The organism is Bacillus sp. EKM208B (assembly GCF_011800725.1).
Lineage (GTDB): Bacteria > Bacillota > Bacilli > Bacillales > Bacillaceae > Bacillus > Bacillus velezensis.
This window is the reverse complement of the sequence record NZ_JAANHO010000007.1, coordinates 1-57,455: the sequence shown is the minus strand read 5'-3', so window position 1 is coordinate 57,455 and position 57,455 is coordinate 1. Positions and strand designations below refer to the sequence as shown.

The 57,455-nt window shown below is 47.9% G+C and carries 56 protein-coding genes and 1 pseudogene (1 of these 57 running past the window's edge); 43 read left to right on the top strand and 14 right to left on the bottom strand.

Annotated elements, in window-relative coordinates; translation table 11 throughout:
* The 17 genes from G9F75_RS13665 to cyoE form a co-directional block, all read left to right on the top strand.
* Positions 1-423, top strand: partial view of a tRNA dihydrouridine synthase gene (locus G9F75_RS13665; protein ID WP_007408522.1) — the end only. The gene continues 561 nt to the left of window position 1, outside the view; 423 of the gene's 984 nt are visible here — the last part of the coding sequence; the start codon falls outside the window, past its left edge; its stop codon occupies positions 421-423.
* 156 nt (positions 424-579) lie between these two features.
* Positions 580-1,059: a DUF6884 domain-containing protein gene (locus G9F75_RS13660; RefSeq protein WP_017419128.1), complete on the top strand. Its 480-nt coding sequence runs from the start codon at positions 580-582 to the stop codon at positions 1,057-1,059.
* A 276-nt stretch (positions 1,060-1,335) separates the two neighbouring features.
* The gene (gene acoA, locus G9F75_RS13655) at positions 1,336-2,337 is read left to right on the top strand and encodes an acetoin:2,6-dichlorophenolindophenol oxidoreductase subunit alpha (protein WP_003155540.1); all 1,002 of its coding nucleotides are present in this window, start codon (positions 1,336-1,338) and stop codon (positions 2,335-2,337) included.
* 1 nt (position 2,338) lies between these two features.
* Complete coding sequence (acoB, locus tag G9F75_RS13650; RefSeq protein ID WP_021493859.1) at positions 2,339-3,367, top strand: acetoin:2,6-dichlorophenolindophenol oxidoreductase subunit beta; 1,029 nt, start codon at positions 2,339-2,341, stop codon at positions 3,365-3,367.
* Positions 3,368-3,381: 14 nt separating this feature from the next.
* Positions 3,382-4,581 (top strand): dihydrolipoamide acetyltransferase family protein, encoded by a 1,200-nt coding sequence (locus G9F75_RS13645; RefSeq protein ID WP_021493858.1) that lies wholly within the window; start codon positions 3,382-3,384, stop codon positions 4,579-4,581.
* Positions 4,582-4,595: 14 nt separating this feature from the next.
* Entirely contained in the window at positions 4,596-5,975 is a 1,380-nt protein-coding gene (lpdA, locus tag G9F75_RS13640) for a dihydrolipoyl dehydrogenase (protein WP_021493857.1), read from the top strand.
* 106 nt (positions 5,976-6,081) lie between these two features.
* Positions 6,082-7,890 carry a sigma-54-dependent Fis family transcriptional regulator gene (locus tag G9F75_RS13635; RefSeq protein ID WP_021493856.1) on the top strand — a complete coding sequence of 603 codons (1,809 nt, stop codon included), beginning with the start codon at positions 6,082-6,084 and terminating at the stop codon, positions 7,888-7,890.
* Between the two features lie 66 nt (positions 7,891-7,956).
* Entirely contained in the window at positions 7,957-8,139 is a 183-nt protein-coding gene (locus G9F75_RS13630) for an H-type small acid-soluble spore protein (RefSeq protein WP_003155535.1), read from the top strand.
* A gap of 170 nt (positions 8,140-8,309) precedes the next feature.
* Complete coding sequence (gene glvA / locus G9F75_RS13625) at positions 8,310-9,659, top strand: maltose-6'-phosphate glucosidase (protein WP_021493855.1); 1,350 nt, start codon at positions 8,310-8,312, stop codon at positions 9,657-9,659.
* A gap of 68 nt (positions 9,660-9,727) precedes the next feature.
* The gene (locus G9F75_RS13620) at positions 9,728-10,489 is read left to right on the top strand and encodes a MurR/RpiR family transcriptional regulator (RefSeq protein WP_014417219.1); all 762 of its coding nucleotides are present in this window, start codon (positions 9,728-9,730) and stop codon (positions 10,487-10,489) included.
* Between the two features lie 16 nt (positions 10,490-10,505).
* Entirely contained in the window at positions 10,506-12,092 is a 1,587-nt protein-coding gene (locus G9F75_RS13615) for an alpha-glucoside-specific PTS transporter subunit IIBC (RefSeq protein ID WP_029974000.1), read from the top strand.
* Between the two features lie 185 nt (positions 12,093-12,277).
* Entirely contained in the window at positions 12,278-14,602 is a 2,325-nt protein-coding gene (locus tag G9F75_RS13610; protein ID WP_167409156.1) for a peptidase G2 autoproteolytic cleavage domain-containing protein, read from the top strand.
* Between the two features lie 282 nt (positions 14,603-14,884).
* Positions 14,885-16,618: an ABC transporter ATP-binding protein gene (locus G9F75_RS13605; protein ID WP_167409155.1), complete on the top strand. Its 1,734-nt coding sequence runs from the start codon at positions 14,885-14,887 to the stop codon at positions 16,616-16,618.
* Entirely contained in the window at positions 16,599-18,416 is a 1,818-nt protein-coding gene (locus tag G9F75_RS13600) for an ABC transporter ATP-binding protein (protein ID WP_021493852.1), read from the top strand. The genes G9F75_RS13605 and G9F75_RS13600 overlap by 20 nt, the downstream gene beginning before the upstream one ends.
* A gap of 167 nt (positions 18,417-18,583) precedes the next feature.
* On the top strand, positions 18,584-18,988 hold the full coding sequence (gene catD / locus G9F75_RS13595; protein ID WP_012117101.1) for a DoxX family oxidoreductase CatD: 405 nt from the start codon (positions 18,584-18,586) through the stop codon (positions 18,986-18,988).
* Positions 18,989-19,004: 16 nt separating this feature from the next.
* Positions 19,005-19,862 (top strand): catechol 2,3-dioxygenase, encoded by an 858-nt coding sequence (catE, locus tag G9F75_RS13590; protein ID WP_167409154.1) that lies wholly within the window; start codon positions 19,005-19,007, stop codon positions 19,860-19,862.
* A gap of 361 nt (positions 19,863-20,223) precedes the next feature.
* A complete protein-coding gene (cyoE, locus tag G9F75_RS13585; protein ID WP_167409153.1) occupies positions 20,224-21,171 on the top strand; it encodes a heme o synthase in 948 nt (315 codons plus the stop codon).
* Positions 21,172-21,208: 37 nt separating this feature from the next.
* Here cyoE and G9F75_RS13580 read toward each other — a convergent pair whose 3' ends face one another.
* Complete coding sequence (locus G9F75_RS13580; RefSeq protein WP_012117104.1) at positions 21,209-21,760, bottom strand: PadR family transcriptional regulator; 552 nt, start codon at positions 21,758-21,760, stop codon at positions 21,209-21,211.
* Positions 21,761-21,955: 195 nt separating this feature from the next.
* Between G9F75_RS13580 and G9F75_RS13575 the strand changes: the two genes are divergently transcribed.
* From G9F75_RS13575 to bstA, 5 genes are all read left to right on the top strand, one after another.
* The gene (locus tag G9F75_RS13575) at positions 21,956-22,558 is read left to right on the top strand and encodes an NAD(P)H-dependent oxidoreductase (RefSeq protein WP_007408540.1); all 603 of its coding nucleotides are present in this window, start codon (positions 21,956-21,958) and stop codon (positions 22,556-22,558) included.
* Positions 22,549-23,637 (top strand): acyltransferase family protein, encoded by a 1,089-nt coding sequence (locus tag G9F75_RS13570; protein WP_025650239.1) that lies wholly within the window; start codon positions 22,549-22,551, stop codon positions 23,635-23,637. The genes G9F75_RS13575 and G9F75_RS13570 overlap by 10 nt, the downstream gene beginning before the upstream one ends.
* A gap of 257 nt (positions 23,638-23,894) precedes the next feature.
* On the top strand, positions 23,895-26,306 hold the full coding sequence (locus G9F75_RS13565; protein ID WP_167409152.1) for a PEP/pyruvate-binding domain-containing protein: 2,412 nt from the start codon (positions 23,895-23,897) through the stop codon (positions 26,304-26,306).
* A 22-nt stretch (positions 26,307-26,328) separates the two neighbouring features.
* Positions 26,329-26,601, top strand: coding sequence for a ribonuclease inhibitor Barstar (locus G9F75_RS13560; protein WP_007408543.1), 273 nt, complete (start codon positions 26,329-26,331; stop codon positions 26,599-26,601).
* 23 nt (positions 26,602-26,624) lie between these two features.
* Complete coding sequence (bstA, locus tag G9F75_RS13555) at positions 26,625-27,167, top strand: bacillithiol transferase BstA (protein ID WP_103527052.1); 543 nt, start codon at positions 26,625-26,627, stop codon at positions 27,165-27,167.
* On the opposite strand, the gene G9F75_RS13550 is transcribed toward bstA, so the two are convergent.
* The gene (locus tag G9F75_RS13550) at positions 27,127-28,719 is read right to left on the bottom strand and encodes an MFS transporter (RefSeq protein WP_109566796.1); all 1,593 of its coding nucleotides are present in this window, start codon (positions 28,717-28,719) and stop codon (positions 27,127-27,129) included. The two genes, bstA and G9F75_RS13550, sit on opposite strands and share 41 nt — an antisense overlap.
* Before the next feature lie 108 nt (positions 28,720-28,827).
* On the bottom strand, positions 28,828-29,310 hold the full coding sequence (locus tag G9F75_RS13545) for a MarR family transcriptional regulator (protein WP_014417231.1): 483 nt from the start codon (positions 29,308-29,310) through the stop codon (positions 28,828-28,830).
* Between the two features lie 168 nt (positions 29,311-29,478).
* Here G9F75_RS13545 and mprF point away from each other — a divergent pair, with 168 nt between their 5' ends.
* The 3 genes from mprF (at position 29,479) to G9F75_RS13530 (ending at position 33,689) form a co-directional block, all read left to right on the top strand.
* A complete protein-coding gene (gene mprF, locus G9F75_RS13540) occupies positions 29,479-32,049 on the top strand; it encodes a bifunctional lysylphosphatidylglycerol flippase/synthetase MprF (protein ID WP_121984646.1) in 2,571 nt (856 codons plus the stop codon).
* A gap of 94 nt (positions 32,050-32,143) precedes the next feature.
* Positions 32,144-33,028 (top strand): PhzF family phenazine biosynthesis isomerase, encoded by an 885-nt coding sequence (locus G9F75_RS13535; RefSeq protein WP_167409151.1) that lies wholly within the window; start codon positions 32,144-32,146, stop codon positions 33,026-33,028.
* A 76-nt stretch (positions 33,029-33,104) separates the two neighbouring features.
* Complete coding sequence (locus tag G9F75_RS13530) at positions 33,105-33,689, top strand: nitroreductase family protein (RefSeq protein WP_167409150.1); 585 nt, start codon at positions 33,105-33,107, stop codon at positions 33,687-33,689.
* 38 nt (positions 33,690-33,727) lie between these two features.
* Here G9F75_RS13530 and G9F75_RS13525 read toward each other — a convergent pair whose 3' ends face one another.
* The 3 genes from G9F75_RS13525 to G9F75_RS13515 form a co-directional block, all read right to left on the bottom strand.
* Positions 33,728-33,919 (bottom strand): YfhD family protein, encoded by a 192-nt coding sequence (locus G9F75_RS13525; RefSeq protein ID WP_016936722.1) that lies wholly within the window; start codon positions 33,917-33,919, stop codon positions 33,728-33,730.
* A 70-nt stretch (positions 33,920-33,989) separates the two neighbouring features.
* Complete coding sequence (locus G9F75_RS13520; protein WP_003155504.1) at positions 33,990-34,100, bottom strand: YfhE family protein; 111 nt, start codon at positions 34,098-34,100, stop codon at positions 33,990-33,992.
* Between the two features lie 57 nt (positions 34,101-34,157).
* Positions 34,158-35,057: a TIGR01777 family oxidoreductase gene (locus G9F75_RS13515; RefSeq protein ID WP_017419146.1), complete on the bottom strand. Its 900-nt coding sequence runs from the start codon at positions 35,055-35,057 to the stop codon at positions 34,158-34,160.
* A 91-nt stretch (positions 35,058-35,148) separates the two neighbouring features.
* On the opposite strand from G9F75_RS13515, the gene recX reads away from it, so the two are divergent.
* The 3 genes from recX to G9F75_RS13500 all read left to right on the top strand — a co-directional run bounded on the left by recX (position 35,149) and on the right by G9F75_RS13500 (position 37,600).
* The gene (gene recX, locus G9F75_RS13510; RefSeq protein WP_003155502.1) at positions 35,149-35,940 is read left to right on the top strand and encodes a recombination regulator RecX; all 792 of its coding nucleotides are present in this window, start codon (positions 35,149-35,151) and stop codon (positions 35,938-35,940) included.
* A 6-nt stretch (positions 35,941-35,946) separates the two neighbouring features.
* Positions 35,947-36,261 carry a YfhH family protein gene (locus G9F75_RS13505; RefSeq protein ID WP_007408553.1) on the top strand — a complete coding sequence of 105 codons (315 nt, stop codon included), beginning with the start codon at positions 35,947-35,949 and terminating at the stop codon, positions 36,259-36,261.
* A 145-nt stretch (positions 36,262-36,406) separates the two neighbouring features.
* The gene (locus tag G9F75_RS13500; protein WP_076983019.1) at positions 36,407-37,600 is read left to right on the top strand and encodes an MFS transporter; all 1,194 of its coding nucleotides are present in this window, start codon (positions 36,407-36,409) and stop codon (positions 37,598-37,600) included.
* Positions 37,601-37,639: 39 nt separating this feature from the next.
* Here the strand turns inward: G9F75_RS13500 and G9F75_RS13495 are convergent, their stop codons facing one another.
* The 3 genes from G9F75_RS13495 to G9F75_RS13485 form a co-directional block, all read right to left on the bottom strand.
* Positions 37,640-38,029, bottom strand: a complete 390-nt coding sequence (locus G9F75_RS13495; RefSeq protein ID WP_064778743.1) for a DUF2606 family protein — start codon at positions 38,027-38,029, stop codon at positions 37,640-37,642.
* Positions 37,992-38,903: a trypsin-like serine peptidase gene (locus tag G9F75_RS13490; RefSeq protein WP_167409149.1), complete on the bottom strand. Its 912-nt coding sequence runs from the start codon at positions 38,901-38,903 to the stop codon at positions 37,992-37,994. Before G9F75_RS13490 ends, G9F75_RS13495 begins: the two co-directional genes overlap by 38 nt.
* 144 nt (positions 38,904-39,047) lie before the next feature.
* On the bottom strand, positions 39,048-39,200 hold the full coding sequence (locus tag G9F75_RS13485) for a small, acid-soluble spore protein K (protein ID WP_003155495.1): 153 nt from the start codon (positions 39,198-39,200) through the stop codon (positions 39,048-39,050).
* Between the two features lie 123 nt (positions 39,201-39,323).
* Here G9F75_RS13485 and G9F75_RS13480 point away from each other — a divergent pair, with 123 nt between their 5' ends.
* The 6 genes from G9F75_RS13480 (at position 39,324) to G9F75_RS13455 (ending at position 45,340) form a co-directional block, all read left to right on the top strand.
* Positions 39,324-39,593 carry a YfhJ family protein gene (locus G9F75_RS13480; RefSeq protein WP_003155492.1) on the top strand — a complete coding sequence of 90 codons (270 nt, stop codon included), beginning with the start codon at positions 39,324-39,326 and terminating at the stop codon, positions 39,591-39,593.
* A 131-nt stretch (positions 39,594-39,724) separates the two neighbouring features.
* Positions 39,725-40,252 (top strand): SH3 domain-containing protein, encoded by a 528-nt coding sequence (locus G9F75_RS13475; protein ID WP_064107418.1) that lies wholly within the window; start codon positions 39,725-39,727, stop codon positions 40,250-40,252.
* 85 nt (positions 40,253-40,337) lie between these two features.
* A complete protein-coding gene (locus G9F75_RS13470; RefSeq protein ID WP_017419152.1) occupies positions 40,338-40,673 on the top strand; it encodes an SdpI family protein in 336 nt (111 codons plus the stop codon).
* A complete protein-coding gene (locus G9F75_RS13465; RefSeq protein ID WP_167409148.1) occupies positions 40,666-41,526 on the top strand; it encodes an alpha/beta fold hydrolase in 861 nt (286 codons plus the stop codon). Before G9F75_RS13470 ends, G9F75_RS13465 begins: the two co-directional genes overlap by 8 nt.
* A gap of 211 nt (positions 41,527-41,737) precedes the next feature.
* Entirely contained in the window at positions 41,738-42,718 is a 981-nt protein-coding gene (locus G9F75_RS13460; protein WP_003155484.1) for a glycosyltransferase family 2 protein, read from the top strand.
* Positions 42,719-42,754: 36 nt separating this feature from the next.
* A complete protein-coding gene (locus G9F75_RS13455; protein ID WP_053285202.1) occupies positions 42,755-45,340 on the top strand; it encodes a YfhO family protein in 2,586 nt (861 codons plus the stop codon).
* Here the strand turns inward: G9F75_RS13455 and G9F75_RS13450 are convergent.
* On the bottom strand, positions 45,337-46,320 hold the full coding sequence (locus G9F75_RS13450; RefSeq protein WP_017419155.1) for a metal-dependent hydrolase: 984 nt from the start codon (positions 46,318-46,320) through the stop codon (positions 45,337-45,339). The two genes, G9F75_RS13455 and G9F75_RS13450, sit on opposite strands and share 4 nt — an antisense overlap.
* Before the next feature lie 225 nt (positions 46,321-46,545).
* Here G9F75_RS13450 and mutY point away from each other — a divergent pair, with 225 nt between their 5' ends.
* On the top strand, positions 46,546-47,643 hold the full coding sequence (mutY, locus tag G9F75_RS13445; RefSeq protein WP_022552792.1) for an A/G-specific adenine glycosylase: 1,098 nt from the start codon (positions 46,546-46,548) through the stop codon (positions 47,641-47,643).
* A 6-nt stretch (positions 47,644-47,649) separates the two neighbouring features.
* Here the strand turns inward: mutY and G9F75_RS13440 are convergent, their stop codons facing one another.
* Positions 47,650-47,874 (bottom strand): hypothetical protein, encoded by a 225-nt coding sequence (locus G9F75_RS13440; RefSeq protein WP_017419157.1) that lies wholly within the window; start codon positions 47,872-47,874, stop codon positions 47,650-47,652.
* 81 nt (positions 47,875-47,955) lie between these two features.
* On the opposite strand from G9F75_RS13440, the gene fabL reads away from it, so the two are divergent.
* The 5 genes and pseudogenes from fabL to G9F75_RS13415 all read left to right on the top strand — a co-directional run bounded on the left by fabL (position 47,956) and on the right by G9F75_RS13415 (position 51,862).
* Positions 47,956-48,708 (top strand): enoyl-[acyl-carrier-protein] reductase FabL, encoded by a 753-nt coding sequence (gene fabL, locus G9F75_RS13435; protein WP_167409147.1) that lies wholly within the window; start codon positions 47,956-47,958, stop codon positions 48,706-48,708.
* A gap of 83 nt (positions 48,709-48,791) precedes the next feature.
* A pseudogene (locus G9F75_RS13430) lies at positions 48,792-48,944 on the top strand (gamma-type small acid-soluble spore protein); the annotation flags it as partial.
* Positions 48,945-49,104: 160 nt separating this feature from the next.
* Positions 49,105-49,371 (top strand): YgaB family protein, encoded by a 267-nt coding sequence (locus tag G9F75_RS13425; RefSeq protein ID WP_003155476.1) that lies wholly within the window; start codon positions 49,105-49,107, stop codon positions 49,369-49,371.
* 135 nt (positions 49,372-49,506) lie between these two features.
* A complete protein-coding gene (ntdP, locus tag G9F75_RS13420; protein ID WP_003155475.1) occupies positions 49,507-50,037 on the top strand; it encodes a nucleoside tri-diphosphate phosphatase in 531 nt (176 codons plus the stop codon).
* Between the two features lie 82 nt (positions 50,038-50,119).
* Positions 50,120-51,862 carry an ABC transporter ATP-binding protein gene (locus G9F75_RS13415; protein WP_014417243.1) on the top strand — a complete coding sequence of 581 codons (1,743 nt, stop codon included), beginning with the start codon at positions 50,120-50,122 and terminating at the stop codon, positions 51,860-51,862.
* A gap of 79 nt (positions 51,863-51,941) precedes the next feature.
* Here G9F75_RS13415 and G9F75_RS13410 read toward each other — a convergent pair whose 3' ends face one another.
* Positions 51,942-53,006 carry an aromatic acid exporter family protein gene (locus G9F75_RS13410; RefSeq protein WP_007610190.1) on the bottom strand — a complete coding sequence of 355 codons (1,065 nt, stop codon included), beginning with the start codon at positions 53,004-53,006 and terminating at the stop codon, positions 51,942-51,944.
* A gap of 209 nt (positions 53,007-53,215) precedes the next feature.
* Positions 53,216-54,505, bottom strand: coding sequence for a glutamate-1-semialdehyde 2,1-aminomutase (locus G9F75_RS13405; protein WP_007408567.1), 1,290 nt, complete (start codon positions 54,503-54,505; stop codon positions 53,216-53,218).
* Positions 54,506-54,662: 157 nt separating this feature from the next.
* On the opposite strand from G9F75_RS13405, the gene bcp reads away from it, so the two are divergent.
* Both bcp and perR read left to right on the top strand, forming a co-directional pair.
* Positions 54,663-55,136 carry a thioredoxin-dependent thiol peroxidase gene (gene bcp / locus G9F75_RS13400; RefSeq protein WP_003155466.1) on the top strand — a complete coding sequence of 158 codons (474 nt, stop codon included), beginning with the start codon at positions 54,663-54,665 and terminating at the stop codon, positions 55,134-55,136.
* Positions 55,137-55,260: 124 nt separating this feature from the next.
* Positions 55,261-55,698, top strand: a complete 438-nt coding sequence (gene perR / locus G9F75_RS13395; RefSeq protein ID WP_003155465.1) for a peroxide-responsive transcriptional repressor PerR — start codon at positions 55,261-55,263, stop codon at positions 55,696-55,698.
* Between the two features lie 34 nt (positions 55,699-55,732).
* Here perR and G9F75_RS13390 read toward each other — a convergent pair whose 3' ends face one another.
* Positions 55,733-56,086, bottom strand: a complete 354-nt coding sequence (locus tag G9F75_RS13390; protein WP_007408568.1) for a YgzB family protein — start codon at positions 56,084-56,086, stop codon at positions 55,733-55,735.
* A gap of 202 nt (positions 56,087-56,288) precedes the next feature.
* On the opposite strand from G9F75_RS13390, the gene G9F75_RS13385 reads away from it, so the two are divergent.
* Complete coding sequence (locus G9F75_RS13385) at positions 56,289-57,173, top strand: nucleotidyltransferase-like protein (RefSeq protein WP_014417244.1); 885 nt, start codon at positions 56,289-56,291, stop codon at positions 57,171-57,173.
* Positions 57,174-57,455 lie beyond the last annotated feature (282 nt).

The following is a 57,455-nucleotide window of genomic DNA, read 5'->3' as shown; positions in this document are numbered from 1 at the left end:
CTCATCCCGGAAATCAAGAAACTTCGTGATGAGATAGCGCCGGATACCCTTTTGACGATCAATGGGGATATTCCTGACCGTGAAACCGGCTTGAAACTCGCTGAACAATACGGTGTTGACGGGATTATGATTGGACGAGGCATTTTTACTAATCCATTCGCCTTTGAAAAGGAGCCGAGAGAGCATAGCAGTAAGGAATTGCTTGATCTTTTGAGATTGCATCTGGATCTTCATGATGAATATTCAAAAGCAGAAGCCCGAGCATATAAACCGCTCCCCCGCTTTTTCAAGATATATCTCCGCGGATTCCGGGGAGCAAGTGAATTAAGAAATCAATGCATGAATACAAAGTCAACAGATGAAGTGCGTGCATTGCTCGATGACTTTGAGAGAAAGTATCTTGATGGGATGGAGCAAGAGTGACATAAACAACCTTCATCCGGCCCGGATTTCGATTTGAATTCCGGGTCTTTTTGTGTGCAGTTTTTACCCAGACAGATCCATGGCCAGTTTCGTCATGCAGAAATAAACGAATAATGGTACATTGATAGGAGATACATCATAAAGGGGGAGAGAAAAATGAAACGACTGTGCATCATCCCCTGCGGCAAGAAAAAAATTTGGGATGTCCATTCAGATACAGGTCCGGTAAGGGCGGAAGACGCTTATCTCAGCCCGTTTCATCAGGCGTGCGAGCGATATGCGAAAGCATTTTTCGATGAGTGGGTGATTTTGTCGGCGAAGCACGGATTCCTTCGTCCGGATGATATTGTTCCCGGAAATTACGATGTCACTTTTGGAACCGGTCATCCGGAGATCATGGCAGCGGACGAGCTGCGCCGTCAATTTCATGAAAAAGGCTTCTCCGACATCGAGGAGCTTGTCATGCTTGGCGGGAAAAAATACCGAAGCGTCCTAAACGCCGTCATCGGAGAGCATCAGCATATCACCTGGCCTTTGTCATCGTATAAAGGCATTGGCTACATGCTTCAAGCGCTGAATCGGGCTGTTGAAGAAAAGCATGAACTGCAGCACGTGGATATGAAAAAAAGAGTGTAACCACTCAAACGCCACGATAGACTGTATGCAGAAGAATGAAGCAGTTAAAAGATTTCCGAGGAAATAAATACGTCGATCATTGTCAAAGACAGGGTGATGCCCGGTCTTTTTTGTATGCCATAAAACGAGACAAAGGGAACAGATCGAGACAAAATGAGACACCTGTCTCAAACTGTCTCCATTGTAAAAATAAAAACATTCATTTTACGGGCTTCAAAGGCTGGCATGCTTCTTGCATTTATAAGTGTGAACCCTAAATAGAAGGAGGCGCACAAAATGGAATTGTTAAAACGAGAAGGCTTGTCATTAACTGAGGAGAAAGCGCTGTGGATGTACCAAAAGATGCTGGAAATCAGGGGCTTTGAAGACAAAGTGCATGAACTTTTCGCACAAGGAGTGCTTCCCGGATTCGTCCATTTGTATGCCGGTGAAGAAGCGGTAGCTGCGGGGGTGTGCGCTCATTTAGATGATGGCGACAGCATTACAAGCACACACAGGGGACATGGCCATTGTATCGCCAAAGGCTGTGATCTGGACGGCATGATGGCGGAAATATTCGGAAAAGCGACCGGACTGTGTAAAGGCAAAGGCGGTTCTATGCACATTGCGGATCTTGATAAAGGCATGTTAGGCGCAAATGGAATCGTCGGGGGCGGATTCACGCTCGCATGCGGATCAGCGCTCACGGCTAAATATAAACAAACTAAAAATGTAAGCGTTTGCTTTTTTGGGGACGGAGCCAATAACCAAGGGACTTTCCATGAAGGGCTGAACTTAGCGGCAGTATGGAACCTTCCTGTCGTGTTCATCGCCGAAAACAACGGCTACGGCGAAGCCACGACATTTGAGTACGCGTCAGCCTGTGATTCAATCGCCGATCGGGCGGCTGCCTACAACATGCCGGGGGTCACGGTGGACGGAAAAGATATTTTAGCGGTTTATCAGGCAGCCGGGGAAGCGATAGAAAGAGCAAGAAACGGCGGAGGCCCGTCTTTGATTGAATGTATGACTTACAGAAACTACGGACATTTCGAAGGGGATGCCCAAACGTATAAAACAAAGGATGAAAAGACTGAGCATCTTGAAGAAAAGGATGCCATTCAAGGCTTTAAAAACTATCTTCTAAAAGAAACAGATGCAAATAAACTGTCAGACATCGAACAGCGTGTCAGCGAATCGATTGAAAAAGCCGTCTCGTTCAGCGAAAAGAGTCCATATCCGAAAGAGTCGGAGCTGTTGACAGACGTCTACGTGTCATATGAAAAAGGGGGAATGTGAGATGGCGAGAGTCATAAGCATGTCGGACGCGATCAATGAAGCAATGAAGCTTGCGATGAGAAAAGATGACAATGTGCTTGTAATCGGTGAAGATGTCGCCGGAGGAGCGGCGGTCGATCATTTGCAAGATGATGAAGCATGGGGCGGTGTATTAGGGGTCACAAAGGGGCTCGTACAGGAATTCGGCAGAAACAGGGTGCTGGACACACCGATTTCTGAGGCGGGCTACATGGGTGCGGCCATGGCTGCGGCATCCACGGGGCTGAGACCGATTGCGGAACTGATGTTTAACGATTTTATCGGAACGTGCTTTGATCAGGTGATCAACCAAGGGGCGAAATTCCGCTATATGTTCGGCGGTAAAGCGCAAGTGCCGATCACCGTCCGCACCACATACGGAGCCGGGTTCCGGGCAGCCGCTCAGCATTCGCAGGCGCTGTATGGCCTGTTCACCAGCATCCCGGGTCTGAAGACGGTTGTGCCGTCCAATCCATATGACGCCAAAGGTTTGCTGCTGGCGGCAATAGAAGACAATGATCCGGTATTCTTTTTTGAAGATAAAACGTCCTACAACATGAAGGGCGAGGTGCCGGAAGATTATTATACAATCCCGCTCGGAAAAGCGGATATCAAACGCGAAGGCAGCGACATCACGCTGTTTGCGGTCGGCAAGCAGGTCAATACCGCGCTTGAAGCGGCTGCACAGCTTTCTGAGAAAGGCATCGACGCCGAGGTGCTTGATCCCCGGAGTCTGTCTCCTTTAGATGAGGAAGCGATTTTCACATCGTTAGAAAAAACAAACCGGCTGATCATCATAGACGAAGCCAATCCGCGCTGCAGCATCGCCACGGATATTGCTGCGATTGTCGCCGATAAGGGCTTTGATTTGCTTGATGCGCCGATTAAACGGATTACAGCGCCGCATACACCGGTGCCGTTTTCGCCGGTGCTTGAAGATCAATATTTGCCGACACCAGACCAAATTGTCAGCGTCACGCTTGAATTGCTTGGCGAGCCGGCAATGAATTAAAGGAGGGATATAGAATGGCTGTAAAAGTAGTAATGCCGAAGCTGGGAATGGCAATGAAGCAAGGTGAAGTATCCGTCTGGAATAAAAAAGTCGGCGACCCGGTTGAAAAGGGAGAAAGCATCGCCAGCATCAACTCGGAAAAAATAGAAATGGAAATAGAAGCGCCTGAAAGCGGCACGCTTCTTCACATTAAAGTCAAAGAGGGAGAAGGAGTCCCGCCGGGAACGCCCATCTGTTATATCGGGGAAAACGGCGAAGAAGTGCGGGAGAAGGAGGCGCCGGCTCCTGAAAATGCAGGGAAACCGCAATCTGAACCTGAATCTGAACATATTCCTGCTCCCAAAGCCGTGCAAAAGCGTAAACACCGCGTGAAAATATCTCCCGTTGCCCGAAAAATGGCGGAGAAAGCCGGGTTGAAAGTTGATACGCTGAACGGGACGGGGCCCGGAGGCAGAATCGTAAAAGCTGACGTCATCAAGGCCATGAAGACGGAATCTGAACCGCAGTCTTCGGTTCAGACGGCACAGCCGGAGGGAAAACCGGCTTCAGCGATGAGAAAAGTGATTGCAGACCGAATGCACAAAAGCCTGCAAAACAGCGCCCAGCTGACGCTGACGATGAAAGCGGACATTACGGAGCTTGTAAAATGGCAGCGGCAGCTCGCCGACAGCGCGAAAAAGCGGAGCGGTGTTAAACTGACGGTCACACATTTCGTATCCCGGGCCGCGGTGCTTGCGCTGAAACAGCATCCTGAGCTGAACAGCTCTTATCAAGAGGAGCGGATCATCACCTATCCATATGTCCACCTCGGGATGGCGGTTTCTCTTGAAAACGGTCTCGTCGTGCCGGTGATCCGGGATGCGGAAAAGCTTTCATTCCTTGAGCTAGCGGATCATATCAGCACATCGGCACGCCGGGCGCGGGAAGGCAATGCTTCCGGAGATGACCTGTGCGGATCGACATTTTCTATTACAAATCTCGGGGGTTACGGAATTGAGCATTTCACCCCGATTCTTAATCCGCCTGAAGCCGGTATTCTCGGAGTGGGCGCAAGCTATGAAACGCCGGCGTTTAAAGGAGATGAGCTTGTCAAAAGCACCATGCTGCCGCTGAGCCTTACCTTTGATCACAGAATATGTGACGGCGCACCGGCTGCGGACTTCCTGAAAACGGTCAAAGCGCTGCTTGAAGAGCCGGCCGGATTGATTTTATAGAGAGGGTGAAGAGATTGACACTAGCCATTATCGGCGGCGGGCCTGCAGGATATGCAGCTGCCGTGACTGCCGCGCGGAGGGGAGAAGAAGTCGTTCTGATCGACAAAGGGCCGCTCGGAGGCACTTGTCTCAATGAGGGATGCATCCCGACAAAGTCGCTTTTGGAAAGCGCGAATGTGCTCGATAAAATCAGGCATGCAGATACATTCGGCATCGAACTGCCGCAAAACATTACACTCAATTGGGCCCGCATGCAGGGGCGCAAACGGCAAATCGTCAGCCGGCTCGTGCAGGGAATTCAATACTTAATGAAAGCAAATCAGATTAAAGTCATCAGCGGGACAGCTTCATTTCTCACAGAGCAGACATTGCTTGTTGAAGGAGAAGGAGGCGCAAAAGACATTCTGGAAGCGGAGCGGATATTGATTGCATCCGGATCTGAACCGGCGGAGCTGCCGTTTGCCCCATTTGACGGCGATTGGGTGATCGACAGCAAAGATGCGCTTTCTTTACAGAAAATCCCTTCTTCTCTGCTTATTGTCGGGGGAGGTGTGATCGGCTGTGAATTTGCCTCTTTATTCAGCCGGTTTAAAACGAAAGTGACGGTGATTGAATCGGCTGACCGGCTGCTCCCGGCAGAAGACGGGGAAATCGCCGCCGTTTTCGAAGACTCTTTAAGAGACAGCGGGGCTGATATTCAGACAAAAGCCGCCCTTCAACGGATTGATAAAGAAAGGAAAACTGCCGTGTGGACAAAAGACGGCAAAGAAATTGAGGCGCAGGCTGATCACGTTTTGGTTGCAATCGGGAGAAAGCCGCGTTTGCATGGCTTGAATCTGGAGCAGGCCGGCATCCGGTATTCTCCGCGCGGCATTGAAGTCAATGACCATATGCAGACCAATGTGCCTCATATATACGCATGCGGCGATGCGGCCGGAGGAATGCAGCTCGCGCATGCCGCCATTCATGAAGGAATCACAGCCGCCGCGCATGCCGCGGGAAAGGACAGCAAAGTCGATATGCGGGCGGTGCCCCGCTGTATTTATACATCGCCGGAAATGGCCGCTGTCGGGCTGACGGAAACACAGGCGAGAGAAACATACGGAGATGTGAAAATCGGAGAATGCTCATTTTCTGCTAACGGAAAAGCGTTAATTAAACATCAGCATGGCGGCAAAATGAAAATCATTGCCGAACCGGAATTCGGAGAAATCGTCGGCGTGTCAATGATCGGGCCGGACGTGACGGAATTGATCGGTCAGGCGGTCATGATGATGAACGGTGAAATGACGGCGGATATGTCGGAGCACTTTATCGCGGCGCATCCGACTCTGTCAGAAACGCTTCAGGAAGCCCTGCTGAATGTCACCGGACTTGCGGTGCATTCCGTATAACCGGAATACCCTTTCTCAGATGAGAAGGGGTATTTTTCGTTGAAAGCGCTTTATTTTTCCCCTACAATATATGAAAAGATGGTCTGAACAGGGGGGAGCGAATACAATGAATGTCATTCGGAATGATTTTAAAACCTGGAAGCGCTTTGTGAAAGAAGGCGTGCTTGATGAATCCCGTATTCAGAAGCGGGTGGCCGCCTCATGGCACCGCTGCAAAAAAGCCGACGTCAACCCTTATCTCGAAAAGGGGCCGAATGTAATGCCGGCAGATCATTTAGAAAGGCAGGCCGAGAAGCATTCATTATTTTTAGCGGCCTCAATGCCTCATGCAGAAAGAATGAAAACGGCGATGCGGGAAATGGAAATGATGGTTCTTCTGATTGATTCTGACGGCGTGGTTCATTCGGTTGACGGCCATCCGCGCACCATTCATGAAGCGCACCGCATCAATTTCTTAAAAGGCGCCCGCTGGACGGAAACAGCCGTCGGCACGAATGCGATCGGGACGGCTCTTTTTACAAATGAGCCGGTCATGATACACGGCTCTGAACATTATTCGCTCGCTTCTCATCAATGGAGCTGTTCCGCCGCGCCGATCCGTTATGAAGACGGACGGCTGGCGGGTGTCATTGATATTTCCTGCCCCGCCGCCCGCGCTCAGCCTTTTATGCTCGGAATTGCCTCCTCCATCGCTTATACGGCGGAACGGGAGCTTGCCCTAAAGATCAAAATGACAGAACTTGATATGATCAGCAAATTCGCCGGGCTGACCCGGTCTCACGATCCGATCGTGCTTTGCAATGAAATGAGCCGGATTATCGCCGCAAGCCGTCCCGTTCAGCATTTTACCGGACATACGCTGCGCGAGCTTGAGGAACAGGGCTTTCACATCAAGCAGGCGAAGCGGGAGGAGAACGGCTTCTCGTGCATTTACTTATCCAAACGAGAAGAAAAGCCTTCTTTTATATTTCATGGTGCGGCAGGCAAAAGCCCGTCATCCCGACATATGCTCCAGCAGCTGGAGCTTGTCGCCCGAACGGACGCAACCGTCTGTCTTACGGGAGAAACCGGGACGGGAAAGGAGATTGCCGCCCGGGCGATTCATAACAACAGCTCCAGGAAAAACGGCCCGTTTATCGCCGTCAATTGCGGAGCGGTCCCCGAAAAGCTGATTGAAAGCGAACTGTTCGGCTACTCGGAAGGCGCCTTCACCGGGGCCAAACGGAAAGGACATAACGGCGCTTTGCAAAAAGCCGATAAAGGCACGCTTTTCCTCGATGAAATCGGAGAAATATCACACTCCATGCAGGTCGCTCTGTTACGGGTGCTGCAGGAACGGAAAGTCACCCCGGTCGGCGGGACAAAAGAGATTCCCGTCGACATCAGAATCATCACTGCCACCCACACTGATCTGAGACAGCTTGTCGAATGCAAAAAGCTGAGAGAAGATTTATTTTACCGGCTTCACGTCTGTCCGATCCATCTCCCTCCATTAAGAGAACGCACCGAAGACATTCCCGGACTCTTCCTTGAATTTCAGCGAAATCGCGGCTGGCGGGGGGAGCTTCCTGATGACTTTTTAGACCTATTAAAGAGCCGGAAATGGCCGGGGAATATCAGGGAATTGTTTAATGTATTTGAACGTCTTTCCGTCATGTTCCCGGACGGGCGGCTGTCAGGGCGCCCCATCGCAGCCCTGCTTGAAGCGTCAGGTCTTAAAGAGGCGGCCGAGTCTTATGAACAGGAAGAAGCGTCCCCCGTCTCCATCCGGGAGCACATTCAGAAAAACATCATCGTAAACGCGCTTGAATCAGCGAAGGGGAATGTCACGCTGGCCGCCAAAATGGCCGGAATCCCGCGGAGCACGTTTTACAAACGCCTCAAAAAATTCAAACTCACCGCCGGACAATTGTAAGAAACAAGCATACTTCTCTTGGCTGCCGGACACGTTATGTGTGAGGCCCTAAAGGAGGTTTGAAACGTGAATACACAGCGTGCGAAAGACATTTCGGAATCCGCCGCCATGGCGTATGTGACGTATGAAGGAGTCCCGATTTATATTCAGCATGTCAACGAAGACAAGGAAACAGCCAGAATTTTTCCGATCGGAAATCCGCAATTTGAGCAGGAAGTGCTGCTTTCTGATTTACAAGAGCATTTTTGAGAATGGGTCTGCTGATGACAGCAGGCCTCTTTCGTACCTGTGGGAACTTTCCCGCTTTTTGAGAAAAATAACTAAAAATGATTAAATGATCTAACTCCTCCAAACCCGGTACAGATCGGACCTTCTCATGATATAAATAAAATGTAAACGTTATCAGAGGAGGGCTTCACATGACAGACAAATCATTCTCAATCGTTATTGCAGGCGGCGGCAGCACATTTACCCCCGGAATTGTATTAATGCTTTTGAATCACCTGGAAGAGTTTCCGATCAGAAAGCTGAAACTTTATGACAATGATAAAGAAAGGCAGGAGCGGATTGCGGGTGCGTGTGAGGTATTCATAAAAGAAAAAGCGCCGGACATTGAATTTTTGGCGACTGATGACCCAGAGACGGCTTTTACGGATGTTGACTTCGTCATGGCGCATATCCGCGTCGGAAAATATGCGATGCGCGCGCTCGATGAACAAATCCCGCTGAAGTACGGCGTGGTCGGCCAGGAAACATGCGGGCCGGGCGGAATCGCATACGGCATGCGCTCTATCGGCGGTGTTCTGGAGATTCTTGATTATATGGAAACGTACTCGCCCGACGCATGGATGCTGAATTACTCCAATCCGGCGGCGATTGTGGCCGAAGCTACACGGCGCCTCAGACCGAATTCAAAAATATTGAACATCTGCGACATGCCGGTCGGAATTGAGGATCGCATGGCGAACATCCTCGGATTATCTTCACGGAAAGAAATGAACGTCCGTTACTACGGCTTGAACCACTTTGGCTGGTGGACGTCCATCACAGACCGGCATGGCAATGATTTAATGCCGAAGCTGAAAGAGCATGTCCGTGAATACGGCTACGTTCCGAAGACGGAGGCCGAACAGACTGAAGCAAGCTGGAATGACACATTCAAAAAAGCGCGCGACGTTCAGGCGGCTGATCCGGATACGCTTCCGAACACATATCTGCAATATTACTTATTCCCGGATGATATGGTGAAAAAATCAAACCCGAACCATACGAGAGCCAACGAAGTCATGGAAGGGCGCGAAGCTTTCATTTTCAGCCAATGCGATATGATTACGCGCGAACAATCATCGGAGAACAGTGAAATTAAAATTGATGATCATGCTTCCTATATCGTCGACCTTGCCCGGGCCATCGCTTACAACACAGGGGAGAGAATGCTGTTAATCGTTGAAAATAACGGCGCGATCGCAAACTTTGATCCGTCAGCCATGGTTGAGATTCCTTGTCTCGTAGGTTCAAACGGACCTGAACCGCTCTCAATCGGGAACATACCGCAATTTCAAAAAGGCCTGATGGAACAGCAGGTGTCTGTCGAAAAACTGACGGCTGAAGCGTGGGAAGAGCGGTCATTTCAAAAGCTGTGGCAGGCGCTGATTCTGTCAAAAACAGTGCCGAACGCCCGTGTGGCAAAACTGATTCTTGAAGATCTGATGGAGGCTAATAAGGACTACTGGCCTGAACTTGATGTAAGTCCGTCTCCTATTTCTTGATGACAATCGTCCCCGTTTTCTTTATCTGTTATTCTATATAATAGAAAGAAAACGGGGGGATTTTTGGGATGAGTCTTGAAGAACTGGTTAACCAGCATTACGCGAAATTAAATGACAACGATTTTTATATTTTAAAATATATATTGAATCATAAACATACGTGCTACCATCTCGGTATCAATGACATGGCGAAAGCCTGCAATGTTTCTCGGTCTTCCATCCTGCGGCTCGCCCAAAAACTGGGCTTCAGCGGCTATAGTGAATTCCGGGTTTTTCTGAAATGGGAGGATCAGCCTGAAGAGGGCGAGAATATGACGTTTGAAAAGCTGCTGGATGATATTGAAGCCAATGTAAAATACGTGAAGTCAAAAGATATGACGGAGATGTGCCGGCTGATAGATGAAGCAAAACGGATTTTCGTTTACGGATCGGGGACGGCTCAGAGGGTGTGCGCCCGTGAGCTGCAGCGGATGTTTGTATCCCGGCGGAAGTATCTGATTTTAATTCAGGACATTATAGAGTTTGATATCATGTGTGATGATTTTAAGGTTGATGACGTATTCATCATTATTTCTTTATCAGGCGAAACACCCGAATTAATTCCGCAGGTAAGGACCCTGTCCGCAAAGGGAGTTCCGTTTATTTCAATCACCAATCTGAAAAACAACGTACTGGCGCAAACGACGCCGTATAATCTTTATGCGACCAGCAAGCCGGTGACGTTAAGCGATAAAACGGAAATCGTCGCATTTGCCCCGTTTTTTCTGGTGGGCGAAGCGTTATTCCGTGCATATGTTGATTATAAAGAGCTCGAAAATTTTGATAAATAGCGGGAGGTCACGTGAAATGATGCAAAAAGTCCAGCGCTTCGGCAGCGCGATGTTTGTGCCTGTTTTATTATTTGCATTTTCCGGTATTATTGTCGGTCTGAGTACGCTGTTTAAAAATAAAACGCTGATGGGGCCGCTGGCTGATCCTGACGGGCTTTGGTATCAATGCTGGTACGTCATTGAACAGGGCGGCTGGACCGTCTTTAATCAAATGCCGCTCCTGTTTGCGATCGGCATACCTGTCGCTTTAGCGAAAAAAGCGCAGGCACGAGCCTGTTTGGAAGCGCTTACAGTTTATCTGACATTCAATTACTTTATCAATGCGATTCTGACGGTTTGGGGCGGGGCTTTTCATGTCGATATGACTCAGGAAGCCGGCGGAACGAGCGGGCTGACGATGATCGCCGGCATCAAAACGCTTGATACGAATATTATCGGCGCCATCTTTATTTCATCTATTGTCGTGTATTTGCACAATCGTTATTTTGATAAAAAACTGCCGGATTTTCTGGGGATTTTTCAAGGATCTTCATACATCGTTATCATTTCTTTCTTTATTATGATACCGATTTCACTTGCGGTGGCATACGTATGGCCGATGGTTCAGTCCGGAATCGGATCGCTGCAAAGTTTTCTCGTTTCTTCCGGGGCGATCGGCGTGTGGATTTACACGTTCCTGGAGCGGATTTTAATTCCGACCGGCCTGCATCATTTTATTTACTCGCCGTTTATTTACGGTCCGGCTGTGGCTGAAGGCGGTATCGTCACCTATTGGGCGCAGCATCTCGGGGAATACTCTCAAAGCGTCAAACCGCTGAAAGAATTGTTCCCGCAGGGGGGATTCGCGCTTCACGGCAACTCGAAAATCTTCGGCATTCCGGGAATCGCGCTCGCTTTTTACGTCACGGCTTCAAAGGAAAAGAAAAAAATCGTCGCCGGCCTTTTGATTCCGGTCACCTTAACGTCCATTGTCGCGGGAATTACAGAGCCGATTGAATTTACATTCCTTTTTATCTCGCCGTTTTTATTTGCGGTTCATGCTTTGCTTGCCGCTTCCATGGCAACCGTCATGTATATGGCCGGCGTCGTCGGAAATATGGGAGGCGGTTTGATCGAAGCTGCGACCTTGAACTGGATCCCGCTGGCGTCAAGCCATGGCTTGACGTATGTATACCAGATCATCATCGGGTTGTGTTTTACCGCTATTTACTTTTTCGTCTTCCGTTTCCTCATTCTCAAATTCAACATCGCCACACCGGGCAGAGAAAAAGAGGAAGGACAGGAAACAAAGCTCTATTCGAAAAAGGAGTACAGAGAACGGAAGCAGGCTTCAAAAGAAACAGCGGCGGCAGACGAAACACAGCGGGATACAGCCGCTTTGTATATTGAAGCGCTGGGCGGAAAAGACAATATTACGGAGGTCACCAACTGCGCCACCCGTCTCCGCGTCACTGTCGCTGATGAATCAAAGGTCAAAAGTGACGCCGATTTCAGAGAGCTGGGAGCCCACGGCGTCGTCAGAAAAGGCAGGGCGCTTCAGGTCATTGTCGGATTAGGCGTTCCGCAAATGCGGGAGCGTGTCGAGAAAATATTGAACGGTTAAAATACTGCAGCAGCAGACTATGTGCAGAATGGGAAGAGCGCTTGTTAATCCGGCGCTCTTTTTATGTTTTGAAGAAATGTATGAATTTGTCATACCTTTGCCACCTGTACATGCAGGAGTGAAAACGAAAGACTTCTGTGGTGTTCGGTGTTTTAAACAGCAATTCAAAAATAGGAGGCAAGACAATGACAAACTATACGACTTTCTTAGGACTTTACAAACCCGATAAAGCTGAAGGGATTGAAGTTGAAAGCATTGCTCAAAACTTTGAAGCGATTGACAGCAAAATCGGTGCAGCCCTTAGTGATGGCACGTCAACTTATGAAAACTTAAACGAAAGACTTAACATGTATGAAAACAGGTTTGACAATGTTACAGAGCGGAACGTTATGGACTTTGGAGCTAAAGGTGACGGCGTAACAGATGATACGCAGGCATTTCATGATGCCATGGCCGACGGAGGTTATGTCGTAACAGTTCCCGCGGGTGTATTCAGAACATCGGGATTGTTCGTTCCGTCAAATACAATGCTTGTCGGAGCAGGCAAGAAAAGAACGGTCATTAAATTATTAGACGAAACACCGGTCGGTCATTCTGTTCTGACCAACAGTGATTATACGAACGGTAATGAAAATATTTACGTCGGCCATCTCACGCTTGACTGGAACAAGGATACGCGTCCTGCCGGCTGGAAGATTCCGAAAGGTCCCACTTCAAGCTGTTTGCTTTTTGCGAATGTTGACTATTCTTTTGTTGAGCATGTGTTTGCGAAGAACGCCGGCCTGCACGGCTTTGATTCCACGAGCCCGAACTATAACAGACATGGAGAAAAAGATGATCCAACTTATTATCAGCCCAACGGCTGTAACTTTGTAACGTTTTCACATTGTGAAGCAACAGGGTCCGGGGATGATAACTTTACTTGTCATTTTGGATTCCACACTACTTTCAGCCACTGTGTTTCCTATCACCCGATGGGAAATGGGAATGGCACGTCAAATTCAAATTGCTTTGAGATTGATGATGGTTCTCAAGATGTATTTGTAGATAGCTGTGTTGCAATTGGCGGTGCACGCGGCTTTGAAATTAAGGCGCATGACTATGCACCGGCGGCTAAACGAGTTCAACTGGCTAATTGCCGTGCTTACGAAAATGCGATCGGTTTTTGCATTAGACATATTGGCCATCATTTATCGGCTGAGCCGACATCAAAAACTGCCCATGATGTTCAATTAGTAAATTGTCAGGCAACAAATCCTAAACAAAATTCTATATATAAAGGCGTCGGAGCGAGTGCGTTGGTTGTTTCGGGCTATGATTCAGTTAATATAGTGAATTTCCAAGCTATTTGTGAAGATCGTTCATACGATTACAGCAATGACACGATCATTATGATTTATTACAAAGGGCGGTATGTCAATCTGAAGAATATCACGATCCGCGGGTTCCGCTCCGCTGCTCATGATCTGTATGTTCTTGGCGGAGAAAATGCGGTAGGAAAGTGCATGATTGACGGCGTTTTTCTAGTTGACGGCGGCACGACGGGGCTTGCTTTTGGCGGAGGCGTTGATAATTGTACAGTGAGCAATGTATACGGGCATAGATTGGGAGCCAGCAGCGGAACGGTCGGACTCTATTCTTCGGGTCCGGATCTGAATATATCAAATATTGATTTTCAAGGATATGAAACAACATTTCATGTAGGCGGTAAAAAAACACCGTATGAGTTGTTTAAACATAAAGGATCTTCTGTTATGGCATCTAAAGATTCCCATGTTACAGGAACTAATGGCTTTGTCGTCGGTTCTGTCCGGGGACAGGCTGCAGGAGGTTCTCAATCTGGAGTAATCGGTTCATATAATACGATTAACCCAAATGCGAACTCAACTGTATGGGGCTGGGGTTCCGGCAGCACTCCGTCATCAGCCAACAGAAAGATTGAGCTTCACGCAAAAGAAGGAACAATTAAGGCTGCGGGAGGCGTAACAGGTTCCTCGACATTCTCTGACTACGCCGAGTATTTTGAAAGCCTGAGAGGGGAAAAGATTCCGACGGGAACACTTGTCACACTTGAAGGTGATAAGATCAGGCAGGCTGAAAAAGGTGACCTCATGCTTGGGGTCATTTCCGAGACCGCCGGAGTGATTCTTGGTGAGTCGAGTTTTCACTGGTCGGGACGATACGTAAAGAATGAATTTGGCGGCTTTGTTTATGAAGAACAGAAAGATGCGAACGGCCATACGGTCATGGCGCCAAAGGAAAATCCGGACTTTCGGCCTGAAGAAGACTACGCTTCAAGAGAAGAGAGAGACGAGTGGAACATTGTCGGACTCATCGGCCAGGTATATGTCAGATGCGATGAGACTGTGAAAGCGGGAGATTTTATTCACGCTCATAACGGGATTGCAACAAAATCTGATGCTCCAAACCAGCGCTGGCAGGTCATGAAAGTGATCAATGAGTTTGATGCTGATAAAGGATTCGGGGTCGCTCTCGTTTTTATTCGTTAAATGAAATGACACGGTATGAATGATCATCTGACTAGCGGACGTCTTTTAAAGGCTCCGCTAGTCATTTTAAAATAAAAGGCTCCGGTTCAGGAGCTGGTAAAAAGAAAAGGTAAGACAGCCTCCATATATCTGCACCCCTCATCCCTTCATTTTTATCTTCAATCATTTTACACAAAGTATATAATAAAAGTGCGGTTTCAAGGGTTAATCCTTTATTCATTTAAGACAAACAAATAAAATAAATATACATACATATTGAACAAAGGATTTGGAGGCTTACACATGTCAAAGGCTTTATCATATGTAAAACCGTATTCTCTTTTGGCGGGAATCGCTCTGTTTTTCATGCTCATCGAGCTTGCGGTAGAGCTGATACAGCCCCTGCTGATCGGGAAAATCATTGACGAAGGAATTTTAAAGCAGGATCTCGGTACGGTTTGGCTGTGGGGCGGCGTGATGATCGGACTGACCGCTGTTTCATTCGCATCGGGCATTTTAAATTCATTCTACTCCGCCCACATCAGCCAGAGCTATGCGTATGATACGCGAAAAGGGATTTTTCAAAAAATTCAATCCTTCTCTTATTCGACGTTTGCGCAATTCTCATCCACATCGTTTATCACCCGGCTGACAAACGATGTGACACAGGTCCAAAATATGCTTTTCATGAGTCTCCGGTTTATGCTTCGTGCGCCGTTAATGATCGCGGGCGGCATTATTCTCTCGCTGACCGTTAATGCGAAACTCGGGTTTTTTCTGCTGATCACGGTGCCGATTTTGCTTTTGTTTTTGCTGTGGGTGCTGAAAAGAGGCGGCGCGCTGTTTCGGTCTGTGCAAAAGCGGCTTGATCAGGTCAACACGATCATGCAGGAAAACCTGACGGCGATCAAACTGATTAAAGCGCTCCTCCGTGCAAACCACGAAGTGAAACGTTTTTTGAAATCGAATACGAAGCTGATGGAAAAAACGGTCTCCGCTTTTCGTCTCGTGGAAGCGGCGATGCCGATTTTAATGCTGCTGATGAACATTTGCATTTTGTTTATCTTATGGTTCGGCGCCAAAAGCATTGCTCAGGGCGGAGCGCAGGTCGGCGATGTCGTTTCCGTCATTAACTATGCGACGCGGATTACAGGCGCGCTGTCCGTCCTTCCTTTTCTCATCATGGTATTTTCCCGGGCGAAGGCTTCCGGAGAAAGAATCGGCGAGGTGCTGGAAACAGAAGGCGGCGAGGGAACGGGGCAGGACCCGGCACGGGCGCTTGCAGGCGCGATTGAGTTTCGCGAAGTGTCCTTCCGCTATCTGGGCATGGAAAAAGACGCGCTGCATCACGTGTCCTTTTCTGCCAGCCCGAAAGAAACGGTTGCCATTATGGGCGCGACAGGCTCAGGAAAATCAACGCTTTTTCAGCTGATTCCGCGTCTGTACACGGCTGATTCGGGCAGTATTTTCATAGACGGCAAACCGATCGGTGAATTCTCCGCTTGCGGGCTGCGCAGGGAAATCGGCTATGTTCCGCAGGAAGTGCTTCTGTTTTCGGGCACCATCCGTGAAAATATCGCCTGGGGGCGGGAGGATGCTTCACTAGATGAAGTAATGGAAGCGGCCAAAGACGCGCAAATCCATGACACGATTATGAAGCTGTCAAACGGATACAACACGGTGCTGGGACAGCGGGGCGTCAATTTGTCAGGCGGGCAGAAGCAGCGGATTTCCATCGCGCGCGCTTTTATCAGAAAACCGTCCCTCCTGCTGTTAGATGACAGTACGAGCGCGCTCGATCTTCAAACGGAAGCGAAGCTTTTACAAGCGATCAGATCCTATGAATGCACGACACTGATTATTACGCAGAAAATAACCACCGCGATGAAGGCTGACACCATCTTATTGCTTGAAGACGGCGAACTGCTGGCAAAAGGCACGCACAAAGAGCTGATGGCACAGTCTCATCTGTACCGGCAGATTTATGAATCACAATTCGGAAAGGAGGGAGCTGACAATGCAAAAAGACATTCGTAAACCTTTCCGATATCCGAAAATACCGCTCAAATCAAATGAAGGCGGCAGAAAACGCGCGAAAGCAAAAGATACAAAAGGCACGCTGCGCAGAATCTGGTCTTATGTAGCCGAGAAAAAAGGGCTTTTAACCCTTGTGATCATCATGGTAGTCATAAGCGCCATATTCGGCCTGCTCGGACCGTTCGTCATCGGGAAAGCGATTGATCATTTTATCGTCGGACAGACGACAGACGGATTGGCGGGGGTGCTGTTCATGCTGTTTGTGATTTACCTCGTGCAATCATTGTCCTTATGGTTTCAAAACTATTGGATGATCAATATCTCGCAAAGCACCGTGTTTAAAATGCGGAGCGAGCTGTTTACCCATCTGCATGAGCTGCCGATTCCGTTTTTTGATAAACAGCGGCTCGGGGACTTAATGAGCCGGGTCACCAATGATATCGAAAATGTCAGCTCCACTTTAAATACATCCGTCATTCAAGTGCTGTCGAGCGTCATTACATTCGTCGGCACAATCGCCGTCATGCTGTACATGAGTCCGCTTTTAACATTGATCACGCTTTTGATTATTCCGATCATGCTTTTGAGCATTAAATGGATCACCAACCGGACGGGACTGCTGTTTAAACAGCAGCAGAAAAACCTCGGCGAGCTGAACGGTTTTATTGAAGAGTCGATATCAGGGGCGAAGGTCATTAAAGCCTATTCGAGGGAAGACCGCGTCATGGAACAATTTTTAGAAAAAAACGCGGCGTTACAATCATCGGGTTTTTGGGCGCAGACAATTTCGGGATTCATTCCGAAAGTCATGAACTCTTTAAACAATTTAAGCTTTACGATTATAGCGGCGGTCGGCGGGCTGTTTGCGCTGAAGGGATGGATTTCAATCGGTGCCATCGTCGTATTCGCCGAATACTCGCGGCAGTTCACGCGCCCTTTAAATGATTTAGCCAATCAGTTCAATACGATGTTATCGGCCATCGCCGGGGCTGAACGGGTGTTTGACGTGCTGGATGAAAAAGAGGAGCGGGAAGATGAAGAGCATGCGCTGTACCAGCCGATCAAAACGGGAGAAATTGAATTCCGAGATGTCTCCTTCGGCTATCAGGAAGACAGCTTGATCTTAAAACACCTGTCCTTCAGCGTTCCGAAAGGACAGTCAATCGCCTTCGTCGGACCGACCGGAGCGGGTAAAACAACCGTTACGAGCCTGATCGCCCGTTTTTACGAGCCGAATAACGGAAAAATCCTCATTGACGGAACGGACATCAAAAAACTGACGAGATCCAGTCTGAGAAAAAACATGGGGTTTGTCCTGCAGGATTCCTTTCTCTTTCAGGGCACCATCAGGGAAAATATCCGTTACGGCCGTCTGGACGCATCTGATCAAGAGGTGGAGGCAGCCGCAAAAGCCGCCAATGCCCACGGATTCATCGAACGGCTCCCGAAAGGCTACGATACCGTCCTTACCCAAAACGGCGCGGGCATCAGCCAGGGACAAAAACAGCTTATTTCCATCGCGAGAGCTGTGCTGGCGGACCCGGTGCTGCTCATTTTGGATGAAGCGACGAGCAACATTGATACGGTGACGGAAGTGAAAATACAAGAAGCGCTCGGCCGTTTAATGGCGGGCAGAACAAGCGTCATCATCGCTCACAGGCTGAACACGATTCAAAAAGCCGATCAGATTCTTGTACTGAAAGACGGCGAAATGGCTGAAAAAGGGACCCATGCCGAACTTCTCAGCCAGAACGGGTTTTACCAAGAATTATATGAAAGCCAGTTCCGGGAATCATAGATAGGGAAAAAGACCTCCGACAGAGTGCGGAGGTCTTTTTTTCGCGAAGGCAAATAGTACTTTTAAGTTATTTTCGTTAAATGTAACAAAATTACTTGACGTAAATAAGTTATGTATATATACTAGCTTACATAAAGTAAGTGATAATAATTTTCAAGGAGGATTTTATGAATAAATCATTCGAAACAGGAACACTGCTTTTAAGGGTTGTAACAGGTATTATCTTTTTTGTTCACGGTTTATCCAAGTTTCAAGGGTTGGAAGGAACTGCGCAATTTTTCCAGAGCATCGGGATTCCGGCCTTTATGGTCTATGTCATCGCGACGATTGAGCTTGTCGGCGGGGTTCTGATCTTTTTCGGTTTGGCAACGCGCATTATCGGCGTTCTGTTTGCCGTCACATTAGTCGGCGCCATTTTCACGGCGAAGCTTTCCTCACCATTTATGGGCGGATCGGAATTTGATTTCATCTTACTGGTTGCGTCAATTCACTTAGCGCTTTCAGGAAGCCGTCTGCTTTCATTGGATCAGCTCCTTTTCAAATCAAAAAAGGGAGAAACTTTTTCAGCATAAGAAAGAAGGCGTTCATATGACCGGCATTCATCAAGATACGGCAATCGGTTATGTCAAATTGACCATTAAAAATATGGAACGCTCGCTCGGCTTTTACCGGAATGTAATCGGCTTTCAAGTCATCTCGCAGACAGATCGTTCAGCAAGACTGTCAGCAGACGGAAAACGCGTTCTGCTGGTGCTTGAAGAAAATCCAAGCGCCGTCGTTCTGCCGGAGCGGTCTGTCGCCGGCCTGTACCATTTCGCGATCCTTCTGCCTGACCGGAAAGAACTCGGCATCGCATTGGCCAGGCTGATTGAAAACGGCATCGCCCTCGGTCAGGGGGATCACGCGGTCAGTGAGGCTCTTTACCTGTCTGATCCGGACGGCAACGGTATTGAAATATACGCCGATCGTCCCCGCAGCACGTGGCGCCGGGATGCAGAGGGCAATTATGTCATGCAAACGGCGCCCGTCGATGTGGACGGGCTTTTGGAAGAAGCCGGAGCTGAACGGAAAAGCCGTCTCCCAGAAGGAACTGTTATCGGCCACATCCATCTTCATGTGACGGACTTACAGGAAGCCAAAGCGTTTTACACCGATATTCTCGGTTTTGACATTGTCGGCAATTACGCGGGCATGTCCGCTCTGTTTGTTTCGGCGGGAGGGTATCACCATCACATCGGTCTGAATATATGGGCCGGAAAACATGCGCCGCCGAAACCGGGAAATGCAAGCGGGCTGGATTATTACACCATCGCGCTGCCGCATCAAAAAGAGCTGTCACGTGTGACAAAAGCGCTGACCGATGCCGGCTTTGAGATCGAAGAAAAAGAAGAGGACGTATTCGTCAAAGACCCTGTATCAGGGGCGGATATCGCATTTACACTGTAAGAAACACCCTTGCCGTCTAACCGGCAAGGGTGTTTATTTTTCTGAAGTTTTCTTGAAAAGGCTCGGGGGAAAGAACGTCTGTGACTGAAGAGAGCGAACATCTCAGTGAGGCGCAAAAATGACGCGGAGAGCCCGCCATCGCCGGCTCGAGCTCAGGGCATCCGCTGGATTGAAAACTGTATCCGTTCAGCAGATCGGGGTGCTGTATGGGCAGACTTTGAATAGAAAAAGGGAAAAGCCGCATCCGGTCACAAGTTGCGGTTTTTCGTATACAATTTACAATTGTGTGAAAAATGTCCAAAACAATTGTGATTCCTGATTCTTCCTGATATGATAAGCCGAAAAAGGAGAACCTGAACAAATGAACTCAAATGCAGCACAGACGGAACAGTCTATGAAGCATAACGGAAACCGGGTGACGGTCAAGGACTTTATCATTCTTGCCAAACCGGGGATTATCATCTCAAATTCACTCGCCGCATTGGGCGGATTTTGGATCGCATGGCTTCAGCCGGAAAGGACGGGCGGAGGGCCCGGTATATTTGCCGCCATGGCGGTTGCTATGATCGGAACGGCGTTAGTCATGGCATCAAGCACTGTTTTTAATAACTTCTTTGACCGCGGCATGGACGCAAAAATGGCGCGAACCCGCACCCGCGCAAGCGTCACGGGGAGAATACCGCCGCCGGTCATGATCCTGTACGGCACATGTCTCGGCGCATGCGGATTCATCATGCTTGCTTCGCTAAATGTACTGACCGCCGTTCTTGGGCTGCTTGCATTTTTGCTGTATGCCGTCGTTTATACGCTTTGGTTTAAAAGACAATCCGTCTGGAGCACATTTGTCGGCAGCTTTCCAGGGGCGGCTCCGCCTTTAATCGGTTATTGCGCGCTGACCGGGTACATTGATATGCCCGCAATTTTGTTATACGCGATTATGTTTTTGTGGCAGCCGCCGCATTTCTGGGCGATCGGAATCAGGCGAAAGGAAGAGTATCGTGCCGCCGGCATTCCGCTTTTGCCGATCATAAAAGGCAATCGCGTCACAAAAATAAAAATGCTGCGCTATATCGCCGTTCTGACTGCGGTTTCGCTGCTCGTTCCTCTTTATATAGACGTCAGCCCGTTTTATACCGCGTCCGCTCTCCTGCTCGGAGCCATCTGGCTGTACCGGAGCGTCAAAGGCTTTCAGGCGGCGGATGACACGCAATGGTCGAAGGGGATGTTTTTTTATTCGATTGTGTATTTCAGTCTGCTTTTTCTTATTTTAATGGCTGATTCGTTTATCAATGCGGTTCTCAGAACGTAAACAGGCGGCCTGCAGATACAGAGCCGCCCCGTTTTGTTTATGCTTTTTTGATGAGAGCCAAAATATCTTCAAGCCAGGAAATATAATTCCGTTCCCGCTCAAGCGCTTTTGTCAGCACGAGATAATGGCCGAAATCAGGAGAAGAAAAAGAATCCGCCTCCGCGGACGATGTCATCAGTTCTTGATAACTGTTTTCCAGATCGGACAATTTCTCCTTCCGCTTTACGAGCTGATCGGTGAATAGTTCATCCGCTTCTTCCTGCGTCAAAGCTGAGATGAAATAAGCCTTCAGCATAAATTCATCCTTCACCGTTTCCGGAATCGGGTCTTTTTTCGTCAGCCAGGCAGCAAGCTCCAGCTCTCCCTTGTCAGTCAGCGTGTACATTTTTTTCTCAAGCTTCGTTCCTTGAATCGCAGTGCGAAACGTAATAAATCCCTCAGCCGTCAGTTTTTTTAATTCCGGATAAATCTGGCTGTGCTTTGCGCTCCAAAACTGGCCGAGCTCTTCCTTAAAATAGCTCGATATATCATATCCGCTCAATTCGCCTTTTCGCAAAAGCCCTAAAATCGCGTACTTTAAAATTCTCATGTTGTCCTCCAAGCCCATTCATTTGACAGCTAGTATACCATACCGCCGCTCAAAAACGCAGAAGTGCCGGATGCTTGTGAAAGGGGTTATCGAAACGGCAGCAGTACCGGAAAAAGCCTTTCTCATGTCTTTGCCTCATTCATATGACATCATGATATAATCATTGTAAAAATTAATAAATATTGGGAGGGACATATGAAGACGGTGATTGTGTATGCAAACCCGGATGAGAACAGTTTCAATGCGGCTCTCGTAAAATACGTCGTCATGGCTTTAAAGGACAGCGGCCAAAGCTATACGGTCATTGACTTATACGCCGACCAATTTGATCCCGTGCTGAAGTACGGCGGCGAAAAAAAGCGCTCTGACATGAACCGGGACGCTGAAACGAAGAAATACCGGAAACTGATGAAAGAAGCGGATCATCTCATTTTCATCTACCCGCTGTGGTGGGGAGGCGTTCCGGCGATTATGAAAGGCTTTTTTGACAGAGTGCTTGTCGCCGGAGAAGCCTACACATATGAAAACGGCCGCGTAAAAGGACTGCTCCGGGCAGAGACGGCACAGGTCTTTTATACGGCGGATTCCCCGGGCTGGTACTTAAAGTGGTTCCGGAAAAACTCGGACTGGATTACGCTGAAAAAAGGCATTCTGCAATTTTGCGGCATTCAAAAAGCCGAGCGGAACCTTTTTTCTGTCGTCAAAACGAGCACACCCGAGCTGCGGGAAAAATGGCTGCGCCAAGCATACGCTAAAGTCCGGCGCGCTTGTGAAAAAGGAGCGGCCGCATGCAGATAAAAGAAATTTTCGTGATTCGCTGCCTGTCCTGTTTAAGTGTCGTTCTGCTTCACGTTGTTTCAATGGTGCTGATGATTCAGGAAGAGTCCTTAGCCAGTGCCGCCCATACGGTTGATGCTTTTCGGACCCTGTTGATGTTCAGCACGCCGGCGTTTATCTTTATTTCGGAATTTCTGCTTGCCAGGTCATACCCGGGAGGCGTTCCCGCTGGTTTTTTAAAGAAAAGGGGCAAAGTCATTTTCGTGCCGTTTCTGTTTATTGCCGCGGTGGATGCCATTTTAATGAAAAGCGTGGCGGAAGAAGGAGCCGGATTCGTTTCAGTGATCGGTAAATTTTTAGAAAATGTGTTTTTAGGAAACTTCATCGGCTACTTCATTCTTGTGATCTTTCAATTTTACATTCTCCATATGCTGCTGCACCGCTGGCTGAACAACACATCTCCCGTGTGGGTGCTGTCTGTTTCATTTATCATCAACGCCGTCTATCTGGCTTACTTTTCCATCTTTCATCCGCCGGCATCATCGGGGCTTGATTCTATTTTTCCGTTCTTTTGGGTTCCGTTTCCGGGCTGGGTGTTTTATTTCTGTCTGGCATTTTATTGCGGAAAGGAATATCCGCGTTTTTTAGCGCTTATCAATCAGTACCGTTATGCGGTTTACTTCAGTGCGGCCGTATCGGCAATATTGATTGTGGCCGTTTCATATATCAGCGGCGGCTCCATTTCCTCTAAGCGTCCGGATATTATGATTTACGCGGTCAGTATGATCTTTCTGTGTTTTCATCTGTTTTCAAAGCTCAAAAAAGTGCCCGCGATTGTGATGATGATCAGCAACTATTCGTTTTCAATCTATCTGCTGCACTCCTACTTTTTAATCAGCGGATATCTTCTGGAAGGCTATTTGCGGTCAATGCCTTTAGCGGCTGCCATTCTTCTTTTATTTTTGATCTGCACGCTCGGTCCCATTTTCGTATCTTGGGTGTGCAACCATTTCAGATACGGATACCTGTTTGTCGGGAAAGTGTATCAGCCGAAGCAGACCAAAAGAAATACGGCGGCGCATCAAGGCCGCACAGTCTGAAAAAAAGGCGGCGTTTCGGCCGCCTTTTTGATACGGGTCCGATTTATCAGGCACGAGGACGGATAGTTGTACATCCTGCAAACACAGACCCCCGCCTGCGGCCGTTTTGACGGATGCATTTATGACAAAATAACGCCATCGATTTTCTCCCTTGTGAAGACCGATATAATGTATACTTATAGGAAATACTTTCAAAAAAAGTGAAAAAGAGAAAAACTGTGAGCTTGGATGAACGACTAAAAAGGAGCGGGGACATTATGAATGACTGTGTCAAAACATTCGGAGAACTTCCGGCCGAACTTTATTCCTTTGCGGGGGGAAAAGGAAGCATTCTCTCTAAAATGTATCAAAGCGGGTATCCTGTGCCTGAAGGGTTTGTGATTTTGCCGTCAGCCTTTCAGGACGGACAGCTCCGCCATCAGGCGAGAGAGGCTATTGATCAATATGTGAATTCCATCCGCAGCCGCCATGCTTCTGCGTTGTTTGCCGTACGCTCATCCGCGCTGAGCGAGGATTCCGCTCAGGCTTCCTTTGCCGGAGAATTCGATACGGTGTTGAATGTCAAAACAGATCAAGACATGTCCAGGGCGATTGATGAAGTCCGCCGATCGGCACAGTCAGAAAGGGTAAAAGCGTACAGCGCCGTTCAGGGAATGGAAGATGAGCATGAAATCGCAATCGTCATCCAGCTGATGATACCGTGTGAGATATCCGGAGTGCTGTTTACCGCAGATCCGATTACGGGGAGCAGGCGGGAGATGACAGGCAATTACGTCTACGGTCTCGGGGAGCAGCTTGTTTCCGGGGAAGCTGATGCCTATTCTTTTAAACTGGCACGGCCCAAGAAAAAATATGACGGCCCCGCAGAATTTCGCAAATATGCGTCAAAGCTCTATAAACTGGCGAAAAAGCTGGAAAAAGATCTCGGAGGGCCGCAGGATATTGAATGGGCCGCCGCGGGCGGGACATTGTATATTCTTCAATCCCGCCCGATTACGACCTTACAAGCCGGAAATCTGGAAACCTATGAATGGAATGATTCTTTCAGCGGTGATTTTTTATGGACAAACACAAATATAGGAGAAGCGATTCCCGATGTGATGACGCCGCTGACATGGTCGCTCCTCCGGAATCTGGATGAAGAGTCGGGCATCATTCCGGGCTATTATGTCTGGTCCGGCAATATTTGCGGCAGAGCCTATAACAATATGAGCCAGCCTCTTTCCGTTCTCGCCGCTTTCGGTCTGAATCCGAAAGGCGGAAAAATAGGAAAAATGATGAGCGATACATTGGGAGAAATCCCGGCGGAAATGAAGATTCCTTTATATCCGTTCTCAAAGTATGAACTTTTGAAGATCATCTCGAAAAAACTGAAACCGTATCTGTCGAAAATGAAGCACGCGAAAAAAAACATGTCCTCCTATTTGGACGAATCGCCGGAGTGGTGCCGGAATATTGAGGAAAAGCTGAAACGTGCCGAAACGGAGCGGACATTATTAGCGATATGGAACAATGAGATCTATCCGTATTTATGCAACGCGTGGTTTGCGTTAATATCCGGCGGGCGTGATTCTGCGCAATCCTCTTCGTCGTTAACCTCTCAATTAACAAAACTCGCAGGAATAGAAGATGCGAATCTCCTGCTTTCCAATCTGAGGGGAAAAGGCGGACTGGCCAGCCTGGAGCCGATTATCGGCATTGATCAAGTCATGAAAGGCCGTATGAGCGAGGAAGAATATCTCAGGAACCAAGGCCACCGAGGTCCGCATGAATACGAACTTTCCATACCGCATCCCGGAGAAAACCGGGATTGGCTGACGAAGCAGATCAAAGAACACAAGGAGTCGGGTATTAATGCCGAACAACTGCTTTTGAAACAGCAGCAGGCGCATGAACAGGCCTTCCGAAGATTTGAAGAAAAGTTTCCTCATAAGGTCAAATGGCTCAAAGCCAAAATGGAAAAAGCGTCAGAATACGCGAATATTAGAGAAACAACCAGATCCGAATTTGTCAGGGTGTACCGGACAGCCAGAGCATTCGCGCTCAGAGCGGCGGAAATGACCGGCATGAAGGACGATATTTTCTTCTTGTATCTGCATGAAATAACCGATCTGCTCGCGGGGAAAGAGCCGGCGGTTGCGTCGATTCAAGCGAGAAAGCAAAACTATGAAACCTATAAAAAACTGCCGCCGTTCCCATCCGTTATTAACGGAAGATTCAATCCGTTTAAATGGGCTGAGGAGCCTGACAGAAGAGCGGATTATTACGATGCTTTTATGCCTGCGGAAACTGATGATGCGCATACTTTAAAAGGTTTCGCGGGAGCGGCCGGGAGAGTGGAGGGCATTGTCCGTGTCCTAGATGCTCCGGAAGACGGGGATTCTTTTGCGGCCGGGGAAATTTTAGTGACTTCGACAACCAATGTAGGCTGGACCCCGCTTTTTCCGAGAGCGGCTGCCATCATAACGGACGTCGGCGCCCCTTTGTCCCACGCGGCGATCGTCGCCCGGGAACTTGGGATTCCTGCCGTTGTAGGGTGCGGAAATGCAACGTCAAAACTGAAAACGGGGGACAGGGTGGCCGTTGACGGCGGGCAAGGCATCGTCCAGCTGGAACCGCGGCAGACTCCGGCCACTTCTGAAGAGGAAAATGGTAAACTGATAGAATAAAATCATGGGAAAGGAGCCGCGCATGAATAAAGCAGTTATTAACGGGGAGCAAATCAGAAGTATGAGCGACCTGCATCAGACATTGAAAAAGGAACTTGCCCTTCCTGAATACTACGGTGAAAACCTTGACGCTTTATGGGATTGTCTGACCGGCTGGGTGGAGTACCCGCTTGTTTTGGAATGGAGACAGTTTGAACAAAGCAAGCAGCTTACAGAAAATGGTGCCGAGAGTGTGCTTCAGGTCTTTCGTGAAGCGAAAGCGGAAGGCTGCGACATCACCATCATACTTTCATAATACGATCAACGGGAGAGACAAAAATGGAAAAACAAACCCTCAGCTATCCGATTGGAGAGTATCAGCCGGCTGAATCGATTTCGGCCGGACAGAAACAAGAATGGATCAATGCGCTCGAACACGTTCCGGCCAAACTGAAACAAGCTGTCAGAGCGATGTCGGACAGTCAGCTTGATACGCCTTACCGAGAAGGGGGATGGACTGTCCGCCAAGTGGTTCACCATCTGGCGGACAGCCACATGAACGGCTATACCCGGTTTAAATTGAGCTTAACGGAGAATGAACCGGAAATCCGTCCTTATGATGAAAAAGGCTGGGCTGATCTTCATGATTCCAAAACAGCCGCTTGCGGGGATGCGCTTGAGCTGTTAACGCTCCTGCACAGAAGATGGGCCGCTCTTTTGCGCTCCATGACGGAAGCCCAATTTAAACGGACATACTTCCATCCTGTGTCTAAAGAGACGGTTACGCTGGAACAGGCGCTCGGACTATATGTCTGGCACTCTGAACATCACATCGCCCATATTACTGAGCTTTCCCGGCGGATGGGCTGGCATCTGTCTTAGAGGATGCCGGCTTCCGGAAAAACGCCAAAACAGCCGCAGACACAATAGTGCATAATGAAATGACGGCGGCTGCCGTATAAAGATGGTGGTAGCCGCTGGAAATGCCTGCTTCAATCGCATCAGAAACCGCTTTTTTGACGGCGGGAACGGGGATTCGGCTTACCTGCTCCTGCAACGAAGAAAGTCCGCCGCCGATATCGGGCGTTTGCGCCTGATCAGCGGGAATGCCGCTTTTCGCTAAACGGTTTTTGATGTCATCTCCGATCCGGTCAAAGCCCGCTGTAATGAAGCCGGCATATAAAGCCGGAGCGAGCGTCAGCCCGACCTGCCTTACGAGTGACAGCGTGCCGAGCGCTGTTCCTTTGTTTTGGCCCGCCGTTTCTGATACAAGCACATTCAGCGGAGCCCCGAGCAGAAATCCGAAACCGATCCCCGCAATGACACTCGCTGTGACAAATTCCCATTTATCCGTCACCCATAACGGAAACAGGCTGAAGCCGACAAATGCGATGGCGCCTGATACAACCGCGGAAAAGACCGGCCCTTTTTTATCCGTGATCGCCCCGCCGAGCCACGCTCCGATTCCTGACGCCAACGCGAGCGGCGTCATCCAATAACCCGCTTTCTCCGCCGATACGTGCAAATATTGCTCCGCATAAGAAGGAATAAAAATGACCGCAGCGAGCAGCCCTCCCGATAAAAATCCGATGACGAGTGTCCATTGAAACACTTTATTTTGCAGCAGCGAGTAGGCGAGAATCGGATCGCCCCCTCGGTTTTCAACCCGCTTTTCGACCTTAAGCAGCACCAGAAAGAGAAGTGCCGATCCCAAAAGATACCCGTACACCTTTACGTCCATTATGCTTTCTGACAGCTTCGCCCCATTGAGATTCGTAATACCGATCATGCAAGATAAGATCGCAAGAGACAGCAGCATTGTGCCGGCGAGGTCAAGCCGTTTCGCCCCAGGCTCTTTCGTTTCAGCGATAAACAAACCGCCGCACACAACCAAAGCGGCGGCAATCGGCAGGTTAATTAAGAACAGCCAATGCCACGACCCGGTTACATCAAGCAAAAAGCTCCCGATATTCGGTCCGAGGACGGCCGCCATACCGTTCATCGCCCCTAAAAGCCCGAGAGCTTTCCCCTGTTTCTCCTTCGGAAGCACGGCCAGCACATGCGAACTCCCGATTATAAAAATTCCGCCGCCGCCAAGCGCCTGAATGAGCCGTGCCGCCAAAAACATCGGGAAGCTCTGACTGAGTGCGACAAGCAAAGAGCCGAGTCCGAACAGCCCGACTTCAATCATAAACAGCTTTTTCCGCCCGTATCGGTCCGACAGCTTGCCGACAATCGGCACACTGACACTGAGTCCCAATGTGTAAAGGGTCACTCCCCACGATCCCCATGAAGGAGAAACATCAAAAGAGCTGTTAATCGTCGTCAGAGCAGCGGAAATAATTCCGTTGTCCAGCGCCGCCATGAACACACCGATCGTAAAGAGAGTGATGGCCCGGCGCTGGTTTTTTTCTGTTTGCAAAGGCTCCGGCATACTGATCAATCCTTCCGTTTTTAATTCACTTCAAATATATTATTCACTTTGAGTGAATTAAATGTCAAACAAAAAAAGGCCGCCGATATCGGCAGGCCTTTTTCATCTCTATCCCTGTTTGGAAGAATCAAGCGCTCTTGCCAAAATGGCAAGCCCTTGATTGACCGTTTGTTTTTCTTCAGCGGTCAGCGTTTCCAATGAACGCTTCAATTTTACATGTCCTTTTTGATAAAGGCTGCGGAAAATATCTTTCGCGTTTTCCGTTAATTGAACGACGACTGAACGGCGGTCTTCTTCTGACGGAGCGCGTGTAATGAAACATGATTTTTCTAAACGGTCAAGCAGCCCCGTCGTATTTGAAAGGGAAGCGCCCATTTTCTCCGCTATGTCACTCACCTTAAGCGTCCCGTGGTTGTTCAGAAGCATCAGCACCTTCATTTGCGGCATGCTCATATCAAGCTTCATCCACTCCGACACATCGCCGAGCCCCGCCGATGTCATCACTTTCATGTACAGCACCCAAATATCGCGTTCCTCAGGAGAAAAAATATCGCCGCCTAATACCGTTGTATCATGCAGATTATAATCCATCGTCTCACTTCCTCATTCATACTCCTGCATACCATATTACTGATTTTAATCAGAGAAAGAAAGTTGCAGGCGAGTTTTGTTTGAATGTGAGGTGGTAGTGTATAATATGTTGGAGATTATTGGGGGAATTATAATAAATAAGCTATTTTATGATGATTGGAGAGAACATTGCTGACTAAAAAGAATGCCTTATCGATATTAAAAGTATTATTTCCTATTGCAGTTTTGCTTTTAGTCATTTATCAGTCCAAAAAGGAATTGACAGACCTTTCTTTTAAACGAACGCTGTACATTATTAACGGGATTGAGCGTTACGATTTATTTATTCTCGTTCTGCTCGGCCTTCTTGCCGTCAGCGCGATGTCCTTTTATGACTTTGTGCTGAAACGGACGCTTCGCCTCAACATTCCGAATTGGAAAGTATTCAGGGTCTCCTTTATCGCCAATTCCTTTAACAATGTCCTTGGATTCGGCGGTCTGGCGGGCGTCGGGCTGCGGACGATGCTTTACAAAGAACATACGAATGACGTAAAACGCCTCGTCGCAGGCATCGCCTGGCTTACGTCCTCAGCGCTGCTCGGGCTGTCCGTGTTCAGTATCCTGACCATCGCCCGGGTTCTGCCGGTTGGAGAGATTACAGGTGAGAAACCGTGGCTGTGGGCTGTCATCGCCGGCGTGGCGCTTATTGTGCCGGTGGCCTTAATCGCCGCTGGGATCAACAATAAAAAAGCTGGCGCAGAAGACGGTGAAGCAAAACCGAGGCATCCGGTTTTTTCTTACATCGGGGCATCGTTTGCCGAATGGTTCGCGGCGGCTGTCGTCATGTATTATTCTCTGTATGTCATGGGAATTCACGCGGATGTCCGCCATGTATTCGGGGTATTTGCCATTGCCGCTATCGGGGGAATCATCAGCCTTGTGCCGGGAGGATTCGGTTCGTTTGACCTTCTGTTTCTGCTCGGCATGCAGAATATGGGCTTTCCGCAGGAGGCGGTCGTGACATCCATCGTCATCTACCGGATTGTGTATTCATTTATTCCGTTTGTGTTCGGGCTGTTCTTTGCGGCCGGCGACTTAACGGAAAATACGCTGAAACGGCTGGAATCAAATCCGAAGATGGCGCCTGCCGTGGAAACGACGAACGTGCTTCTCGTATTCCAGCGCGCTATCTTGATCAGGGTGCTTTACGGTTCGCTGTCGCTTTTGGTTTTCGTGTCGGGAGTCGTCGTGCTTGCGTCCGTCGCCCTGCCGATCGACAGGGAGACGGTCATTCCGCACATTCCGCGCCCGGCGCTCCTTGCGTTTAACGGGTTATCGCTAAGCGCGGCTTTGATTCTATTAATTTTGCCGATTGAATTATACAAACGGACGAAACGTTCTTATTCAATGGCGGTTGCCGCGCTGGTCGGCGGCTTTGTGTTCAGTTTCTTAAAAGGAATGAACATCAGCGCGATCTTTATTCTGCCTGTCGTCATCGTATTGCTTGTGCTGTTAAAGCGGCAGTTTATCAGAGAGCAGGCATCGTATACGCTCGGCCAGATGATTTTTGCGGCCGCTCTGTTTATTATCGCCTTGTTTAACTACAATCTCATTGCCGGCTTTATTTGGGATAAAATGAATCGGCTGCTGCGCCACGACTATTTCGTCCATAACAATTCGCACATTACATATGCCACGATGACGGCCATTATTGTTGTGCCGCTGTTTTTCCTTGTGTTTACGTTCTTTTATCATAAAAGATCGAAGCCGATCGGAGAAGAGGCCGATCCTGAACGGCTGAAGTCCTTTTTGGCGGAAGAAGGAGGAAATGCCCTCAGCCATCTCGGCTTTCTCGGGGATAAGCGGTTTTATTTCTCAAGCGACGGCAAAGCGCTTTTATTGTTCAGCCAGATTTCCAGAAGGCTTGTCGTGCTCGGTGATCCGTCAGGACAGAGAGACTCTTTTCCGCTTGTGATTGAGGAATTTCTGAATGAAGCGCATAAGCAGGGGCTGAGTGTCATGTTTTATCAGATCGAACGTGAAGATCTGGCGCTGTACCATGACTTCGGCTATAACTTCTTCAAGCTTGGAGAAGAAGCGTTCGTGGATATGGAGGCATTTACGCTCTCAGGTAAGAAAAAAGCGGGGCTGCGGGCGATTAACAACAAATTTGACCGCGAAGGCTACACGTTCCATGTCGGGGAACCGCCGTTTTCCTCCGAGTTTATCGCCAAGCTGAAAGGCATTTCGGACGAATGGCTCGGTCCGAAAAAAGAGAAAGGTTTTTCCCTCGGTTTCTTCGACAGGGATTATCTGGAACAGGCGCCGATTGCTTACGTGAAAGACGCGGAAGGGGAGATCATCGCTTTTGCCAACCTGATGCCGATGTATCAGGAAGGCGAGATATCCGTCGACTTGATGCGTTATCGGAAAAGCGCGCCGAACGGTATTATGGACGCGCTTTTCATCCGTCTGTTTCTCTGGGCGCAGGAAAAAGGCTATACCACCTTCAATATGGGCATGGCGCCTTTGTCAAACGTAGGTACGGCTTTTACATCTTTCTGGTCGGAAAGAATCGCGGCCGTCATCTTCAACAACGTCCGGTATATGTACAGCTTCAGCGGGCTGCGGGCCTTTAAAGAAAAATACAAACCGGAGTGGCGCGGGAAATACTTGGCGTACCGCAAAAACAGATCGCTGTCCGTCACGATGATCCTCGTCACCCGCCTGATCGGAAAAACCAAAAAAAGACGCCGTTAAAAGGCGTCTTTTTTTTTGAATAATTGACTAAAAATTCTAATTTCACTCTGTTATACTGAATAACATGATCATAAGGTGAAAGGAAGGCTGATGAATGAAACAGGCAACCGTGTTTAAATATGAAGCGTTTTCCGATATTCCGGATTTGGGAAATCCCGCGGGAATCGTCTTTAACGGAGATGATTATTCAGATGAAGAGATGCAGATGATCGCCGAAATGGCAGGGTACAATGAAACCTCATTTCTCTGTAAAAGCGGAGAAGCCGATCTGCGCATCCGCTATTTTACACCCGGCCATGAAATGAATTTATGCGGACATGCTACCGTCGCCTCTCTTTACGCATTAATTGAAAAGGGAAGGCTTCAGGCTGATCAGGCATATCAAATTGAAACAAAAGCCGGCATTCTTCCCGTAAAAGCCGCTGAACGAAACGGGCGGGTGTACATCACGCTTGAACAGGCTCCCCCGCAATTTCTGCCGTTTACGGGAGACAAAGAAAAGCTTGCGGCTTCGCTCGGGATAACGGCTGAAGATTTCCACGGCGAGCTTCCGATTGTTTACGGATCAACGGGGATCTGGACACTGATTGTTCCGCTGAAATCACTGGAAGCATCACGGAATATGGTACCGGACAACTCACAATTTCCCGCTGTATTGCAAGATCTCCCGAAAGCGAGCGTTCATCCTTTTTCTCTGGAAACTGTTCATCAGGAAAGCGATCTGCACGGACGCCATTTTTCTTCTCCTTTTTCCGGAACGACCGAAGACCCCGTCACGGGAACCGCTTCAGGCGTCATGGCGGCCTATATGCGGCAATACGGGGGCTCTGAAGCCGAATGCCTCACGATTGAACAAGGCCAGGAAATAGGGAAAGACGGAAAAGTGGAAATCAGGATCACGGAGGAAGGCAGAGAGGTGAAAATCGAGATGACGGGAACGGCGGTGTATGCCGAATCAATTCATCTTCAGCTTCCGTAACGGTTTACAAAAGACGGTTCTATCCGTTATATTATAAATGATAATCATTTTCAATTGAATAGGAAGGTGAATCGGCATGCCGAAAACCGAACAATTACAGCAAAACGAGAGTCTTAAACATACGATCAGAAACAGAAGATCCATCCGGTCATTTAAACCGGAAACCGTTCCTTCTGAAGTCATATTAGATATGCTTGAAACGGCCGTTTACGCACCGAACCACAGACTGACGGAGCCATGGCGTTTTATCTACGCAGCAAGCGAAGCGGGAAAAGCAAAGCTTGCGGACAGCTACGTCTCATTTTTCAAAAAGATAAAAGATGATTTCAACGAGGAAAAAGAGCGGAACATGAGAAAAAATCTCAGCGCCGTTCCGGGATTTTTGCTGGTTGTCTTAAAAGAAGATGAAAATGAATTTACGAGAAACGATGATTTCGCGGCGCTGAGCGGCATGATTCAAAACCTTCAGCTTCTCGCACATGAAAACGGCATCGGCATGGTCTGGAAAAGCGGCCGCATTATGTATGACAAACAGGTGCATCAAGACTTCGGCCTTGCAGACAATGAGCGCTTCGCCGCCATCATCCAAACGGGCTATCCGGATGAACAGCCTAAGGCGAAAGAACGGACGCCGGCAAAAAGCCTGTTTACCGAACTGTAAAAAAATCCCCGTCCTCAAGAAGAGGCGGGGATTTTGTATTAGCGGGTTTTGCTTTTTGCTCTGTTGTCAGCAGCTTTCATCCGCGCCTGCGCTTCGCGGTCAGCGGAATCAGCAAGCTCGCTTGAATATTCCTCATATGTGCCGTCTGTTTCACGTTTCAAAGCAGCCGGAACTTGAGGAAGTTTTTGTTTGTTTTTATCACGGTTTTTGTGAGTGTGATTTCTGCCCATATCAATCGCCCCCTGAAAAAAGTGATATCAAACAAACATAGTATCTGCCCGGTCCCGATCTTTATTCAGTTTATTTCCGTTTGGCTGCTCTTTCCGCTTTTTTGAATTCACCGGAATAAAGGACTTCCTGCATTTTTTTCAGATTGGCTCCCTGTTGATGTTTTTCGCGCTTCTTTTCCATAAAAGAAGACCCTCCTTCAAAACAGAATACCAATAGGATTGGCTTTTATTTCCGTTTTTATGCAGATAAGAGATCCTTTAAAGCGAAATCAAGCTCTTCATACGTAAATTGAAAACCGGATGTCAGCGCCTGCTTAGGCAGGGCGCGCTGGCCTTTTACGATCAGCAGGCTCATTTCTCCCAAGGCCTTCTCCAGAAAAAGTTCCGGTACGGGAATCCAATGGGGGCGGTGCAGGACGCCTGCGATCGTCTTTCCGAATTGCTTCATTTCTACGGGGTTCGGCGATGTCACATTCATGGGACCGGACAAGTCATCATGCTCCGCCGCAAAAGCAATAAGTTCCGCGGCGTCATCCACATGAACCCATGACAGCCATTGCCGTCCAGAGCCGATGGTGCCGCCGGCTAACAGCTTATAAGGGAGAACCATGAGCGGCAGGGCGCCTTTTTCACCGAGCATCACCCCGAATCTGGCATATACCGTCCGGATGCCGAGCGCTTCAATTTTCTGGCCTTCACGTTCCCACATATGAGCCGTATGACTGAGAAAATCTTCATTTGACGTATCTGACTGTTCGGTGAACGTTTTCTCTGTGCTTGTGCCGTAAATGCCGACGGCGCTGGCCTGAATCAAAGCCCGGGGTTTTTTCGGCTGCTGCTTCATAATCCGTCTGACTTCTCTCGTCGCTTCTATTCTGCTTGAGATGATTTGTTCCTTCGTTGTGTCCGTCCAGCGGTCAAAGATGGATTTGCCGGCGAGGTTCACCCATACATCAATAGGGGGAAGCTCGCGCTCAGGCGCCGCGTTTTCGGCCAGCCATTGAACATATGTCACATTTTTTTGTTCGGTTTCTCTCTGTTTTCTTGATAAAATATAGACATGATGTCCCCGGCGGGTCAACACACCTGTCAGATGCCGGCCCAGAAAACCGGTGCCGCCTGTCATCGCGATATTCATATCCATCTCTCCTTACACGTTGATATATATACTGTACCTCATTTGCCAAAAAGAAAAACGCCTGAACATCGGGGCGGGAAAGGAGACCGGGATGCCGTTTATTACAAAAATATCGACCCAAAAGAAAAATACCGAGCGCTTCAACATCTTTCTTGATGAGAAATATGCATTCAGCGTCGACGCCGACGTGCTTGTGCGTTTTGACCTGAAAAAAGGGAAAGAACTGGACGAGCTTGACATTCTTGAAATCCAGCACGGCGATGACGTGAAAAAAGCCTTTAACCGCGCCGTAGAATTTTTATCATACCGGATGCGCTCTGAAAAAGAAGTCCGGGATCATCTGAAGAAAAAAGAAACACCGGACATGGTCATTTCTGAAGTCATCCATAAACTGTACGATTACCGCTACTTAAATGACAAAGAATTTGCCGAAGCCTATGCGAGCACCCACAAAAAAACAAACGGCAAAGGCCCTGACGTCCTGTTCCGAGAGCTGAAAGCGAAAGGAATAGACGACGATACCATCAAGGAGACGCTCAGTGCGTTTACATTTGATGAGCAGATACAAGAAGCGCTGAAACATATAGGCAAAATCCTGAAAAAAGACAAAAAGCTGTCCACAAAAGAGATCAGACAGCGGGCGCAGATGCAGCTTCAGCGAAAAGGTTTCCCTTTCGACGTCATCAATGCCGCTCTGGAACAGACGGAGTATGAAAATGATGATGAAGCCGAGATGGAAGCTCTGAAGGCTCATGCGGAAAAAGCGATCAGGAAATACCGCTATGACGGCAGTTATGAAAGCGGAATGAAGGTCAAACAGTACTTATTCAGAAAAGGATTCTCGATTGACGATATTGATCAATTCTTGCAGGAAGAGGAGTAAACTGAAATGGACAAACGATACAGTCAAATGACGCCTCATGAACTACAGACCGAAATTGCGGGGCTGACGGAAAAAGCGCGAAAGGCGGAACAGATGGGCATTGTAAATGAACTGGCCGTGCTTGAACGGAAAATTACGATGGCCAAAGCTTACATGCTGAACCCGGAAGACTTTCGGCCCGGCGGGGTGTATCAGATAGAAGGTTCTGATGACACTTTCCGCATTGATTACATCAACGGCGTATTCGCCTGGGGACACAGATCTTCCCCGTCTGACGGGGAAGAAGCACTGCCGATTTCCGTTTTAAAAGAAAAAAAATAACAAAAGAGGCCGGTTCCGGCCTCTTTTTCTTTTCGGGCACATTCGTTTCAACCTTTCAGTAAAAAATGATTGAATTCATTTTTGATATCTTTTAAGATGGAATTCGTTGTTTTTTTTAATAAAAAGGAGGCGATTCGCGTTGAATATCAAAATGAAACAGCCATCTGTGAAATTAATGATTTTTGTTTTAATGATTTGCACATTTTCCATCGGGTATACGGAATATGCTGTCATGGGTATTCTGACGTCGATTGCCGATGACTTTCATATACATGTATCTTCAGCGGGCATGCTTGTTACGGCGTACGCGGCAAGCGTCTGCCTGACGGGCCCGATCGTAACCATTATCGCGGTTAAGCTGCCGAGAAAGCCGGTGCTGCTAGGGTTGATGGGCATCTTCGTCCTTGCCAACCTGATGAGCGTCTTTGCGCCAAACTTCGCCGTACTGGCGATTTCCAGAATTTTATCCGCATCCATTCACGGAGCCTTTTTTGCGATTGCAATGGTGTTTGCGAGTGAAATGGTGCCGCCTGAAAAACGGTCCGCCGCCGCTGCATCGATGAACGGAGGATTAACCGTGGCGCTGATGCTCGGCGTTCCATTCGGCTCTTATTTAGGGGATGCCCTTAATTGGCGTGCCGTCTTTTTCATTATTTCTGTTTTAGGCCTGATCGGACTGATCGGTCTGATGCTGGTCGTACCGAATCAAAAACCGAAAGTGATTCCGATGCTCATGAATGAATGGAGTGTCTTTAAGCATAAGCAAGTGATTTTTTCCTTTGCGATCACCATTCTCGGCTACTCAGGCGTTTTTATCGCTTACACGTTTATCGAGCCGATTTTAAGAGATTCAGCTGGATTCGGCACCGTCGGCATCACAGGCGCGTTATTTGCCTACGGTCTCGGCGGAGTGGCGGGGAATTTCTTCGCAGGGAAAGTGCCGCTCAAACTGCTGACACGCACAATGATCGGCGTGATGATCGGCTTGATCGGCGTCATGGCGATTTTCCCTTATATCGCTGTTTTTCCCGCCGCCGCCGTTTCGGCGACATTTTTATTCGGCGCATGTGCGTTCGGCACGCCGCCGCTTTTACAGACAAAGGTTATTTCTTCCTCTGAAAACGGCACGACGATCGCCGCCGCGGTGAGCGTTTCCGCCTTTAACCTGGCAAACGCGCTCGGCGCCTGGATCGGCGGTTTGATTCTCGGCGGAACGGGATCTTACTCATGGCTGTTTGCCGGCGGTGCGCTGATGACCGCTCTCGGCCTTGTGCTGTCCACGTTCGCTCATCTGTCTGAGAAGAAGGACGTCTATGAATACCAAATGCATAAAGGATAACAAAAAGCTTGCAGCGGATATTCCGTCTGCAAGCTTTTTTCAGTGTTTCAATGTAATGCTGATCACCGTATGTTTATCACTCTCAGCTAAGGAAATATTCCGGGTTTCCGGTACTCCGTCTTTTTCAAAAACGACGGCATAGGTTCCTTTCGCGCCGCTTTTCCATGCAATATCGCCGTGGTGATCAGTCTCGCCTATTCTCTCTCCGCGGTCTATATTCGGCTGATGATCTGACTCCGCCGCTTTCATCACGGTGACCGTCACACCGGCCGCCGGTGAGCCGTCTGCATCCTCAACATGGAGCGTAACGGGCAATGTTTTTTTGACGGCGGAATCATCCGCTTTGCCGCATCCGCATAAAACGGCCGCGGCGAGCAAGAAAACAAAAGCTTTATTGATTTGACCAATATTGAATGTTGTCGAATACACTGTTTGTCACCCTTGTTCCCAGATTGTAAGACGACCCGCCGTTTGTATGAATGGCAATGGCGGTCTGGCCGGTGTCGCTGTAATTGCGGTAAACGGGCGATCCGCTCTGGCAGCCGAACGTATCTGTCGTGTAAGTGAGTTTATATGTCTCGGCAGAACGTATCGGCTTGCTGTCCGACCACATGGAACCGGACACTTTGTCGCACGGATATCCTGTCACGGTTGAGGAAAGCCCGGCCGGACTGGAACTGTTGGTCGTCCGGTAGCCGTACCAGCCGACAGTATCCCCGGGCGACCCGTTTACTTTGATTGCGCCGTAGTCATAGTTTGTGTCACCGTTTTCTGTCCACCCTTTGACACTGTAGAATGTCTTGCCTGAATAAGAGCCGTACGGGTACGATGATCCGTTGCGGCCGGGAGCTGCCGTAATTTTCGATGCCCACCCGTTTTTCTGATCATACACGCAATGTCCCGCCGTAACGATCGTGTCGGCATTGACAAAAAAACCGGTGCATCCGTAGGTGCTTGTGCTGCCGCTGTATGTAACGGTCAGCTGTGCTGTCGCTCGATATGGAAATGATGTTGTAGGAGAAATTCTGATTCGTTCGTCTGTCCCAATAATACTGGAAGGCTTTAATGGCTTGATGTCAGCTTTGCTGTTTTGTGCAAGCTGTCTTTTGGTGAGGCCCGTTCCTTCATAAGCGGGGGATGTCTGTGTTGTTTGTACAGGCTGATTCAGATGTGCGTCAAACTCCTCACCGCTGTTTGATACAGATGTCTGCGGACTGCCCTCTGCTTCTGCTGAAACAGCAAATAATGAAACTGACAGTAAGAATGCGGTAAGGCTCAGCAATCGTTTTGAAACTGTCTTCATTTTATAAAACCCCTCCTTTTTTGTCTACCGGCTTTCGGTTGAACATTTAACATATTATGGAATTTATTTAGCGTTATGACCTCAAAAGAATGTTTTTCTCCGCAAAAAAGAGACCGGATCATTCCCGGTCTCTTACGGTGTGTGTTATCGTCTGCCTGAAGCTCTCATGCGCTCTTGCGGGTGCGAATTAATTGAACCGTCCGCCCGTTTAGAAGCGTAGTCATCCTTTGCACGCGGTTCGCCTTCAAACTTATTATTGTTCTGATTAGGAAATCCTTTTGCCTTGTTCCGGACCATTTGTTTTCCCCCTCGGCCAATATCAAAAGGTTGCGCCTTCTGGACTGAAGACGTAAAGTTAGTATATGCCTGTGACAAGCTGCGTAAAAGCAGCAGGTTTTCCCAAGGAAAGGAGACAGAGACATGAATACATATATCGACAAACTGACGAATTTGCTGCTTGAGAAAAATGACATGCTCAGCTATTTGCAAGCGCGAACTTGGGTTGAGCTTTTATGGGGAGATTTCGAAGCGACTTACGCAAAAGCCGGCCGCCCGTATCAAGGAGAGCAAATGACGGAACGCGTCGTCAAGGAATGGATCGAATCATATGGCAGCAAGCTCCATATGTTCCAGAGCGTTCGGGAAGACGTTTCTCATTATTTGGATCAAAGCAGGGGTCTCCTGCATTAACATAGCAGTGCGCCCGCCGGATATCGTCCGGCGGTTTTTTCTTTTTATAAAAGAAATGGGAAAATCATGTTTGACGACCGGCGGAATGTGGAAATGTGTAATAACTTATAAAATAGCGGGGAGGAACCACAATGAACATGAAAAAGGGGTTAACCGCATTTATTCCGGCCGCAGGACTTTGCTTATTTTTAGCCGCAGGCACCGTTTTTTTCGATCCGGCAGCGAATGCCGCAGCAGTTCACCAGACAAAAATAGACACCGCAGCAGATACATATATCGTGAAAGCAGGAGAACTTAACGTCCGCAAAGAACCAAATAAACAAGGGCCGATTATCGGCACGCTTCGTTCAGAGGATTCTGTAAAGGTTAAACGGCTTCAAGGAGCAGATTGGGCTGAGATTGACTACAAAGGTCACAAAGCCTATATTTCCACGCATTTTCTGATGAAGCAGCCGGTGAAGGCGGTGACGGCGAAACAAACCGCTTTTTATACGCCGACTTTGGAAACCGGCAAAAAAGGGTCCGTTAAAGCGGGTGAAACCGTCAATGTGCTCGGCTGGGGGTTCAGCCATGACGGAGGGTTTGACCGTAAATGGGCGTACGTCACATACGGCGGGAAAGCAGGTTATGTGAAAACGGCCGACTTAACTCAAAAATAAAGATTCAGGCAGGCGAATGAGCCTGCTTTTTTTCTGAAACTTTCCGCCTTTCCTTTCGTAAAAGATGAAAAGGAGAGTGAGGGATATGATAATGGTGATCGGCGGCCTTCTGATGGCTGCGGCCGGCATTTTAGTCACATTTTTTCCGCCGAAGTCGATCAACAGCCTGTACGGATATCGGACGAAGCGCTCTATGGCGGATGAGTCGCAGTGGAGAGAAGGAAATCGATTCAGTGCGCTCCTCATGATTTTGTTCGGCCTTATTTCGGCGGCAGCTGGATTTGCGGGCAGCCTGCTTATCCGGCTGACTCAGCCGTTCGCCCTGATCGTTCAGGCCGTATTGTTGATTGCGATCAGCGTACTGATCATCGTCTTAACAGAAAGAAGATTGAAACAAACGGGGAGGAGAATCGATGAATGACATTACGTTTCACATGATCGAAACAAACGGAGTGACGCTGCACACGGCTTCAGCCGGTCCGAAAGACGGTCCTTTGGCGGTGCTGCTGCACGGGTTTCCGGAATTCTGGTACGGCTGGAAGAGCCAGATCAAACCGCTGGCGGATGCCGGATACCATGTTGTCGTGCCTGATCAGCGCGGCTATAATCTCAGTGACAAACCGGAGGGCCTTGAAAACTATACCATTGATACGCTCAGAGACGACATTATCGGGCTGATCACGCATTTTACAGATGAAAAAGCCGTCGTCATCGGCCACGATTGGGGAGGAGCCGTGGCCTGGCATTTGGCATCCACGCGGCCGCAATACGTTGAAAAATTGATCACGGTCAATATCCCGCACCCGGCGGTTATGCGGAAGGTCACACCGTTCTACCCGCCGCAGTGGAAGAAAAGCTCTTATATCGCGTTCTTTCAGCTTCCGGAAAAGCCGGAACGGAGATTGTCTGAAGACGATTACCGCGTATTGGATCACGCGATCGGCTTATCCGAACGCCCGGCGCTTTTTTCACGGGAAGATATCGGCAGCTCCAAAGAAGCATGGGGCAGAAAAGGAGCGCTCACGGCGATGCTGAACTGGTACCGGGCGATCAGAGCCGGCGGTTTAGGCCCTGCCGTTCCGCTTAAAATGCCCGTTCCGTACCGATTAATATGGGGCGTCAATGACCGCGCGCTGAGCAAAAAGCTTGCCAAGGAAACAAAACGGATGATTCCAAACGGCGACTTAATCTTTATAGACGATGCCTCACATTGGGTCATTCACGAAAAACCGCGCATCGTCAGCCATTTGATTCACGAATACCTTCAGCAATAAAGTCTGTCCCGCGTACAGACTTTTTCTTTTTTTTCTCATATCTGCCGAAAAACATGACAAAATATAAACCATATGCAGAAAAAAATTTCTTTCCCTGTAACAAAAAAAGGGTTTAAACGTCATTAAAAAAAGGAAAAGCCTTATTGAAGTTTTGCGGACAATTCCTTTAAGGACGTCCTAAAAAAAAGAATAATACAAAGAAGGTGCCTTCATGAAACAAAGGTTAATCTCAATTATTATTCCGTCTTACAATGAAGGGAACAATGTCAAGCTCATCCATGAATCTTTAAAAAAAGAGTTTCAGACGATTCATTATGACTATGAAATTTTCTACATCAATGACGGAAGCGCGGATGACACCCTTCAGCAGATTAAAGAACTGGCCGCCAGAAACCATCGCGTCAAATACATATCTTTTTCCCGCAACTTCGGGAAAGAAGCGGCTATTTTGGCAGGATTTGAACACGTGCAGGGCGAAGCGGTAATCGTGATGGACGCCGATCTGCAGCATCCGACCCATCTGCTGAAAGACTTCATTCAAGGCTATGAAGAAGGGTATGACCAAGTCATCGCGCAGCGCAACCGAAAAGGGGACAGCCCCGTGCGTTCCGTGCTTTCTTCCCTGTATTATAAATTTATCAACAAAGCCGTCGAAGTGGACCTGCGTGACGGGGTCGGAGATTTCCGCCTGCTGAGCCGGCAGGCCGTTGATGCCCTTTTGAAGCTGAGTGAAGGGAACCGTTTCTCGAAAGGGCTGTTCTGCTGGATCGGGTTTGACCAGAAAATCGTATTTTATGAAAATGTCGAAAGGAAGAACGGCACGTCCAAATGGTCATTCAGCAATCTGTTCAACTACGGAATGGACGGGGTCGTCTCCTTCAACAACAAGCCCCTGAGGGTATGCTTTTTCACCGGTATTCTGATATTGCTTCTGTCGATGGTTTATATTGTAACGACCTTTGTTCATATTCTGACACACGGCGTGTCCGTACCCGGATACTTCACCATTATTTCCGCCGTGCTGTTTTTAGGGGGCATCCAGCTTTTGAGTCTCGGCATCATCGGAGAATACATCGGCCGGATTTACTATGAAACAAAAAAACGCCCGCACTATTTAATTAAAGAAGCGAATATAACATACGGAGAACAAAATGAAACGAATTATACAAAAAAGCGCAAGTGGAACCATTAAACAGCCGCCGCTGTGCGCAGGGTCTGGGGACGTTGTATGAAAAAAAATAAATGGATCTTGCCGGCAGCCTGTGTGCTGGCTGCGGCAGCCGCTCATATTTTTTTCTTAAAAGAGTGGTCGGCAGGCCGCTATATGACGGGGTCTGGAGACGGGATCGCCCAAATGGCGGTCTTCAAAAAGCTGCTGTTTGATCAATATATGAACGGCAGGCTGTTTTACAGCTATTCGTTCGGACTGGGCGGGGGCGTGTACAGTCAGCTCGGCTATTATTTCTCTACTTCATTTCTATTCCTGTTTATCTCCGCCGCTGTCCGCTTTTTGCAGCTTATTCAGCTGACGGGCGAGGCTGATGCGCTGTTCTGGGCGCAGGCCTCCGTTTTTATCAGCATCGCCAAGCAGAGTTTTATCATATTCACGGCGGCGTGTGTGTTCCGTTATTTCGTCAAACGGACGGTGCCTGCTTTTACCGGCGCCGTGTTGTACGGGGTCTCGATTATCTACTTCCGGCATGAGGTATATTGGGACTTTTTCACTGACAGTATGGTGTGGCTGCCGCTGCTCGTGCTCGGCGCGGAAAAAATCATCAGGGAAAAAAAGCCGTCGTGGTTTATCTTCGCCTGTGCGCTGACATTGATCAACAACTTTTATTTTGCGTATATTAATCTGATTTTCATCGGCATTTATATCTTATTCAGGTGGGTGATTCCTCTTGAAGGCAATGAGGCGAAAAGGCTCACTCAATGCAGGATATTTATTCTGTCGGGTCTTCTCGGGTTCGGCATAAGCGCAGTTTCTTTTATTCCTGTCGTATACGGATACCTTCATAATCTGCGGCCGCCGTATTCAGAGCATATTGCATGGCTTGATTTTTCCGACAACATTTTATTTTCAAGCCGGATTATCATCCTGCCGGCGGCTTTTTTGCTCTTTCTATTTACATTTTCTTTATACAAAAACCGCTTGTTCCGGCTGTTTGCGGGAATCAGTCTGCTGTATATTCTGTTTCACTTCAGCCCGTTCGCGGCAAGTGCCTTTAACGGCTTTTCAGCTCCGCAGAACAGGTTTGAATACGTCCTGTGCTTCACGATTGCCGGAACGGTTTCAGCCGGGCTTTCTAAGCTTTCAGACATCAGCATGAAGAGTATGCTGATGTCCGCCGTACTCGTCGTTCTGCTCTATTGGAGCCAGGTGAGGCGGTACAGTCTGGATATTTCTGATCACGCCAATCTGCCCGTCATTCTTCTTCTGGTGCTGACCATAGCCGCTTTCTTCGCAGCAAAGACAAGACTGAAAGGCGCGGTGCCCGCCGTCTATGCCGTCATTTTGCTTACGGCGGTGCTTACGGCTAATACATATGAAAAATATGCTTTATCAGAAGGCGGGAAGATTTATACGGTATCGCATACATTTATGACGGGTGCTGACTATAAAGGCAAAGAGCAATCAGAGCTCATTCAGCGTCTGAAAGCAAAAGACCCTGATCCGTTTGCCCGTTTAGATTGGATGAACGGTGTTTTCAATAACACCCCGATCATATACGGATTCAACGGATTCAGCGTATACTCAAGCATACTGAACCGCAATCTGCTGTCCTTTTACTGGAACGACCTCCGGATTGACATGGGCAGAGAAAGCGTCAGCCGCTATGCGACATTAGGAAACAGGGCTAATTTATACAGCCTGCTTTACGGAAAATATTATATGACGGAAAAAGCAAACGAGGCCGGCGTGCCGTACGGGTTCAAAAAAATCATGGAATCATCCCATTATGCGGTTTATCAAAATCAATATATGCTTCCGTTCGTACGGACAGCCGATCGCGTATATAACGAGGGCGGTCTGAAAAAAGCGCCCGCCCTTGCCAGGGAACGGGCAATGCTTGACGGGATCGTCACGGAATCAAGCACAACCAACACGAAAAAAGCGCCTGAGGCGAAAAATATGATCCGCCATGCAGAGGTAGCGGCCGAACATGGCGATTATCATAACGGCATCCTGACGGTAAACGAAGACGGCGGCGGCCTGATCATTAAGCCGCAAGCCGCTAAGATGGACGGCGGCGATTATTACGTCAGCTTTTATTTGAAGAATAAAGCGAAGGACCAGGGCTTTACATTAAAAGTGAACGATTACACGACAACGAGAAAATCGAATCAATCCATTTACAAAACAGGTGTCAACGATCTTACTGTCAGAGTGCCGAAAACAAAAAACATCCAAATCCGTCTGCCGAAAGGATCGTATCAGCTTGACAGACTGGCGCTTTACGAAGAGCGGTACGATACGCTGAAAAGCGCATACCGAAAAGCGGAAAAAGAACCGCCGGCCGATCTAAGCTGGCGCGGAAATACGCTTCATATCTCGTATGATAACAAAACCCGCGCGCCGTATATCATGCTTCCGATTCCATATGAAAAAGGCTGGGAGCTGAAGATAAACGGCAGAAAAGAGCAAATTGAAAAAGCGGATTATTCCTTTATCGGATTTAAAGCGCAAAAAGGAAAAAACGATATTCAATTAACGTATTACCCGCCGTTTTTTAAACCCGCGGCCGCTCTATCGGTAATCAGCCTCGTGTTTGCCGCTATATATGTGAGAAGACAAAAAAAGCCCGGCTCTTAAACAGAGCCGAGCTTTAATTTTTTCTGCAGTTTTTCCTCGCTGAAAATCCAGCCCGTGTAAGAAGAGAGAAGCTCTAAATCATGACTGAGATGGACGATGGCGACAAAAGGATAGTGGCCTTTGCTTCGGTAGCGCAAATCAATAAAGCGCACCTCATAATGATCTTTAAAGGTATCGACCTCCCACCTGTAAACGGGGGAAAAGGAAAGAAAGGCTGCAATATTTTCGTCCTGTTTCGCGGCCTTCATCACATCGGTTTCCGGAACGGGCACGCGGTTGAATGTATCCAATATCACGACATGGCCGTCAAGGCTTCTGCCGACATAAAAGGCATGCGCCGTCGTCACGGCGATACGCCACTGCCTGAATTTCATCGTCGGCGAAATAATGATGGTTTCAATCTCCTCTTCAATCATCTCGCGCAGCCTTCGCTTTATCCGCAGCTGCATCAAAAACCGGACGGCGTAATATCCTGCGAGGATGATATAAAGCATCAGAAATGTCACGCCCGGATGACCTCCGATATACCACACGGCAATCGCGGCCAAATGGCTGACGAAAATAAACGGATCAAAGGTATTGATTAAACCGAGAGCGATCCATTTTCTCGAAAACGGGCGGATGGCCTGCGTGCCGTACGCGTTAAAAATGTCAACAAACACATGCAAAACGACAGCCAGAAGCGTCCACAGCCACAGGTGCAATAAGTTCGCTTCCGGATAAAACATAAACAAAATACCCGGAATCAGAACGGACCAAAATAAAACGGCGGGAATGGAGTGCGTGAACCCTCTATGATTTCGAATATAAACGGCATTATTTTTCAGCTTCAATATGGTATCAATATCAGGTGCCTGAGAGCCGGCAAGAGCGGCGATCATAACTGCCTGAGACATGGGGGTGTGCATGCCGACGGCAGGATCAAGAGTTGCGATTCCGCCAAGCGCGATACCCATGACAACGTGAGTGCCAGTATCCATTGTTGACCTCCTAGCAGGCGTTAACAATCAGTCGCCCGCATATTTCGCATTATAAGATATTCCCCATTTTCTGTTTGCCCAATCATGGCGTTTATCCGCCGTTCTCATATGTTTCCGCTTTTTCTTTATCACTATTTAATGTAACATATTATCGTAACGTGCCCTAAGTTTACACCAAAATACGGTGTCAAGAAAAGCGGAACCCGAAACATCTGAGGAGAAGATATGAACGCACTTGAAGAAAAAATGAAACAAAAAGATATAGACAAATTTCGCGAGGACTTAATTACATGGTTCGAAAGAGAACAGAGAATTCTGCCGTGGAGAGAAAATCAGGACCCGTATCGGGTGTGGGTATCAGAGGTGATGCTGCAGCAGACGCGCGTAGAAACCGTTATCCCTTATTTCCGGCGGTTTGTTGAGCAATTTCCGACCGTTTCGGCGCTCGCTGAAGCCGATGAGGAAAAAGTGCTCAAAGCCTGGGAAGGGCTAGGTTATTACTCCCGTGTAAGAAATCTGCAAAGTGCCGTAAAAGAAGTGCATGAGCGGTACGGGGGAGTCGTCCCTGCCGAGGAAAAGGAATTTGGCGGACTGAAAGGCGTCGGCCCTTATACAAAAGGCGCCGTGCTCAGCATCGCATACAACAAACCGATTCCCGCCGTGGACGGCAATGTGATGCGTGTCATGTCGAGAATTCTTTCCATATGGGACGATATCGCAAAACCTAAAACGAGAACCATTTTCGAACAGGCGGTATCCGCTTTCATTTCTCATGAAAAACCATCTGAATTCAATCAGGGTTTAATGGAGCTCGGCGCGATCATCTGCACCCCGAAATCGCCGTCCTGCCTGCTTTGCCCCGTACAAAAGCACTGTTCGGCATTTGCGGAAGGGACAGAGCGGGAGCTGCCCGTTAAAAGCAAAAAGAAAAAGCCCGGAATAAAAACAATGGCAGCCGTTGTGCTGACAGACGATCAAGGCGATGTCTATATTCATAAACGGCCGCCAAAAGGCTTGCTCGCCAACTTGTGGGAGTTTCCGAATACCGAAACCCAGAAAGGAATCAAAACCGAGAGAGAGCAGCTTGAAACCTATTTAGAAAAAGAGATGGGAACAACCGCTGAAATCGGGGAGCTGGAAGGCATCGTAGAGCATGTTTTCACCCATCTCGTCTGGAATATTTCGGTCTTTTTCGGTAAAGTAAAACAAGTGTCGGATACAACGGAATTCATACGGGTCACAAAAGAGGAGCTCGAGGAATACGCATTTCCCGTTTCCCATCAAAAGATATGGAAAATGGCGGAAGAAAGCGGCCGCCTGTAAAAAGCGTCAGTCATAGCTGACGCGAGTGCCGTGGCCGTAATCCGCTTCATTCCGTTTCAGTCCGCCGCGGGATTCGATTTCCTGAATCAGTTCCCGGTATTTGGACTGGCCTTCTTCGTTTAAATACGGCATAATTTGCTGGAAGGCATGATGGAAATAGGCGAGCTCTGAATCTCTCCAATCTTTTTTGGGCATCATGGCCAATTCGCCCATATCACGTCCGACATACATATAAAAGACCCCTTTCAACACATATTGCTTTTATTGTTTGTTGAATGAAAAGAACTATACACAGCAAGGAGCTGAGGAAAAATGGAACAAAATAAATGCGCACTGATCACGGGAAGCAGCCGCGGCGTCGGGAAAGCAGCCGCCATCAGACTCGCGGAAAAAGGATACAACATCGTCATCAATTACGCCCGCAGTAAAAAAGCGGCATTAGAAACCGCCGAAGAAATTGAAAAACTCGGCGTTAAAACGCTCGTCATTAAAGCCAATGTCGGCCAGCCGGCAAAAATCAAAGACATGTTCCGCCAGATTGACGAAACATTCGGCAGACTGGACGTGTTCGTCAATAATGCGGCTTCAGGCGTGCTGAGGCCGGTTATGGAACTCGAAGAAACACACTGGGACTGGACGATGAATATCAATGCGAAAGCATTGCTTTTCTGCGCCCAGGAAGCGGCAAAGATGATGGAGAAAAACGGAGGCGGCCACATCGTCAGCATCAGCTCGCTCGGCAGCATCCGCTATCTTGAAAACTATACGACGGTCGGTGTCTCAAAAGCTGCTTTAGAATCGTTAACCCGTTATCTGGCGGTTGAGCTGTCTCCGAAAAATATCATCGTAAACGCGGTGTCAGGCGGAGCGATTGATACGGACGCGCTGAAGCATTTCCCTAACAGAGATGAACTGCTGGAAGATGCCCGCCAAAATACGCCGGCCGGCAGAATGGTCGAAATTAAAGATATAATCGATACGGTGGAGTTTTTAGTTTCTTCAAAAGCGGACATGATCCGCGGCCAGACCATCATAATTGACGGCGGACGCTCTCTGCTCGTATAAGTTTTAAAAAAGATGAATAGCCTTATCATCTCCTGCGCATTCTAAAGTGCGTGGAGGTGATAACAATGGCAAACTCAAAATTCAGCAAAACAGACGTTCAGCAGGTGAAAAGACAAAACCAGCAATCAGCTTCCGGTCAGGGTCAATTCGGCACTGAATTCGCCAGTGAAACTGATGCGCAGCAGGTTAGAAAGCAAAACCAATCTGCTGAACAAAACAAACAGCAAAACAGCTAATCACTGAAACGAAAAAGCACTTCATCTTCGGATGGAAGTGCTTTTTTCTGTTGCTGAAACGACAAAACTTGTGATTCCTCTACAGAATGAGTCAAAGGGTTTTCCCGCGGAAAATCGAAATGGTAAGGAGTATCAACCTAAAAGCCTAAGGAGGAACCCGATGTCAGAGTTTGAAAAGCTTGTAAGTGAACAGATGAAAATCATGGATCAGCTTCTCGAGCTGCAGTCAGAACTTGACCGCTGCCGCCAGGTGGAAGCGGAACTCATCAGTCTTGAAAGAGATGCAAAGCTGGACAATGTACAGGACGAAATTGCGACAAAGCGAAAAGACCTGGCCGGCATACAGGAGTTATTCCAAAGGCAGACAGAGCAAGTCATCCAGTCTTATCGCAGCACGGAAAAGCCGTCTTCCTATGTGCAGAAATGAATGTGCCATTCCGGAAGCGGAGTGGTTCTTTTATTTTCATTTTTTAATTCGTAACGTTATAATAGTGAAAAGACTTGTCGGAAAGCAATTGCGGCTGCATTGACTGCAGGGCTTTACAGAAAGTAGGGGAGAAATATGGGATATCCCAAGGAAGGAGAAACCATTCAAATTCACAGCTATAAGCATAACGGGCTGCTTCATCGAATTTGGAATGAAACGACGATTTTAAAAAGTACGGAATTGTGTATCATCGGAGCCAACGACCGGACAATGGTGACGGAATCCGACGGACGGACGTGGGTGACGAGAGAGCCGGCGATCTGCTACTTTCATGCCCGTCAGTGGTTTAACGTCATCGGAATGCTGAGAGATGACGGGGTACACTATTATTGCAACATCAGCTCGCCGTTCGCTTATGACGGAGAGGCCATCAAATATATTGATTACGATTTGGATGTCAAGGTGTTTCCGGATATGACGTATAACATTCTTGACGAGGATGAATACGATGACCACCGCAAATCAATGAATTACCCTAAAGAGATCGACAGCATTCTGAAGGAGTATCTGAATACGCTGCTGCACTGGATTCATCAGCGGAAAGGACCGTTTGCTCCGGAATTTGTTGATATGTGGTATGAACGGTATCTGCGCTATACAAAATAAAGAATACAATAAAAAACCTGTTGGGGTGTCAACAGGTTTTTCACATGGGCTCACACGCCTTAAAGAGAGAGGGGGATAAAGTGTGGGCGTAATCAGACGCTATATGCAATTTGTAAAACCTTATAAAAAACAAATTTTTATCACAGTGTTAATCGGCATTATAAAATTCTCCATCCCGCTGGCTCTCCCGCTTCTGTTAAAATACGTGGTCGATGACATTATTCAAGGGAGCGGAACGGCAAGCGCTAAAACATCATCGCTATTCACGATAATGGGCATCATGTTTGTGCTGTTTTTAATTCTGCGTCCCCCGGTAGAGTACTATCGGCAATACTTCGCGCAATGGACGGGCAGCCGGGTGCTCTACGATATCAGGGGGGTATTGTTTGATCATATTCAAAAATTGAGCCTGAGGTTTTATGCCAACACGAGAACGGGCGAAGTCATTTCCCGGGTGATAAATGATGTCGAACAGACAAAAGACTTTGTCATAACGGGACTGATGAATATCTGGCTTGATATGATGACGGTGCTGATCGTCATCTGTATTATGTTTACACTCGATGTCAAGCTGACATTGATATCTGTCATTTTGTTTCCGTTATACGGAATTTCAGTGAAATACTTTTACGGCCGCCTCCGAAAACTGACACGTGAGCGTTCTCAGGCACTCGCCCAAGTTCAGGGACATTTGCACGAAAGAGTTCAGGGGATGCCCGTTATCAGAAGTTTTGCCATTGAAGATTATGAACAAGCCAATTTTGATGAAAAAAACGGACATTTTCTGGACAGAGCGATCCGTCATACGAATTGGAACGCAAAAACGTTTGCAGTCGTGAATACCATTACGGATTTGGCGCCGCTGCTTGTTATCGCGTTTGCGGGTTATTTTGTCATAAACGGTCCCCTGACGGTAGGGACGATGGTTGCGTTCGTCGGCTACATTGACAGAATGTACAATCCGGTCAGAAGATTGATCAACTCATCGACGACGCTGACCCAGTCGATCGCTTCGATGGACCGCATATTTGAATTTATCGACGAGCCGTATGAACTGACTGATAAACCGAATGCAGTAAAAGCTGACGGCATTAAGGGCGAAGTTGAATTCCGAAATGTCTCGTTCCGTTATGAGGAAGGAAAAGAAACGATTTTGCAGGACGTTTCCTTAAAGGTGACAAAAGGGGAAACCGTCGCGCTCGTCGGGATGAGCGGCGGCGGAAAATCGACGCTTGTCAGCCTCATACCGCGTTTTTATGATGTATCCGGCGGCAGCCTGCTGATTGACGGCACAGATATTCGCGATTATGAAGCGAGAAGCCTCCGCAATCAAGTCGGAATGGTGCTTCAGGATACGTTTCTGTTCAGTGAGACAATTCGTGAAAATATCGCCATCGGTAAACCGGGAGCGTCTCTGGATGAGGTGGTTGCGGCAGCGAAAGCGGCAAATGCCCATGAATTTATTATGAACTTCCCCGAAGGCTACGAAACCAAAGTCGGCGAACGGGGCGTCAAATTGTCAGGCGGGCAGAAACAGCGGATTTCTATCGCGCGTGTATTCTTAAAAAATCCGCCGCTGTTAATCTTGGATGAAGCGACATCGGCTCTTGATCTTGAAAGTGAACACTACATTCAGGAAGCGATGGAAAAGCTTGCGAAAAACCGGACGACTTTTATCGTCGCCCACAGGCTGTCCACGATTACGCATGCGGATAAAATTGTCGTCATGGAAAACGGCGCCGTCGTCGAAACCGGCACGCACGAGGAATTAATGGCCCAAGGCGGCCAGTACAGACACTTATTTACGATTCAGAATTTGAACTGATACAAAAACTTATGCCGTCCGAATGGGCGGCATAAGTTTTTTTGAATGCAAAAAAACCCGGTTTTACGGAAGCACCGGGTTACTCTTCGTCTGTTTCTAATTCGCTGTCTTTCGGGTGGTATGTCTGAAAACTCGTAATTAATGTATCGAGATGCTCCAGCTGCTCGCGGTATTCCGCAACCGCAGCCATAATGCTGAGCATATTGTAATCAAGCAGTTCATCCTCGCAGTTCTGCTGATTTTTCAAGAAAGACTTCGTCAAAAGCTGTTTATATCTTATGCTTTCTTCAGCATCGTCATCATGCGGTTTGATCTTGCCGACCGTCCGCATCAGAATCCTTTCGTGCCAATGAAGCAGATAATCAATTTCTTCTGTCAGCGTCTCCTGAAATTCCTCCGGCATATGATAAATCTCGTTTTCATAGCGGTGCAGCTTTTTCAGCGTATCAAGCGCCCGATTCGCCGTAATAATCGCCTGTCTGAACAATACAAGCTTGCGCGATTTTACATACGTCGTTTTCTTAAAGTAGCTTCTCTCCTCTTTATAAAGAAGGTACGTATGATCAAGCTTCATCATCTTTTCCTTCAGCTTCTCAATATCCTCTTTCAATATCGAGTGTTCCGTGGACTGGCGCATCGTCAGCCTGATCCATTTCATAATCTCATCGGTATATTCAACCGTATGATGAGTCAGCTTCGTTTCGTATTTCGGCGGAAGAAACACAAGGTTCACAATAAAAGAAGACAGCACGCCTAAAATAACGGTGCTTGTTCGTATCAGAGCGAACGTCAGGAAGCTGTTTCCCGGTGTTTCTAAAATCGCGATAACCGTCACGAGCGCAATCGAAATGGTGTGTTCAATTTTCAGTTTTAACATGATCGTGATGACAATCACTGCGGTCAATCCGATCATAATCGGACTCGGTCCGAAAATCAGTCCGAATGCCGTAGCAATGACAGCGCCGATGATATTTGCCTGAACCTGATCAATAATGATAAGAAAAGACCTGTAAATAGAGGGCTGTATGGCAAATATAGCTGCAATCCCGGCAAAGATCGGCGACGGAAGTCCGATCCATGATGCTAAGTAGAGCGCGAGCGTAATCGCAATCCCTGTTTTAAAAATGCGGGCACCAAGTTTCATTGGTTTGTGCGTGCATTCCTTTCTCTAATAAATTATGTGCCGAACGAACGGCTGACACTTACATTTCCCTGTCGGCTGATTTGCTAAACAATAAAGTAATATACAGGGATCATACCAATTATTCAAGGTCTTTTTTTGAAAAAACCATTATCTCACAAATCGGACAAAAAGAAAAAGCGGAAGCCCCGGGCTCCCGCTTGTTTCAGCAGTTATTTTTTCATATGTCTGAACGCATCTTCAACGGCTTGTAAAGTGGCGTCGATATCCTCTTCAGTATGTGCGGTTGTGATAAACCAAGCTTCATACTTCGATGGAGCGAGATTGATGCCGCGCTCAAGCATCAGCTTGAAGAACTTGGCGAATGCTTCTCCGTCCGTATTTTCCGCCTGCTCGTAATTGACGATCTTTTCATCAGTGAAGTAAACCGTGAGCGCGCCTTTTAAACGGTTGACGGTGATGGTAATGCCGTGTGTCTCCGCATGGGCGAGAATGCCTTGCTCAAGTCTGGCGCCGAGCTCATCAAGCCGCTCATAAACGCCTTCTTCCTTCAGCACTTCCAGGCAGGCGATGCCAGATAGGATAGATGCCGGGTTTCCGGCCATCGTACCGGCTTGATATGCCGGGCCGAGCGGAGCAACCTGCTCCATGATCTCTTTTTTGCCTCCGTAAGCGCCGATCGGCAAGCCGCCCCCGATAATTTTACCGAGCGCCGTTAAATCAGGCTTCACTTGAAGAAGATCCTGCGCGCCTCCGTACATAAAACGGAACGCCGTGATCACTTCATCATAAATGACGAGCGCGCCCGCTTTATGGGTCAATTCATTTACCTGTTCTAAAAATCCTTCTTCAGGTTCAACGATGCCGAAGTTGCCGACGATCGGCTCGACGAGAACCGCTGCAATTTCCGAACCCCATTTATCCAGCGCGGCTTTGTAGCTTTCAATGTCATTGAAAGGAACGGTAATCACCTCATTGGCGATGCTTTTCGGCACGCCGGCGGAATCAGGGGTGCCGAGCGTAGACGGACCGGAACCCGCAGCGACAAGTACGAGATCAGAATGGCCGTGATAGCAGCCGGCGAATTTAATGATTTTTGTCCGGCCTGTATAAGCGCGTGCAACCCGGATCGTTGTCATCACCGCCTCAGTGCCTGAGTTTACGAATCGTACTTTATCAAGTGAAGGAATGGCCTCCTTCAGCATTTTGGCGAAAGTGACCTCATGTTTGGTCGGCGTCCCGTACAGCACGCCGTTTTCAGCCGCTGTTTTAATCGCTTCAGTAATATGCGGATGGGCATGTCCGGTAATAATCGGGCCGTAAGCCGCTAAATAATCGATATACTGATTCCCGTCTACATCCCAGAAATAAGCGCCGTTCGCTTTTTCCATCGCAACGGGTGAACCGCCGCCTACCGCTTTATAGGATCTGGACGGGCTGTTCACGCCTCCGACGATATGCTCTAACGCTTCCTTATGAAGTTCAACTGATTTTGTATACAAAAAATGACCCTCCTAATATCTCCTTACATCATGTTCTATTGTAGCATGCTTCATTGCAAGCACAACGGTTCATGCTTCCAGAAAAGAGCGGGAGGATAACGGTTGTAATCTTAACGTGAATTGGATACGCTTAATAAAAAACCCGGAGGTATAAGAAATGACGATTGAAATCGGACAAACAGCACCGGATATGAAATTAGTGAATGACAGCGGGGAAGAAGTAGCATTGACGGATTTTAAAGGGAAGTACGTCGTTCTCTATTTTTATCCGAAAGACATGACACCCGGATGCACGACGGAAGCATGTGATTTCCGTGATCAGCACGAAAGTTTCGCGGGACTTGATGCGGTTATCATCGGAGTAAGCCCTGACAGCCGTGATAAACATGAAAAATTTAAGCAAAAACACGATCTTCCTTTCCAGCTCCTCGTTGACGATGAGCACAAACTGGCGGAAGCTTTTGATGTGTGGAAGCTGAAGAAGAATTTTGGGAAAGAATATATGGGTATCGAGCGATCCACTTTTTTGTTAGACAAAGAAGGCCGTCTTGTGAAGGAGTGGAGAAAGGTAAAAGTGAAAGATCACGTTGCCGAGGCGCTTCGCGAATTGGAACAAATTGCGTCTAATTAATGGACAAATGCTGAACTCACGGGGTTTTCTTCAGATTACATTTGACAGGAGACCGGAAAAAGATGTACACTAATTATAAACATTATAAAGTAAGAATCTTTTTTAGAAGAGAGGTGCATGACGGATGGCTGCACATGAATTAAAAGAAGCCTTAGACACGTTGAAGGATACGGGAGTCCGGATTACTCCTCAACGTCATGCCATTCTGGAATATCTCGTGGATTCTATGGCACATCCGACAGCGGACGATATATATAAAGCCTTGGAAGGGAAATTCCCTAATATGAGTGTTGCGACAGTGTATAACAATTTGCGTGTATTCCGGGAAGCGGGGCTTGTAAAGGAACTGACGTACGGAGATGCGTCCAGCAGATTTGACTTTGTCACCTCTGACCATTATCACGCCATTTGTGAAAGCTGCGGAAAAATCGTAGACTTCCATTATCCCGGGCTTGACGAAGTGGAACAGCTTGCGGCTCACGTCACGGGGTTTAAGGTAAGCCACCACCGTTTGGAGATTTACGGCGTCTGCCAAGAATGTTCCAAAAAAGAAAACCACTAAACGAAGCTGACCGCTTTGATACGGTCAGCTTCGTTTATTTTACACTGTTTTTTCTGTTATAAGACTCATCGAACGCTTTGCCTTCCAATCCTTTATCCAATGTAAGCGGCTCTCTGCAATGCATGCACATATCCACTCTGCCCAGAATCTTCGTTTCTTTCTCGCAAGCGGGGCACATCACCCGGACCGCTTTTGTGGACAGCATGCCGATCCAAAAATAAACGGCGGTGCTGAGCCCGATCGACAGCAGGCCGAGAATCATAAACAAGCTGGCAAGCAAAACAGACTGCTTAAAGAACAGCCCGATGTACATAATGATAAACCCAACGAAAACCAAACTTAACGCAAACGTTCTGATCTTATTAATTTTGCTTGAGTATTTCGCCATGTCCATCCCCCTCTCGTTTAACTATAGCACAAAACAGATGGCATATTCTTCATGTTTTCGTAAGAAAAGGGAAGAATAAATATGGCACCTGAAAGGAAATTTGTTATAATAGTGCAATGTGTTTAGAAAAAAGGACTTTCATGTTTTATCATAGAAATGTAGAAACAATAGCTAGTGAAACAATCGCATTGGAGGAATCGTAATGGACAATCTTCTCCGTCCAATTTACCAAGAAAGAGCAAGTCATCCCGATACGCTGGCCGTCCTTATGATTGAGAGAAGGAGTAAAGCATCATCCATCACGGATAACTTTGATGCGGTCATGCTTGTCATTGTCAAACAGGCTGATGAACCTCTTTTTATAAAGCATTATGAATTCGAACAAAAAACCGCTTCTTTACATATTGTAACGGATGCTCTGCTTCAGGAATGGATTCTGCTTGGGACAAATAGAAGAGTCATAGATTGGATCATCAACGGCAAAGTGCTGTTTGACCGCAATGAATATATATCTGAACTCAATGACCGGCTCAGCACTTTTCCTTTCGCCGAGCGGAAATTAAAGATCGGAATGGAATACGGCAAGCTGATCAGAAGATTTGTAGAAGGAAAAGCGTTTTTTGAAGCTGATCATTTTCTGGATGCATATTATGCGGTAGTGCATGCTCTTCACCACTTGGCCCGCATAGAAGTGATTGACCGGGGGTTTTATCCCGAAACGACAGTCTGGAACCAGGTCCGTCACATTGAGCCGCAGGTATATAAGCTATATTCCGAACTTGTCGAGAGTCACGAAAGTTTGGAGAAAAGGCTCGAATTATTATTCTTAGCAAATGATTTTCTCATCCATTCAAAAGCTGAAATCGGTTCTGCGCACCTTTTTCAAGTGATGAAAGAAAAAGAAATGTGGCAGTTTGGAGAATTGCTGCAGCACCCTGAACTGCTGCACTTCACCCAAGATCTTGGTGTCATGCTTGATTACCTGACGGAAAAAGGCTTTGTTGAAGTATCTCAAATAGAGACCAAAGGGCAGGAAGTATATCATCGAGGATATTCTTTCAAAAAAAGTGTTGACGCTGAATCATAGGCATGGTATATTATTAAACGTCGCTGATGCGCTTCAACAAAAAGCTCACAGCGGCGGAGAAATAAAAACAAAAAAACATTTGACAGCAACTTGCTGGAATGTTATACTGAAAAAGTCGCCTCGAGATGAGGTTGAGATGATCTTTGAAAACTAAACAAGACAAAACGTACCTGTTAATTCAAAGTTTTAAATAAATCGCACAGCTATGTGCGTAGTCAGTCAAACACTTTATCGGAGAGTTTGATCCTGGCTCAGGACGAACGCTGGCGGCGTGCCTAATAC

What these genes read in the sequence shown, in the direction of transcription:
- acoB (WP_021493859.1), top strand. Translation starts at nt 2,339, where the DNA reads ATGGCGAGAGTCATAAGCATGTCGGACGCGATCAATGAAGCAATGAAG.
- catD (WP_012117101.1), top strand. Translation starts at nt 18,584, where the DNA reads ATGAATAAATCATTCGAAACAGGAACACTGCTTTTAAGGGTTGTAACA.
- G9F75_RS13455 (WP_053285202.1), top strand. Translation starts at nt 42,755, where the DNA reads ATGAAAAAAAATAAATGGATCTTGCCGGCAGCCTGTGTGCTGGCTGCG.
- ntdP (WP_003155475.1), top strand. Translation starts at nt 49,507, where the DNA reads ATGGGATATCCCAAGGAAGGAGAAACCATTCAAATTCACAGCTATAAG.
- G9F75_RS13470 (WP_017419152.1), top strand. Translation starts at nt 40,338, where the DNA reads ATGATAATGGTGATCGGCGGCCTTCTGATGGCTGCGGCCGGCATTTTA.
- G9F75_RS13410 (WP_007610190.1), bottom strand. Translation starts at nt 53,006, where the DNA reads ATGAAACTTGGTGCCCGCATTTTTAAAACAGGGATTGCGATTACGCTC.
- glvA (WP_021493855.1), top strand. Translation starts at nt 8,310, where the DNA reads ATGACAGACAAATCATTCTCAATCGTTATTGCAGGCGGCGGCAGCACA.
- G9F75_RS13490 (WP_167409149.1), bottom strand. Translation starts at nt 38,903, where the DNA reads ATGAAGACAGTTTCAAAACGATTGCTGAGCCTTACCGCATTCTTACTG.
- G9F75_RS13385 (WP_014417244.1), top strand. Translation starts at nt 56,289, where the DNA reads ATGGACAATCTTCTCCGTCCAATTTACCAAGAAAGAGCAAGTCATCCC.
- G9F75_RS13560 (WP_007408543.1), top strand. Translation starts at nt 26,329, where the DNA reads ATGAATAAAGCAGTTATTAACGGGGAGCAAATCAGAAGTATGAGCGAC.
- G9F75_RS13450 (WP_017419155.1), bottom strand. Translation starts at nt 46,320, where the DNA reads ATGGATACTGGCACTCACGTTGTCATGGGTATCGCGCTTGGCGGAATC.
- cyoE (WP_167409153.1), top strand. Translation starts at nt 20,224, where the DNA reads ATGAACTCAAATGCAGCACAGACGGAACAGTCTATGAAGCATAACGGA.
- G9F75_RS13545 (WP_014417231.1), bottom strand. Translation starts at nt 29,310, where the DNA reads ATGGATTATAATCTGCATGATACAACGGTATTAGGCGGCGATATTTTT.
- mutY (WP_022552792.1), top strand. Translation starts at nt 46,546, where the DNA reads ATGAACGCACTTGAAGAAAAAATGAAACAAAAAGATATAGACAAATTT.
- G9F75_RS13460 (WP_003155484.1), top strand. Translation starts at nt 41,738, where the DNA reads ATGAAACAAAGGTTAATCTCAATTATTATTCCGTCTTACAATGAAGGG.
- G9F75_RS13620 (WP_014417219.1), top strand. Translation starts at nt 9,728, where the DNA reads ATGAGTCTTGAAGAACTGGTTAACCAGCATTACGCGAAATTAAATGAC.
- perR (WP_003155465.1), top strand. Translation starts at nt 55,261, where the DNA reads ATGGCTGCACATGAATTAAAAGAAGCCTTAGACACGTTGAAGGATACG.
- G9F75_RS13550 (WP_109566796.1), bottom strand. Translation starts at nt 28,719, where the DNA reads ATGCCGGAGCCTTTGCAAACAGAAAAAAACCAGCGCCGGGCCATCACT.
- catE (WP_167409154.1), top strand. Translation starts at nt 19,005, where the DNA reads ATGACCGGCATTCATCAAGATACGGCAATCGGTTATGTCAAATTGACC.
- bstA (WP_103527052.1), top strand. Translation starts at nt 26,625, where the DNA reads ATGGAAAAACAAACCCTCAGCTATCCGATTGGAGAGTATCAGCCGGCT.
- G9F75_RS13525 (WP_016936722.1), bottom strand. Translation starts at nt 33,919, where the DNA reads ATGGGCAGAAATCACACTCACAAAAACCGTGATAAAAACAAACAAAAA.
- recX (WP_003155502.1), top strand. Translation starts at nt 35,149, where the DNA reads ATGCCGTTTATTACAAAAATATCGACCCAAAAGAAAAATACCGAGCGC.
- G9F75_RS13465 (WP_167409148.1), top strand. Translation starts at nt 40,666, where the DNA reads ATGAATGACATTACGTTTCACATGATCGAAACAAACGGAGTGACGCTG.
- G9F75_RS13530 (WP_167409150.1), top strand. Translation starts at nt 33,105, where the DNA reads ATGCCGAAAACCGAACAATTACAGCAAAACGAGAGTCTTAAACATACG.
- G9F75_RS13600 (WP_021493852.1), top strand. Translation starts at nt 16,599, where the DNA reads ATGCAAAAAGACATTCGTAAACCTTTCCGATATCCGAAAATACCGCTC.
- fabL (WP_167409147.1), top strand. Translation starts at nt 47,956, where the DNA reads ATGGAACAAAATAAATGCGCACTGATCACGGGAAGCAGCCGCGGCGTC.
- G9F75_RS13605 (WP_167409155.1), top strand. Translation starts at nt 14,885, where the DNA reads ATGTCAAAGGCTTTATCATATGTAAAACCGTATTCTCTTTTGGCGGGA.
- G9F75_RS13570 (WP_025650239.1), top strand. Translation starts at nt 22,549, where the DNA reads ATGCAGATAAAAGAAATTTTCGTGATTCGCTGCCTGTCCTGTTTAAGT.
- acoA (WP_003155540.1), top strand. Translation starts at nt 1,336, where the DNA reads ATGGAATTGTTAAAACGAGAAGGCTTGTCATTAACTGAGGAGAAAGCG.
- G9F75_RS13515 (WP_017419146.1), bottom strand. Translation starts at nt 35,057, where the DNA reads ATGAATATCGCGATGACAGGCGGCACCGGTTTTCTGGGCCGGCATCTG.
- G9F75_RS13505 (WP_007408553.1), top strand. Translation starts at nt 35,947, where the DNA reads ATGGACAAACGATACAGTCAAATGACGCCTCATGAACTACAGACCGAA.
- G9F75_RS13440 (WP_017419157.1), bottom strand. Translation starts at nt 47,874, where the DNA reads ATGTATGTCGGACGTGATATGGGCGAATTGGCCATGATGCCCAAAAAA.
- G9F75_RS13565 (WP_167409152.1), top strand. Translation starts at nt 23,895, where the DNA reads ATGAATGACTGTGTCAAAACATTCGGAGAACTTCCGGCCGAACTTTAT.
- G9F75_RS13535 (WP_167409151.1), top strand. Translation starts at nt 32,144, where the DNA reads ATGAAACAGGCAACCGTGTTTAAATATGAAGCGTTTTCCGATATTCCG.
- bcp (WP_003155466.1), top strand. Translation starts at nt 54,663, where the DNA reads ATGACGATTGAAATCGGACAAACAGCACCGGATATGAAATTAGTGAAT.
- G9F75_RS13610 (WP_167409156.1), top strand. Translation starts at nt 12,278, where the DNA reads ATGACAAACTATACGACTTTCTTAGGACTTTACAAACCCGATAAAGCT.
- G9F75_RS13660 (WP_017419128.1), top strand. Translation starts at nt 580, where the DNA reads ATGAAACGACTGTGCATCATCCCCTGCGGCAAGAAAAAAATTTGGGAT.
- G9F75_RS13485 (WP_003155495.1), bottom strand. Translation starts at nt 39,200, where the DNA reads ATGGTCCGGAACAAGGCAAAAGGATTTCCTAATCAGAACAATAATAAG.
- G9F75_RS13425 (WP_003155476.1), top strand. Translation starts at nt 49,105, where the DNA reads ATGTCAGAGTTTGAAAAGCTTGTAAGTGAACAGATGAAAATCATGGAT.
- G9F75_RS13480 (WP_003155492.1), top strand. Translation starts at nt 39,324, where the DNA reads ATGAATACATATATCGACAAACTGACGAATTTGCTGCTTGAGAAAAAT.
- G9F75_RS13645 (WP_021493858.1), top strand. Translation starts at nt 3,382, where the DNA reads ATGGCTGTAAAAGTAGTAATGCCGAAGCTGGGAATGGCAATGAAGCAA.
- G9F75_RS13520 (WP_003155504.1), bottom strand. Translation starts at nt 34,100, where the DNA reads ATGGAAAAGAAGCGCGAAAAACATCAACAGGGAGCCAATCTGAAAAAA.
- G9F75_RS13390 (WP_007408568.1), bottom strand. Translation starts at nt 56,086, where the DNA reads ATGGCGAAATACTCAAGCAAAATTAATAAGATCAGAACGTTTGCGTTA.
- G9F75_RS13635 (WP_021493856.1), top strand. Translation starts at nt 6,082, where the DNA reads ATGAATGTCATTCGGAATGATTTTAAAACCTGGAAGCGCTTTGTGAAA.
- G9F75_RS13580 (WP_012117104.1), bottom strand. Translation starts at nt 21,760, where the DNA reads ATGAGAATTTTAAAGTACGCGATTTTAGGGCTTTTGCGAAAAGGCGAA.
- G9F75_RS13575 (WP_007408540.1), top strand. Translation starts at nt 21,956, where the DNA reads ATGAAGACGGTGATTGTGTATGCAAACCCGGATGAGAACAGTTTCAAT.
- G9F75_RS13615 (WP_029974000.1), top strand. Translation starts at nt 10,506, where the DNA reads ATGATGCAAAAAGTCCAGCGCTTCGGCAGCGCGATGTTTGTGCCTGTT.
- G9F75_RS13475 (WP_064107418.1), top strand. Translation starts at nt 39,725, where the DNA reads ATGAACATGAAAAAGGGGTTAACCGCATTTATTCCGGCCGCAGGACTT.